We start from the raw sequence: 57,671 nt of genomic DNA, 5'->3' as shown, positions 1-57,671 counted from the left end.
TCGCCAGCCGCCATCTGCTTTCGCCAGGGCCCAATAGGCGGCGGCAAGGCTTTGCGGTTTGCTCGCCGAGACTGCAAAGCCGTAGCGGGCTGCCTTCAATGGCCGGGCGGCGACTGCGACGTTCTTGGAGGCAGGCTGGCCGGAGAATGGATCGGTGAGCGGGGCAACCACTGCGTCGATGCGAGCCTTGGCGGCAAATTGATCGTTCCAGTGCATGGGTACGAAAATGCTGCCGCGGGCCTGGCGTTCGGTGATCAGCGCGCGCACGACGGCCTTTCCCTGCGGACTTTCAATTTCGACCAGACCGGCATTACCGACACCGATTTCCATCGCATCTCGGGGGTGTAGTTCAGCAAAGGGTTCGGCGATATGGGCGGAAAGGCGCGCACTTTTGCCAGTGCGTGTCATCGTGTGCCACTGATCGCGGATACGTCCCGTGTTAAGCGTGAAGGGATAGTCGGCGCTGGTGCGGTCGGATGCGGGCGGCTCAACCGGCACGAAGCGTGCCTTGCGATCGGGATGAAAAAAGCTGCCCTTCGCAAAGAAACGGGTCACAGTCCTATCGTCGCCGACGGGCTGTGGCCACTGAAAGGGTGTCATCGCGTCGTAGGCAGCCTTGTCGATGCGGGCATAGGCGCCGATGTCGAAATCGCGGTTGCCACGGTTTTCGAAGGCGGAAAGCGCTGCGTGCTCATTGAAAATGTCTGACGGAGAGGCAAAGGCGAACGCGTCGGCAAAACCCATGCGGCGTGCGACCTCGGCCAATTGCCACCAATCCGCGCGCGCATCGCCGGGGGCGTCGATGAAGGAACGCTGGCGCGAAATGCGGCGTTCGGAATTGGTGACTGTACCGCTCTTTTCTCCCCAGCCAAGGGAAGGCAGCAATAGGTGGGCATGGGGGGCGGTGTCGGTCGTCTTGAGGATATCCGAGACGACGACGAAAGGGCAGGCCCTGATCGCGGCCTTAACGGCATCGGCATCCGGCAGCGAGACCACCGGGTTCGTCGCCATGATCCAGAGCGCCTTGATGCGGCCGTCGCCGACTGCCTTGAACATGTCGACGGCCTTCAGACCCGGCCTTTCGGCAATCGCCGGTGACTGCCAGAAGCGTTGCACGCGATCGCGGTCTTGTGCGCTCTCAATCGCCATGTGGGCGGCAAGCATGTTTGCCAAGCCGCCAACCTCACGGCCGCCCATCGCGTTCGGCTGGCCCGTGAGCGAGAAGGGACCCATGCCCGGCTTGCCGATGCGTCCGGTGGCGAGGTGACAATTGATGATGGCGTTGACCTTGTCAGTCCCGGACGAGGATTGGTTGACGCCCTGGCTGTAGCAGGTGACGGCCTTCTCGGTCGCCGCGAAGAGGCGATAGAACTCGCGAAGCTGCATTGCCGGTAAGCCGGTCAGTTCCAGTACCTCGTTGAAGGAGACCCCAGAGGCGGATGCAAAAGCCTCGGCAAAGCCGTTCGTGTGTTCGGCGACATAATTCTGGTCGATGGCATTGTTTGCGATCAGGTGCTCGAAGAGGCCGAGGAAAAGAGCGACATCGCTGTCTGGCCGGATCGCTAGGTGCAGATCTGCGATGTCGGCAGTCATCGTCCGGCGCGGATCGATGACGACGACCTTCATGCCGGGACGCGCCGCCTTGGCGGCCGCCAGCCGCTGATAGATGACCGGATGGCACCAGGCAAGGTTGGACCCGGTAAGGATGACCAGATCGGCCAGTTCGAGATCCTCATAGGTCCCGGGTACCGTATCGGCGCCGAAGGCGCGGCGGTGGCCGGCGACGGAAGATGACATGCAAAGGCGCGAGTTGGTGTCAATGTTGGCCGAGCCGATGAAACCCTTCATCAGCTTGTTGGCGACGTAATAGTCCTCGGTCAGCAGCTGGCCGGAGACATAAAAAGCGACGGAGTCAGGCCCGTGCTCGGCAATGGCATCCAAAAAGCGCTGCGCCACGAGATCAAGAGCCTCATCCCATCCGGCCCGCCGTCCCGCGATCTCCGGATGCAATAGGCGTCCGTCGAGATCGATCGTTTCGGCGAGCGCCGAACCCTTCGAGCACAGCCGCCCGAAATTGGCCGGATGGTCCGGGTCGCCCATGACGGACACATTGCCGTCATCTGCGATCTTGGCGATCACCCCGCAGCCGACGCCGCAGTAGGGACAGGTCGTCTTGATCTCTTCTGCCATCTATTCCGCCGCCATCATCAAGCTTTCGAGGGCAATGAAGAGGGCGCCGTCCTGGTTGCGGACCGGAATGGTCCGCACCGCGCCCTCATCGGCGCCAAGCGCCTTGCCGGTTTCGAGCGAGATGACCCAGTTGTGCAGGGGGCAGGTGACCGCCTTGGCATGCACGATTCCCTGGCTGAGGGGGCCGCCCTTGTGGGGGCAGTGATCTTCTATGGCGAAGACTTCGTTTTCAGCCGTCCGGAAGACGGCGATCTTGCCCTGCGGCGTCTTCACGCAGCGCGCACCGCGCAGCGGGATCTCGGAGATATCACCGATCGCAATCCAGTTCATGTTGATCTCCTTACTCTGCAGCCTGCGGATAGCCGATGGTCGCCATCGGCTTGAACTCATGCTTATCCTTGCCGGAAACACGCTCCGACCAGGGATCGACCTGGGCGAATTTCTGACTGAACACGAAGCGGTCGAAATAGGCCTTGCGCTTTTCGGCATCGCCCATGATCTGGCGACGGATCTCGTCGAGGCCGATGCGCTTGGCCCACTTGTAAATGCGCTCGAGATAACGTGCCTGCTCGCGGTACATCTGCGTCAGTGCAACGATATGCTCCAACGCTTCGTCCTCGGTCTTGACGAGACCGAGGATCTCGGTGCCCTTGATGTCGAGACCTGCCGCACCGGCGAAATGAATTTCGTAGCCGGAATCCACGCAGATGACGCCGACATCCTTGCAGGTCGCCTCCGCGCAGTTGCGCGGACATCCGGAGACTGCCATCTTGAGCTTTGCCGGCGTCCAAGAGCCCCACATGAACTTTTCAATGCGGATGCCGAGCCCGGTTGAATCTTGCGTGCCGAAGCGGCACCAGTCGGAGCCGACACAGGTCTTTACCGTGCGCAGGCCCTTGGCATAGGCCTGACCGGAGACGAAGCCTGCCTTGCCGAGATCGGCCCAGACGGCCGGAAGGTCCTCTTTCTCGACGCCGAGCAGGTCGATGCGCTGGCCGCCGGTGACCTTCACCATCGGGATTTCGAACTTATCGACCACGTCGGCGATGGCCCGCAGCTCCTTGGAGCTGGTGACACCCCCCCACATGCGCGGCACCACCGAATAGGTGCCGTCCTTCTGGATGTTGGCGTGGACGCGCTCGTTGATGAAGCGCGACTGATAATCGTCGGCATATTCGTCCGGCCAGTCGCAAACGAGGTAGTAGTTGAGCGCTGGACGGCACTTGGCGCAACCGCAGGATGTCTTCCACTCCAGCTCCTGCATGATGGCAGGAATGCTCTTCAGCCCCTTGGCCTTGATCAGGCGCCGGACGTCGTCATGGCCAAGTTCGGTGCAGGTGCACATCGGCTGCACGGCGGTAGGGTTATAGCTATCGCCGAGCGTCAGCGCCATCAATTGCTCAACGAGGCCGGTACAGGAGCCGCAGGACGCCGACGCCTTTGTGTGGGCGCGCACGTCGTCCAGCGAGGCCAGCCCCTTGGCCGTGATCGTCGAGGTGATTTTGCCCTTACATACGCCGTTGCAGCCACAGATTTCCGCGTCATCCGGCAAGGCTGCAACGGCCGCCATAGGGTCCAGCGGGGACCCTCCCTGGTAGGCCTGTCCGAAGATCAGCGTCTCGCGCATCTCGGAGATATCAGTCTGCTTCTTCTTGAGATCGTTGAACCAGGCGCCGTCTGCGGTTTCGCCGTAGAGCACAGTTCCGATGATCTTGTTATCCTTCAGCACCAGGCGCTTGTAGACACCAGCCGAAGCGTCGCGAAGGACGATCTCCTCGCGGTCGTCGCCGTCGGCGAAATCGCCAAGCGAGTAGAGCTCGATGCCGGTGACCTTGAGCTTGGTCGGGGTATCGGAGTGAACGAAGGCGGCCGAGGTGTCGCCGCACAGGTGGGCGGCGGCAACGCGGGCCATTTCGTAGAGCGGAGCGACGAGGCCGTAGACCTGCCCACCGACTTCTGCGCATTCGCCGAGCGCCATGATGCTGCCGTCGGAGGTCTGCATGCCGTTATCGACGACGATGCCGCGATTGACCGCGATGCCAGCCTCTTTCGCCAGGCCGACATTCGGACGGATGCCGACGGCCATGACGACGAGCGTTGCCGGAATGATCCGTCCGTCGTCGAGCTCAATGCCCTCGACCTTGCCATCACCGATGATTGCCTTGGTATTGGCCTTGGTGATGACCTTGATGCCGCGCTCCTCGACTGCCCTTTGCAGCAGATAGCCGGCCGCAGGATCGAGCTGACGCTCCATCAGCGTCGGCATGACATGCAGCACGGTCACGTCCATGCCACGCTGGGCAAGGCCGGCTGCCGCCTCAAGACCGAGCAGGCCGCCGCCGATGACGATCGCCTTTTCGCGTGACTGGGCAGCAAGCAGCATTGCCTGCACGTCGTCGAGGTCGCGGTAGGTGATGACGCCAGGTAGATCCTTGCCGGGAACCGGAATGATGAAGGGCACGGAGCCGGTGGCGATCACCAGCTTGTCGTAGCTTTCGGTGACGCCGTGGTCGGAGGTTACGGTCTTGGCGTGCCGATCGATCGCTACGATCTTGTGGCCCTTGTAGAGCGTGATGCCGTGCTTGATGTACCAGCCGTCGCCGTGAATGATGATCTGCTCATAGTCCTTTTCTCCGGAAAGAACAGGCGAGAGCATGATGCGGTCATAATTGACGCGCGGCTCGGCGTTGAAGATTGTGACCTCGTATTGGCCGGGGGCCTTTTCGAACAGGTGCTCGAGCATGCGCCCGGGCGCCATGCCGTTGCCGATGATAACGAGTTTTTCTGTCATAGTTACAAGTCCTTAGATTAGGTTGCCGCCACTGCAGGCACGGCGTGCCCCTGGCGTGACAGGTGCTTTACGGACAGGTGCATCCAGATGAGCGACGTCACGACGATCGCAAAGAGCAGCAGGAAGCAGCTGGACCAAAGGCCGGTGACGTCCTTGAGCAGGCCGAAAGCGATCGGAAGGATGAAACCGCCAAGGCCGCCCATCATCCCGACGACGCCGCCGACTGCGCCGACGCTTTCTGGATAGTAGGCCGGAATGTGCTTGTAGACGGCTGCTTTGCCGAGGCTCATGAAGAAACCGAGCACGAAGATGACGATGATGAAGATTGCTGGCGTAATACCAAGCGCAGGCCCGGATCCCGATGGAGATGCAGCCGGTAGAGACAGGATGAGGGTGGCGGCGGCGGAAACGGCCAGCATCGCGTACATGACGCTTCTTGCGCCCTTCTTGTCGGATAGAACGCCGCCGAATGCTCTAAAGATGCTGCCTGGCACGGAATAGGCCGCAGCAACCATGCCGGCGATTTCCAGATTGAATCCGTAGACGCCAACCAGATAGCGCGGCAACCACAAAGACAGGGCGACAAAGCCGCCGAAGGCGAAAAAATAATAAAGCGAGAAACGCCAGACCTGGATGTTCTTGAGCGGAGCGAATTCTTCGAGGAAGCTCTTTGAGGCGGCGCCGCGACAGCGGCGGTCGCGAAAGGCCGGGTCGTCGGTGGTCGAAAACCAGAAGACGATTGCCATCGCCACAAGAACGAGAGCCCAGATTTCAGCAACCGCCTGCCATCCCCAGGCGATGAGCACGAAGGGCGCCGCGAACTTGGTAACCGCGGCTCCGACATTGCCGGCGCCGAATATCCCGAGCGCGGTTCCCTGCTTTTCTGGCGGAAAGAACGGCGAGACATATGCGACACCAACTGCGAAGGAACCACCGGCAAGGCCGATCCCCAGTCCTGCGATCAGCATTTCTGTGTAGCTTGTTGCGTAGGAGAGCAGGAAAGTCGCCATGGCCGCTGCCACCATGGTGAGCGTGTAGACCAGACGACCGCCGTAGCGGCTCGTCCATATGCCAAGCACGATCCGGACGAGCGAGCCGGTCAACACAGGGGTGCCCACCAGCAATCCGAATTCTGCCTCGTTGAGGCCGAGCTCCTGTTTGATACGAACGCCTATAATCGCAAAGATCGTCCAGACGGCGAAGCAAACGGTGAAGGCGACCGTCGAAATCCACAATGCTCTGGCTGGCTCGCCAGCAGACATTAACTGGGGTTTCTCAGAAAAAGGCATGGCTTCTCCAGGGCCCGACAATGTCGTGCCAATCCATCGTTGAGAGTTAAAACAAAAAGCCGCTGGCCAGGTCGCGCACACGAATGCGCGGCATATCCTGATCAGCGGCTTTGCCTGAGGCGCCCGTCTTTGGACGCCGAAATATGCGACCTCTCGGCCTCGTGATTATCTATGCAAGGGGCGTGCCAATTCGAAATTCAGGCGAATTTCGTCTTTTCTCTTGGCAAGTCAGCCTTATTGGTCAGGATGACTAGGGTGAGACCGCCGGTGTCGTCGGTCAAAAATTATGCAATGCATAGAAAATAGGCGTCATGCTATGCTTGCTTTTGAGCAGCAATATAGGCATCGACGCAATCGGGATCAAAGAGATTGCCGTCGAAAAAGCCATCCGGCCCGAGCGTCATCGTGCCGCTGGAGCCAACTGGCGTTTCCACGCGCAAGGCACCCTCAACCTTCGAGCTTGCAGCCGGCATGGCCACGCCGAGCGCCTTTAGAGCATTTCGGTAGATATCCGGCCGGTAGGTGTTGCCGGCCACGTTCTGGTGGGCCGCGGTGTGATCGACGTGGCCCCAGCGGACCATCTGCGTGTAGAACCAAAGGGCGTGGCTCTTCCATGGAAACGTCGCCGCCTTGGCGTGCGGGACAAAGAAGTCGCTGACCGTCTGCGTTGCGGTGCGGCCAACTTTAAGCACGCCGGTGACGGATGGACGCAGCCACTCTGCCGGACTGTTGATATAGGCCGGACCGGAAAGCAATAGGGCAAGCTCTTCATGATTGGCGGGGTCGGCGCACCACAGTGAGGCATTGTAAAGCGCTCGCAGGAGGGCCACGAGTGCGTCAGGATGGCTATCGCCCCAGCGACTGTTCACGCCCAGCACCTTTTCGGGACTGGATTTCCAGATCGCTGCCTTGACGGTTGCAAGGTGCGCGCCGCGTTTGAGGACGCCGAAGGTATTCCACGGTTCTCCAGCGCAATAGCCGTCAATCAGACCGGACCTCAGCGCGTCACCCATATCCTGCGGCGGAAGGGTCACGATCTCGATCTCGCGGTCCGGATCGATGCCGCTTCCAGAAAGCCAGTAGCGCAGTTCGTAGTTATGTCCGGAATAGGGGTGTACGATACCGAAACGAAGCCTGTCGCCTGCCCGCTGCGAAATCACTTTTTTTAGCGCCGCACCGCTTGAGCGCGCGTCAAGCGCATCGGCTGCGCCATCGTCGGCCATTTCCCGCCACAAGGCGCCCGAAACGGTGACGGCATTCCCGCCAAGCCCAAGCGCCATGGGCACGATCATGCGCGGCGCGGGCGCCATGAGACCAAAATTGCAGGCGATCGGCATGGGGGCAAGAATATGAGCGACTTCGAAATGGCCGACCGCTAGCCTGTCCCTGATCGTTGCCCAGGATCGCTCCCGCACGAGCGTGAGGGCCACTTCCTGGGCTTCAGCAAAGCCCTTCTCTTTGGCGACGACGAGCAGCGCGCTGTCGAGAAGCGGCACGAAGCCCGCGGTGATGTCATGCCGGTTCCTCATGCGTCCGCTCCAGGATCAAGCAGGTTTGCCGCGGTGACGAGGCTTTGAGCGATCTCGACGACTTTCCTGTTCTGGTTCATAGCTGTGCGCCGCAATAGCGCGTAGGCTTCCTCTTCCGACAACCCGCGGGTGCGCATCAGCAACCCCTTGGCGCGATCGATCAGTTTGCGTTTTTCCAACTCGCCGCGTGTTTCTTCCAGTTCTCGGCTCAAGCGCGCAAACGCATTGAAACGACTGATCGCCATCTTGAGGATGGGTCGGACGCGTTCCTGCTTCAGGCCATCAACGATATATGCGGAAACCCCTGCCTCGACCGCTGCCTCGATCGAGGCTTCATCGGACTTGTCCACGAACATGGCGATGGGCCTCTTCACCGCACGCGATATCTGGAAAATGCTCTCCAGCATGTCGCGATTGGGGTTTTCGAGATCGATGACGATGACATCGGGATTGATCTCGGTGATGCGCCTTGCAAGACCATTCATGTCATCGATGATCGTGACCCTGTCATAACCGGCCTCTCGCAAACCGTCCTCGATGATGGACGCACGAATGCGGTTCTCATCAATGACCAGAACATTCAGACTGTTAACTTTCATGAGACCGCGCCACGGGTTACCGGCTTTCATTCGGAGGCGCGCCGATGGTGCAGGAGCCAACGGACACGCCGCCGCAGATGCGCGAATACAGCCACAAAATCAAGCAGTATCTTGGCTGCCTGATCTCCACGCTTCCCCCCGCGAACCGAGTCCGTCCCTGGCGAATGGTCGAACGCGGCATCTTCACAGTGGTCGTCGTTGTAAGTTATTCCGCGGCTTCAACGAAACGGTGGCGTTCGTAAAGAAACTTCAAAACGGCCTCGCGGCATTTGAGATAGGTGCGGTCCGAAGAGAGTTCGATGCGGTTGCGGGGCTTTTCGATCGGCACATCGAGGATTTCACCGATCCTGGCCGCCGGCCCGTTGGTCATCATCACGATGCGGTCAGAGAGCAGTACGGCCTCGTCGACATCGTGGGTGATCATCACCATCGTGTTGCCGAGACGTGCGTGGATGTCCATCACCGCATCCTGCAGATGGGCACGCGTCAGCGCGTCGAGCGCACCGAAGGGTTCGTCGAGCAGCAGGATCTTCGGCTCCATCGACAACGCACGGGCGATGCCGACACGCTGCTTCATGCCGCCGGAAATCTCGGAAGGCCGCTTGTCCTTGGCGTGGGCCATCTGGACGAGATCAAGATTGGCCATGACCCATTCGTGACGCTCGGCCCTGCTCTTCGAGCTGCTGAAGACCTTGGAAACGGCCAGGTTGACGTTTTCATAGACGGTGAGCCAGGGAAGCAGGCTGTGGTTTTGGAACACGACGGCGCGTTCGGGACCGGGCGCATTGACTTCGCGGTTTTCGAGAAGCACTGCACCGGCCGAAACTGGCGTTAAGCCGGCGATCAGGTTCAAGAGCGTAGATTTGCCGCAGCCGGAGTGGCCGATGATCGACACGAACTCACCCCTGGCAATCGTCAGGTTGATGCCCTTCAGCACTTCGGCGCGCGTTCCGGCCCGGTCAAAATGCTTGTCGATATGGTCGAGCTTGAGATAGGCAGTCATGATCGTTCCTCTCAGTTGGCCGAAGCGCCGCGGGTGATCAGTCGGCCAGCGGCGGCCACCAGCTTGTCGAGCGCGAAACCGACGACGCCGATATAGGCCAGGGCGACGATGATGTCTGGCAGGCGCGACGAGTTCCACGCATCCCAGATGAAGAAGCCGATACCGACGCCGCCGGTCAGCATCTCGGCTGCGACGATGGCAAGCCACGACAGACCGACGCCGATACGAAGGCCGGTAAAGATGTAGGGCGCGGCCGATGGCAGCATGATCTTGAAGAAGAATTCGAAGTGGTTGAGCCGCAGCACCTGTGCCACGTTGCGATAGTCCTGGGGGATATTGCGCACGCCAACGGCCGTGTTGATGATGACCGGCCAGATGGAGGTGATGAAGATCACGAAGATTGCTGAAGGATTGGAATCCTGGAAGGCAGCGAGCGACAGCGGCAGCCAGGCAAGTGGCGGGACGGTGCGCAATACCTGAAAGATCGGATCGAGTCCGCGCATGGCCCAGACCGATTGGCCAATGACGGCACCGACGACGACACCCGAGATTGCGGCAAGGCCGAAGCCGTAGGCGACGCGCTGCAGCGAGATGATGACGCGCCAGCCAAGCCCGATGTCCTGGGAGCCGTAGTTGAAGAACGGATAAGCGATCAGATCAAAGCTTTCCTGCCAGACCCGGTGCGGAGAGGGCAGTGAGGCGTCGGGCGAGGAACAGAGCACCTGCCAGACGGTCAGAATGATCGTAAGCACGACAAGCGGCGGCACGATACTGCGGGCGGCCACCATCGCAACGCCGCGGACATTGATCCGGGGCGGCGGCTGTCTTGCAAGGCGGACGACATTTGCGGCCTTCGGCGCAGTCTTTGCCGGTATGGGTTCTTTCTTTGCCAGGGCGGACATGAGGCGCTCCTCGTCGTGAACAAAAGGCCGGCGCGCCTGTCACGCGCCGGAGGTGGATCAGGATGCGGCCTTGATGGCAAGGCTATCGAGATAGGCGGAGGGATTTTCCGGATCGAAGACCTTGCCGTCGAAGAAGGTTTCCTTGCCCCGGGACGGAGAAGACGGGATGTCGGCGGCGGCGACACCCAGCGCCTTGGCCGCATCGCGCCAGAGATCCTCCCGGTTGACCTGGTCGACGAGAGACTTGATGTCGGTGTCAGGTGCGAACTTGCCCCAGCGGACGTTCTCGGCCATGAACCAGGTGTCGTGGCTCTTGAAGGGGTAGGAGGCGCCGCCTGCCCAGAATTTCATGTAAAGATCGGTGCCACGGGCGACACGGCCGTTGCCGTAGTTGATGTCACCCTTGAGGCGGCCGAGGATGTCCTTCGGCGGCACGTTGAACCATTGGCGCTTGCCAAGGATTGTCGCCATCTCCTCCTTGTTGTCCATGCTGTCGCACCATTGCTGGGCTTCCATCACGGCCATCAGCAGGGCTCTTGTGGCATTCGGGTTCTTCTCGACCCAGTCGGCGCGCATGCCGAGCGCCTTTTCCGGATGTCCCTTCCAGAGTTCGCCGGTCGTTGCTGCGGTAAAGCCGACGCCCTGATTGACGAGCTGCTCGTTCCACGGCTCGCCGACACAGAAGACGTCCATGTTGCCGACCTTCATGTTTGCCACCATCTGCGGCGGCGGCACGACGATGGTCGAGACGTCCTTGTCCGGATCGATGCCGCCGGCGGCAAGCCAGTAGCGGATCCAAAGGTCGTGGGTGCCGCCCGGGAAGGTCATTGCGGCCTTCACTTCCTTGCCTTCGGCCTTCTTTTTTTCGAAGGCCGCCTTCAGCTTGGATGCGTCGAGCTGGACACCGGTATCGGCATATTCCTTGGCGACGGAAATGCCCTGGCTGTCGTAATTCAGGCGGGCCAGCAGGGCCATCGGTACCGGCTGATTGTTCTGCGTCACCTTGCCCGTATGCATCAGATAGGGCAGCGGCGAAAGGATATGGGCGCCGTCGATACCGTTCGAAGCTCCGCCGAGAACCAGATTGTCGCGTGTTGCCCCCCAGGAAGCCTGCTTGGCGACCTCGACATCGGGAAGGCCATGTTTTTCGAAAAGCCCCTTCTCCTTGGCGACGATCAACGCGGCAGCGTCGGTCAGCGCGATGAAGCCGAGTTTGGCGCCCGTGACTTCAGGTGCTGCGGCTGCTGCAAAAGCGCCGGACGGAAAAGCTGTGCGGACTGCGCCGATCAAGGCAGCCGCAGCGGTCGTTTTCAGGAGGCTGCGGCGGCTCATGCCGGTCGTAATGATCTTGTTCATGCGCTGGTTCCCCTTGTTGGTCGTCGCAGGAATTTTCGGAATAAAAAAACGCCGCCCGGAGATTGCGTCTGCGGGAAGGGAGAGTTCCCGGACAGCAAAACCCGTGCGACGTCGATGTCTTTTGCAAGCGCTGATCGCGCGCTTGTCGCCAAGATCGCCATTGATCCGGGCAAGATTACCCCTGCAAACCGTGTGCCAGTTTTTGATGTGAACTTTAGGTCATTGAAACTAAATCAAGATCCGCGCTTTAAGCTCGTATGCATAATTTTTGAGCTTATGATGGAAGTGCTTATATATTATGCGAATGATGTTCCTCGTGCACAGACGGCTGCCAGCCTTTTGTGCAAAGCAGAAGAAATTAGATTTCGGCCACATCCGGTGCAAAGGGCAGGGTGCTCCTAACCGCAAATCCGCGAACATACTCCACGAGCTCTGCCGGATTGAAAATACGGCCGTCCATGAAGCGGTCGTCGTCGCTGTCGCCTTCGATGCGGATATCGGCGTCGTGAGGCGTGCACGCCTCGCCGAGTGCCGTCCTGTAAAGGTCGGGGCGATAGGCGGAAGCTGCCGCGCGCGCGCTGTTCAGGCTGATTGAAGCCTGTCCCCAGCGAACCATCTGGCTATAGATCCACAATGCCTGGCTCGGCCGCGGGTAGTTTGCAAAGCCGCCATGGAACGTGAAGTAATTGTCGATGACGCGGCGGTTGCCCTTGGCGTCCAGGCTGAACTCGCCGGCAAGCACATATCGGATAATGTCGACGGGTGCCGCAATGTAGCGGTGATCGGCAAGGACCGCGGCCAAAGCATCGTGGTTGCCGGCATGGTCGCACCAGCGCGCTGCCGCATCGAGCGCCACAATCAGCCGGGAGACCGTTTCCGGATGGCTCTCCGCCCAATCCGGTCGCATGCCGACGACCTTTTCCGGGGCTGAGGGCCAGATGTCCTGTTTTGTCGCAACGATACGCCCGACGCCGCGCTCAGAGGCCACCATGTTCCACGGCGCGCCGACACAGAAACCGTCGATCGCGCCGGCGGCAAGAGCGTCGGAGGTGAGCGGCGGGGGGACGACGACGAGTTTCACGTCCTTGTCGGGATCGATGCCGCCTGCGGCCAGCCAGTAGCGGAATTCGTAATTGTGCGAGGAAAAGGGATAGGTCATCCCGAGTGTCGGCACCGGCTCGCCAGTTAGCCGCATCTGGTTCAGCACCAATGCAAAGGCGCGCGCGCTTTCGAGGGCGCCCGCTTTCTCGGAAAGGCCTGCGGTCTTGCGCATCCGTTCGAAGAGGCGCGTCGAAAGGGTGATCGCGTTGCCGCCGCGCCCGAGCGAAAAGGGTGTGATGGTCGGCGAGGGGTTCGAGCCCAGTCCGAGCGCTGCCGCAACAGGCATCGGTGAGAGCATATGGGCTATATCGAATTGGCGAAAGGCCAGGCGGTCGCGAACATTCGCCCATGAAACGTCTCTGACGAGATCGAGGGTCAGGCCCTCCTTCTCGGCAAAACCGAATTCTGCGGCCGCAATCAGCACCGAGGCGTCGACCAAGGGAATGAAGCCGGCGCGAAGAATGCGCGGGCCCTCGCTGCTCAGTCTTGAAGGCGCAGAGACGCGCCCTTGTTTTGTGTCAATTCTCGTCACCGCATTCACTCCGCAGTCCTCCGGACAATCGATTGGCCGTGGCGGGTCACATCAGCAACCCGGCGGCCGTCACGACGCTTTGTGCGATTTCGGACATCTTCTTCTTCTCGTTCATCGCCGTCTGGCGCAGCAGAGCGAATGCCTGTTCCTCCGAAAGGCCGCGCATCTTCATCAGGATGCCTTTGGCCCGCTCGACGACCTTGCGCTCTTCGAGCGCCGACTTTGCATCGGCGAGCTCGCGCTGCAGGCGGCTGAAGGCATTAAACCGGCTGACGGCCATATCGAGGATCGGTTTGACCCGCTCCTTCTTCAGCCCGTCGACGATATAGGCGGAGACGCCGGCATCAACGGCTGCTTCGATGGAAGCCGTATCGGACCGATCGACAAACATCGCGATCGGCCGACTGATCGTTCGTGTCAGCTGAAATAAGTGCTCCATCATGTCGCGGTTCGGGTTCTCGATGTCGATGATGATAACGTCCGGTTTCAGCGTTTCGATGATGCGCGCGACGCCCTGGACCTCGTGAATGACGGTGACGCGCGTGTGGCCAGCCTCCTGCAACCCCTCCTCGATGATCGAGGCGCGGATCGCATTTTCATCTATGACCAGAATTGTCAGGTCGAAACGGCTCATGCGCCGTTTATGACGCACTGCAACAAAACAGGCAAGTTAAAAGCCGTAAAATTAAGCATAAAAAGCGGATGCACAAAAAATGCGCTTTCTAGAAATCCGCAACCTTCTTCAGGAACTACTCAATCATGCGCACCGAAAGGATTGACGATCGGATGGAAGCTTGCGGAAGCGGATGCCGAGTTGGCGACAAAGGGACGAAGTCCAGCGCCGCCGGCCATGATGGTTGCTTTCTCGGTCAGCGCGGCGCTGTCGGCCGGCCGTAGTCTCGACGCCGCGCGCAGCGGCGGTCTGTCGCTGCCGCGGTTTGCGCTCGACACTATCGTCCGCGCTCCTGCTCATCGAAAAGACAAAACTGTCGCCATTGACGCGTGCCCGTTTGCGCTTGCACATGCTACGATATTGTTTCCTTCAACAGTTAGGGACGATCAACTCATGACGGGCCAAGATGGCAGCATTCTTGATTATGTCGGGATTCTTGCCGTGTTTTTTCTCGTAGGCGCCAACGGTTTCTTCGTCGCCGCCGAATTCGCATTGGTTTCCGTCAGGCGCAGCCGCGTGGCCGAACTCGTGACCGCCGGACGTATGAACGCTTCAGCGCTTCAGCGGGCCGTGGACAATCTCGATGCAAATCTTGCGGCCACACAGCTCGGCATAACGATCTCTTCGCTCGCTCTGGGCTGGGTCGGCGAACCGGCACTGGCGCATCTGATCGAGCCGCTATTGGCATGGCTGCCCGGTGATTGGGCTAGGACAGGCTCTCATGCGATCGCCGTCGTCATTGCCTTCGTCATCATAACCGCACTTCACATCGTGCTTGGCGAACTGGCACCGAAGAGCCTCGCTCTCCAGCGTAGCGAGGGAACGTCATTGGCCGTGGTCCGGCCGCTTGGGTTCTTTCTTATCCTCTTCAAGCCGGCGATATTTGCCCTCAATGGTATGGGTAACCTGGTGCTTCGTGCTTTCGGCCTCCATGCCGGAACTGGCGAATCCTCCTTCCATTCTCCGCAAGAGCTGAAGTTGCTGGTGGCCGAAAGCCAGGAGGCGGGTCTTCTCAACCAGGTGCAGCAGCAGCTCGTCGAGCGCGTGCTCAATATCGGCGAGAGACCAATCTCCGACGTTATGACACCGCGTCTCGACGTCGAGTGGTTCGACGCCGACGACAGCGAGGCAGAAATCCTCAGGACGATTAGGGAATGCAGGCACGAACAGCTTCTCGTCGCTCGCGGCTCAATCGACGAGCCGATCGGGATGGTTCTTAAGAAGGACCTGCTCGATCAGGTTTTGGACGGCGGCAAGATCCGGCCGATGGATGTCATCAAGCAGCCGCTGGTGCTTCACGAAGGAACCTCGGTGGTCCGCGTGCTCAGCAGCTTCAAGGCGTCACCGGTCCACCTCGCCATCGTCATCGACGAATATGGCAGTCTGGAGGGGATTGTCACGCAGACGGACTTGCTGGAGGCGATCGCCGGGGAACTGCCGGGCTCCGATGAGGAGCCGGCTATCGTCGTTCGCGAAGACGGCTCATTGCTTGTTGATGCAATGATGCCGGCCTTCGACGCTTTCGAAAAACTAGGTCTGCGCAATAAACCGGATGCTGATTTCCATACGCTTGCGGGCTTTGCCCTTCATCAGCTCCAGCACATCCCGGAGACCGGTGAGGTTTTCGAGTTTGATGGATGGCGATTCGAGGTCATCGATATGGATGGCATGCGCATCGACAAGATCTTGGTGACGCGCAGTTCGGTGCAAGGAGCGGATATCTAGGCTGGCAGACACCAGATAACTGGTCCGATGTATCCGATCGCCAACGACTGAAATCTCTACCGCAACTGCAATCGTGCCTGCCAAGATAACTCGATTCCCGGCGATTAGACGCTGCATCTGGAGCTCCGGCACCTGCGGTTCATAGAAGCCAATCAATCGCCGGGCAGAAAGAAATTTCCCCTGTCGTCCATCACGGCAAATCCTCATTCCTTTTATCTATTAAATTTATAGACAATAATCCGCTTCACCATTCAAATCGGAAGGGAAAACAGATGGCCGCTTTGCGACTGGTTGGAATTGCCGGCAGCTTCAATCGTCCTTCGAAGACCTACGCACTCGTTGAAGACGTTGCGGTTCGCGCGGCTCAAAGATATGGCTTCGATCGTACCGTTTATGATCTGCACGATGTTGGCCCATCGCTCGGGCATGCGTTGTGGCGAAAGGACCTGGACGATCAGGCGAAGGGCGTCATCGACGCGATCGTCAGCGCCGACGTTCTGATCGTCGGCTCACCGACTTATAAGGGATCCTATCCCGGTCTGTTCAAACATTTGATCGACCTTATCGACCCCGATGAATTGCGCGCAAAGCCGATCATCATCACGGCAACTGGCGGCGGAGACCGGCATGCTCTGATGGTCGAGCATCAGCTGCGGCCGCTCTTCGGGTTCTTCATGTCCCACACTCTGCCGACGGCCGTCTATGGATCGGAGCGCGATTTCACGGACTACAGGGTTTCTTCGGAGCCACTGTCCAAGAGGATTGGCGAAGTTGTGAGCGAACTTGGAGCTTTCTTTCCCGCAGACGACGCGATCCTCGCGGCCGCCGAATAGCGTTTAACGCTTGATATCCTCGCGGGATAAAGAGTGATCCGATGCAGACAACCGGTGCATGGCCGCAATAATTGCCGCGGCATGTCGAGGTTCGACCTACGAAGAGGCGTGTCGCGATGAGCCGAATACTCATTTTACCCGGCCTCTTCGGTTTAGGCGAGGGGCACTGGCAGCACCATTGGTTGAGGGAGCATCCGGATAGCCGGCTTGTCGACCAGGACGATTGGGATCGGCCCCGCTTGCACGACTGGATGCTCAGACTTGAGGAGACGCTGGCCGAGGAGGACGATGCCTATATTGTCGCTCACAGTCTCGGTTGCCTTTTGGCCGCTCAGCTGGCAGGTCGGCCATCGGCCCGGCGCGTCAGAGGAGCCCTTCTTGTTGCGCCATGTGACCTGCCTTCGACAGAAGCGCTCCACCCCGGCCACCTCGCCTTCGGCACCATGCCGACCAAGGCGCTTCCATTTGCGAGCATCGTCGTCGGCAGTCTCAACGATATCTATATAAGCCTTGACCGGTTGACGATGTTTGCGCGCCTCTGGAAATCCGACCTCAGGAACATCGGATTGGCCGGACATATCAATGTTGCAAGCGGATTCGGGCGCTGGCCGAGCGGGTACGGCCTTCTCGCAGCGTTGAAGAGCCGAACCCGCCACCGGCGGCAGGTTGAAGGCACGCGATCGGTCACCAATGTTTGAAGCGGGCTGCCGCAAGCCGGTTGCTGTCGGCCAAGATGAGCGTATATCGCTAGCGAAAGATGAAATTCAACGGCGATCCAGGAGAGAGGAACCTACCCATGAGCCTTCGTATCAACGATATTGCACCAGATTTCTCCGCCGAGACGACGCAGGGACCAATCAATTTTCATGAGTGGATTGCAGAGGGTTGGGCCGTGTTGTTCTCGCATCCGAAGAACTTCACCCCGGTCTGCACGACGGAACTCGGCGCGATGGCCGGGCTCGAACAGGAATTCATTAAACGTGGTGTCAAGATCATCGGCATATCCGTCGATCCGGTGGAAAGCCACGGCAAGTGGAAGAACGATATCAGGACGGCTACCGGTTTCGATGTCGGCTACCCACTGATCGGCGACAAGGATCTCAAGGTCGCCAAGCTTTATGACATGCTGCCGGCAGGCGCGGGCGAGAGTTCGGAAGGCCGCACGCCGGCCGACAACGCCACCGTGCGCTCTGTCTTCGTCATCGGCCCCGATAAGAAGATCAAGCTCATCCTCACCTATCCGATGACGACGGGCCGCAACTTCAATGAAATCCTGCGTGCCATCGACTCCATTCAATTGACGGCCAAGCATCAGGTAGCGACACCTGCTAACTGGCAGCAAGGGGAAGACGTCATCATCACGGCTGCGGTTTCGAACGAAGACGCGATCTCGCGCTTCGGCTCTTTCGACACCGTTCTTCCTTATCTCAGGAAGACCAAGCAGCCGGCCGGCTGATTGGCGCCTTGGAGCCTCCACGATATAGGGTCGGCGCGCATCGACCGCGGAAGCGGGCGATACGCGCCCAATCCATTGTCCCTGATTTGCACAATCCGCACTCATGCCCTCGTCCGCGTCTTCCACAGCGTTTCGTTCGCTGCCAGCCGCCGATAAACTCTGGCGAGGGACGGTGGTGGACGCAAGGATGCGCCGCTCGCGCGCTATGGATCATCTTTGCTGACGTGCGGTCGATGTTTCGGTGCCCGAACCGGGGGATCCATGTATCATCGACTGGAAGCAAGATCTCGCGGTTGGGCTCTGGGCTGCCCTGAGCGCTCGGCGCGGCCCATCGATCGCGACGTCAGACCTTCCGGGGGCGGACCTCCATGAACAGGTATGGTGCGCCGGTTCCCGAAGGGATCGCAAAGACGTCATAGGACGCCTGCGGGTCGTCGCCCATCCCCAACGAGCCAGGTGGCATGCACGGCACGGCCAGCTTTCGGACCGGCGGCCGCTCCCGCAGCAGGCGCTGAACGGCCTTGGGATGGACGACGAAGAGATATTATCGTGCGTGCGCATGTGCTGCACTATGCCGATGACCGCCCGCTTTCTGGGGATATGGAGGCATTGCGCACTTTGCTTCGGGATCGCTCGCCGCCGGCGGATATTTAAAGGGGTTGCCATGATCGCTCAATTCGACGTCGCTGTGATTGGCCTTGGCGCCATGGGAAGCGCAGCGCTTGCATTTCTCGCCGCCCGCGGCGTCAAAGCGATTGGTATCGACGCTTATTTTCCCGCGCATGCGATGAGCTCGTCGCATGGCGACAGCCGGCTGATCCGGCTTGGCTATTTCGAGGACCCGTCATATGTGCCGCTTCTTCAACGTGCCTATCGCAACTGGCGAGCGCTCGAAACCAGTCTAAGGGCCGATATCCTGACCATCACCGGCGTGTTGCAGATCGGTTCGCCAGACAGCAAGATTGTGAGCGGCACGCGCACTTCGTGCAGGCTACACGGCCTTGCCCAAGAAGAGCTCGACGCGGCGGAAATGGCGCGCCGCTTTCCTGCTTTTCGCCTCGATGACGATGAGGTTGCGATCCTCGATCCGCAAGGCGGATATCTGCGCCCGGAAGCTGCCATCATGGGCTACCTCAAACTTGCGGCCGAAAGCGGAGCGATGCTCCATTTTAGCGAGAAGGTTATGGCGCTCGATCCGGGTGACCGCGGTGTCACTATCTCTTCAGCGAGTGGTCGGTATTACGCCAGAAAGGTCGTCATCGCGACCGGATCTTGGATTGCGGAACTCGTTCCGCACCTGAAATCACACGCGACCCCGATCCGTCAGGTCGTGGCGTGGTATCGGCCAAAGGACGGCTTTGTAGCAGAGCCGCAGCGCATGCCATGTTTTCTTCGCGATGAAGGTACGGATGGTTCTTATTTTGGCTTCCCTGCGATCGGCACCGACGGCATCAAGCTTGGCCGCCACACGCATTTCCGCGAGCCGATTGACCCAAACGAACCCAATCCGCCGATCAACGACCAGGATACCGTACTGCTCGACGGCTTTGCGTCCAGACGTCTGCCTGCGGCTGCCGGGCTTCGTGTTCGCGCGGCCACCTGCCGCTATACGATGTTGCCGAGCGAGGATTTCCTCTTCGACCTTTTGCCCGGACAGCCAAACATTGTCGTTGCATCGCCCTGTTCCGGGCATGGTTTCAAATTCGCGAGCGTCGTCGGTGAGATTCTGTCTGATCTTGCACTCGATGGTGGCACCGCGTTGGAGATCGCCGCTTTTTCTTTTGACGCGCTCGAAAGACATCGCCCTTCGCGATCTCTGGGTGTCAAGTAACCAAGCGTCTGCTGCTGGCGATGATCCACGCCGTCCGTCACGCGTCGGGGTCATCACGCGTCGCGCCCGCCAAGAGCTTCAATTGCTCCGGTTCGTGCACGCCTTGGCGATATAATTCTATGATGATCGACGCCAGACGTGCGACTGTTTCATTGTCGGTGATACCCATCCGAGCACACAGATCATCAAGGACGTGATTGCAGACGCTCAGATCTTCAGACGTAAGCGGCTCGTCGCGCTGATTTGGGAAATGCTCTTCCATATCAGCCACCTGCGCCAGGAGGTGCATCGTTTTCGAAAACTTCGCGGTATTGAATCACCTGTTTCTCGTTGACGTCGATCGACCCGCGCGCAGGTGCCAGAAGGCGAACGCCGGGGCCGCCGGCGCCTGAATAGTCGCCGTCGAGGAAGGCAATGCCGGCCGCTTCGAGGGCACGAACTACGGCGACGACGTTGTTGGCCATACCCTTGACCTCTCCTTCACTGGCTTCCATCCGGCGTAAGGTGGGAGCAGAAACATTGGCGTTCTTGGCAAGTTCGACTTGACCAAGACCCGCCAATACACGCGCCGCTGCCAGCTGTTTACCGGTGATATGATTGATTTCACGCATTGATTTGAGCCGCTAGCCATTTCTATTCGTGAGGATATTAATTATCACACTGAGCGATTTTGATCAATCCGAATGAAACCACTGCCCGCGGCACGGACAATCAACAAACTCTTCTTGCGGGGGTCTCACTGCTAGAATCTCAATCCTGACGATGAAGGTGTACTCGCCGGTCACGGTCGTCGCCGGCACGATTGAGATTGTAGGCGGAGACGGACGTGGTCTGCTCCTGAGGCGCGTGAATCAGCTTTCGGGCAGGAGAGGCGGTGCGCGTTGTGCTCGCCGCCGCCGTCGGCGTGCCGACAGGAGGAAGGTGGCGGTCGTGAGTTTGCCGCAGATCGGCGCGGTCACGACCTGTGCCCATGTCAGAAGCGCCCGCCCGGTATTCTCAAAATGAATGCGTCCTAATTACGGGCGCTGCAGGACCTCATCCGATTGGTTTAGGCCAGTACCTCTTGAACGAAAAACTCTCAAAACCAATATTTTCTTGGGTCGAATAGCATCTAGAGAGGAGAAAACACCATGCTTGTCAGTGAGGTGCCTTGGCGGGTTCCGGTAACGGTCCGCTTGGAGTGCGGACTTGAGCGGACATTCAACTCAGCCTTCGAGACCATTGATTTTCTTGAGAACGAGTGGCCCGAGCGGCGAGGTGAGCGCTACCACCGAGCCGTCAACCAGTGCCGGGGAGCATTGAGCCGAGTCGTCCCCGCAGAGGTGGCCCGCGAAGCATTTATCGCGGCCTGTCTGGAGGCTGGCATGCCGGCATTGACAGGCACGCTCGCCGCACGAAGACAAGCATCAGCGCCGAACCTTTCAATAAGTGCATAATTGACGGCCGTCGGCGCAAAGCCGACGGCATTGTTATAGTTTTTTAATGGTCGACGCGCATTCTGGGGGGTGTCGCGAAGGTAATGCGTAGCGACAGCATTCCTCCTCCTGGAACACGAAATTAGCTCAGTTGCTTGGCAAGTGGCGGGCCTCTTCGTTTCACAGGTGCATGCCAGCCCAGGTAGTGCGCTCTAGCCTTTATGTAAACACAGTTGTCGCCTAAAAGCGGGGCATCGAACTTGCCTGTTAAGCTTTGTTTTGGCGCCCTTTGCGCTTAAGGCGGTCTTTCCTCTCAAAATCGATCATCCGTCGTCGGCAATGCGGCCGAGCGACTAGTCCTGTGCGATGAAAGGAAATCGTCATGAACAGCGGAACTGTTAAATTTTTCAATTCGGCCAAAGGCTTCGGCTTCATTCAGCCAAGCGATGGATCAACGGACGTTTTCGTTCACATCTCTGCTGTAGAGCGCTCCGGCATGTCTGATCTAAGGGAAGGCCAGAAGGTCACCTTTGACATCGTGCGCGACAACAAAAGCGGAAAGAATGCCGCCGAGAACCTTCTCGCAGCGTGAGCCGTCCAACCAGATCGGCCATTGACCACGAATATACTGGCACTGTCCGTTACGACGAAATTGAGGTCGGGATTTGCCCGGCCTTTTTTAATTTCCAATTTTTGGAGCTACGAGATGAAGAAAACCAATGCAGATCAACTTCTTCAGCGGGCCAAGCGCCAGGTCGCCAACACGAGCGCCGGCGGGCATCTGGGTGGGACCAATTTCGGACAGGCCTATGACGCTAAGACGTCATCAGTGAAGGCAAAAAGCGACAAGGTGCGCAGGAATGCCAACGGACGATAAGCCGGCGTCGACCGGATCAAGAGTGCCCGGTGCTCTAAAGCACCGGGCATTGTCTTCGCTACAAAGGGTCGACGGCTCATGTTGTCGGCCAGTCGCAGTCCGCCTGTTATTACCAAACGGCCAGATACTTCAGGAGCGATACAATGCCGATGATTATCACGATAATCTGCACGATCTGGCGCATGCGGGCATCGATCGGCAGCCGCTGAACCAAGTATAAGACGAGAATGATTACGAGAAATGTGATCAAGATTCCGATTATCACTGACGCACCCATTTATCCTCACTCCTGTGGACGAAAGCCTTTGGACAACAGGCGTTTAACTAACGGATGGCAGGGCAAAGGAAAGAGCGGGAAATGTCGTTTCCAAATGCTCTTTAATTCGGTCGGGGCGGCGTGAGGCCCCGGGATCCGTCTTTCCCCTCTCTATGCCGCATCTGTGCAGCTTCGCCGCCTATATGGCGTTATCGACGATGACCAGGGCGCGTCCCTGCGAGCAGGTCTCGATGCGGGCTGCGACTTTATAGATGTCGCGGAGCATTTCGGGGGTGATGACAGCCGATGTATCGCCGCTGATCGCCATGGAACCGTCGGCAATGACGATCGTATTCTGACAGTAGCGAAGAGCGTGGTTGAGATCGTGGAGCGCGACCAGAACGATCATGCCCTTGCGCGCTGCCAGGTCGGAAATGAAGGTAAGGACATCCACCTGGCGATGCAGGTCGAGCGCGGAAGTCGGCTCGTCCATGAGGAGGACCTCGGGTCGGCGTACGAGCGCCTGTGCCAGCGATACAAGCTGGCGTTGCCCGCCGGAAAGCTCCCCGAGCTCTCGAAATGCGAGATCCTCAATCCGCAGCACCTTCAAAATGGCGTCGATTTCGGCGAGCTCATCGTCGTGAACGCGCCAGCCGCTGCCCTGTTTCGCAGACAGCAGGATCGATTCGTAGACCGTCAGGACGGCGTTGGCGCCGGTATCCTGCGGCATATAGCAGATCGTTCTCGGCCCGCGCTCCGTGCCGGAGAGTTCAACAAGCCCCGGCCCGGAGATCAGTGAGGCGATACGTTTGAACAATGTTGACTTGCCTGCCGCGTTGGGTCCGATCACCGCCGTTACACTGCCGCTCTGGAGCATGTCGGTGCTGACGCTGGAAAGCACCGTCCTGCGGCCGTAAGCGGCTCCAACGTCCTGAAGCGCAAGAGCTACCATGCACGCCTCCGGTTACTGAATATGAGAACGAAGAAGAAGGGAACGCCGACGAGCGCGGTGATCACGCCGATCGGAAGGATGGCGCCAGGAATGAGCATCTTGCTGACGACCGATGTCGTCGACAACAGAAGCGCGCCGCAGATGACGGCTCCTGGCAGGAAGAAGCGCTGGTCCTCGCCGACCAGCATGCGGGCAATATGCGGTCCAACAAGCCCGACGAAGCCGATGGTGCCGACGAAGGAGACGGGGATTGCCGCAAGCAGGCTGACGATCATCATTGTCTGCAGCCGCAAGCGGCGGACATTGACACCCATGCTGGCAGCCTTGTCGTCACCGAGGCGAAGAGCGGTCAGCGCCCAGGCGTCCTTCATGAAAAGCGGCACGGTGACGAGAAGCACAGCCCCGGTGAAATAGACCTTCGCCCAGGTGGCCTTCGTCAGGCTGCCCATGGTCCAAAAGACGACCGCCGCGAGCGCCTGTTCGGAAGCCAGGTATTCGAGGAGGGAGAGGGCTGCGTTGAACGTGAAGACCAGGGCAATTCCGAGCAGCACGATGGTTTCGACGCTGACACCGCGCATCGTGGAGGCGAAGTGGATGAAGAGCGCCGCGACCATTGCCATGATAAAGGCGTTCAGCGGCACCACGTATTCGATGGCTCCGGGAAACAGCGAGACGCCGCCAACCAACGCGAGTGCTGCGCCAAAGCTGGCGGCCGCCGAAATGCCAAGCGTAAAAGGGCTCGCCAATGGATTGGAGAGGATCGTCTGCATCTGGGCACCGGCAACCGAAAGCGATGCGCCGACCGTGATCGCCATCAGCGCGATCGGCATGCGGATATCCCAGATAACGACCCTCAGCTGGTTTGCAACTTCATCGGGGCCGAAAATCGCCGAGATAACCTGCGTCAGGCTGTAGCGCGCCGGGCCAAGCGCCATATCGGCCGCGACACTGAGGCACAGCGCGCCAACCAACCCGGTCAGGATCAGGATCTTGCGTGTTGCTAGAGCGCGATATCGTACGCGTCCCGCCGGCGCAGCGAGTGTCTGGGTTGCCTCAGCCATCAGTTTGATCCCCGTTCCAGCGATACGAAATAGCCAGGCTTGAAGGTCACGGGAAGAAACCTCTCATGGAATTCCTTGAATGTTTGATCGGGATCGACATCGGCAAACAGCTCGGGGTGAAGCCATTTGGCAAATTGCTGGATCGGATAGAACTCGTATGGCGCGCCATAAAACTGATGCCACACGGCGTGAACTTGTCCGCTCCTAACAGCCTTTAGCGCCGGAAAGGGGGCGCGCGTCATCAGTTTTGCGAGCCTGTCGCGGGCAAGCGACATGTCCACGTCGCGGCCCACGGGCACAAACTGGTTGATGTCGGATTCGGCTGCCCAGTTCGAGCCAGTGACGATCACATGTTCGGGATCGGACACGACAAGCTGTTCGGGGTTGAGATCGCCGAAGGTCGTGGCAATAACATCTGATGCGACATTATGGCCACCGGCTTCTTCCACCATGGCGCCGAAATTGACCGGTCCGAAGGTGCGGCAGCAGTTGTTTTCCCCGGAAATACCCGGCGCCCGTTCGACAAAGACCTTCGGGCGTTTCAGGTCCTTGATCGTTGCGAGCCTGTCGGTCACGCGGGCGATTTGCGCGCGCCGATAGGCAATAAATTCCTTGGCTCGGTCTTCGGCGCCGAAAAGGCGACCGAGCAGTTCGATCGACGCCTCGGTGTTGCGAACCGGATCGAGGCGAAAATCGAGATAGACGATCTTTATGCCGGCGGCGGCCGCCTTTTCCTCAAAGCCGCTATCCGTGGCTGACTTTTGCGCTTCAAGATTGAGGGTGATGACGTCGGGCGAGAGCGCAATTGCCGCTTCGAGGCTGAACGCACCCTGGGGCAGGTAACCGAAACGTGGCAGGTCGGCAATCTGCGGAAATGCCTCGACATAGGCTGTGTAACTGTCTGGATCCTTTTTGATCAGATCATCGCGCCAGCCGACAATCTGATCGAAAGTCTTGTCACCCTTAAGGGCGGCGATGACGTGGATCTGCCGTGCCTCGCCAACGATGATGCGTTTTGCCGGCAGGTCGATCTTTAGCGTGCGGCCCGCGACATCGGTGATCTCGGCTGCTGTCGCGGGCGCCGCAACCAGGCCAAGCAGGATGGCTGCGATGTGTCGGATGGCAGAAAACCGCATGGGAGGCTCCTTATCGACGCGAAATTCGCGCGCCGGTGAGAAAATGTCGGGCCGACGGTGCGCTTGTGCGCCGTCGGCCCGGTTAGTCATGCTCATTCGTCCTTCAGGGAAACGAAATATCCCGGCTTGTAGTCGAGCGGCAGGAAGCGGGCATGCAATTCCTTGAAGGTCGCCTCAGGATCGAGATCGGCAAACAATTCCGGATGGAGCCACTTCGCGATCTCCTGGATGGCGACGAACTGGTAAGGGTTGTTGTAGAACTGGTGCCAGATGGCATGAACGTTATGATCGGCCACCGCCGTGACGCCAGTAAAGGCAGGACGCTTGGTCAGGGCTTCGAGTTTGCGACGGGCTTCCTTCAGATCAGCGCCATAGCCAACGCCAACCCAGGCACCGCCGGGCACATATTTGTCCCAGTTGCCGCCGGTAACGATGATCTGGTCCGGATTGGAAGCAATGATCTGCTCGGGATTGACCGTTCCGAACGTGCCGGGGATGATATCCTTGGCCATGTTGGTACCGCCGGCAATTTCGACCATCTTGCCGAAATTTTCGTTGCCGAAGGACATGCAGCAATCCTCGGAGTAGCCTCCCGCGCGTTCGACAAAGACGACGGGCTTCGGTGGATTGGCCTTGTGAAGCGCGTCAGTCACGCGCTTGATACTGTCGGCGCGGAACTTGATGAAATCTTCCGCGAGCGCTTCCTTGGCCATCAGCTTGCCCATGATGCGCATGCTGGGCTCGGTGTTTTCCATCGGCTTTTCGCGAAAGTCGACATAGACGAGCGGAATTCCGACTTTACCGAGCTTTTCTATGTATCCGGCTTCTTCGGTGGCGGTTTTCGCGTCGACGTTCATCAAGATCACGTCGGGCTTCAGCGCGACGGCCTGTTCGATATCGAAGGTGCCGTCCTTCATGCCACCAAAGGTCGGGAGCTTGGCAATCTCGGGATACTTCGCAAGATAGGCATCGTAGGATTCAGGGTCTGCCTTCGGCAGGTCGTCGCGCCACCCGACGACGTGCTCGAAGGGGGCTTCCTTATCCAGTGCTGCGAGGAAATAGATCTGTCGGCCCTCGCCGAGGATCATATGCTTGACCGGGGCGTTCACTTCGACCTCGCGCCCGGTCACGTCCTTCACGGTGATCTTGTCGGCAAGGGCCGGCCAGACGGCGGTGACGACAAGGCCCATTGCAAGAACGGCCGCTTTGCCTGTAATGCGCATTAAAATTCACTCCGTGGAAAACTTGAAGTGCCGTCTATTATTTTATGATTATGATCGTCAAGTTATATCTATTAGAACAATTTCAAACTGGGACTGGCTGGCATGACGGTAATGGACGGGCAAGTGGCGGGCGGCGAGAATTACGGGCTTCGTGACGAGATCAAGGCCTATTGGTCGGCCAGGGCCGAATCCTTCGACCAGTCGCCGGGCCACGAGATTTTCACCGAAACGGAGCGCAGCGCCTGGCATCGGTTGATCGTCAAGCATCTTGGGGCGGGAGAGGGCAGGCGTGCGCTCGACCTGGCGAGCGGCACGGGCGTCGTTTCCCATCTCATGGACGATCTCGGTTTCGAGGTGACCGGCCTCGACTGGGCCGAGCCGATGCTGGAACGCGCCCGTGCCAAAGCAAAGAGCCGTGGCCGCATGATCAGTTTCCGCATGGCTGATGTCGAAAACACCATGGAATTGGATGACACTTACGACGTCATCGTGACCCGCCATCTGGTGTGGACGCTGGTCGATCCCGAAAAAGCCTTTGCGGAATGGATGCGTGTGCTGAAGCCTGGCGGAACGCTGCTGATCGTCGATGGCGATTTCGTCAGTGCCAATTTTGCCGAGCGGCTGGTGAAGCGTTTGACGAAGTTGCTCGAAGGCGGCGGACTTTTGAAAGCGGATCCGGCGCATGCGCCGGGTATGGCAGAGATCCATAGCAGTATCCTGTCGCGGGTCTATTTCTCAAAGGGGGCGCGGGCGGACAAGATCGCCGCACTTTTGAAGAATGCCGGTTTCGAACACGTCGAGATCGATGAAAACCTGCGGGACGTGCACAAAGCGCAGGCCCACCACTGGAACTTTTTCAAGGCGCTTTCCAGGGGCCTCCAGCATCGCTACGCGATCAGTGCGTCCAAACCTCGCTAAGGCTTTGATGGATGTCGGCGCTGCCTCACTGCAGTTGGTTTGCAATCCATTGACGGCATGCACGCGACATGACAGCGTCGGCGCTCATCGCGCTATCAACGAATTCCTTGCGGTTGTCCGGCACTGAAGTTTCAGGCGGCAAGCGGCAGAAATCCTCCTCGCACGATCGCGTCAGCGACCAGCTCGGCGGCGAGCGAGCGTCTCGTCAGCAACCAAGCCGGCAACGAGAATCCTTGAATTAGCCATGTCTTCGATCCTCCCGCAGGTGATTGCTGCAGCCGAGAAATTGGCGAGGAAGGCCAGACACAGAAAATGGAGAGAAACGATGTCACCATCGAAAGCTCCGACGGTGCGCCGGGCTGCTGCGGGAGTGTCTAGGTTCCAAAGCAAAACTTGTCGTTGTATTTTGTGACAATCTGATCGCCATATGCTATACTATGACTGGTCATTTGAAGGATAGAATTCCGTTTTCCTCGATACTTCAATGTTATTTAAGACTTGTAGTGAATTACTTATATATCAAATGCCATGCACCTGGCCAAATCTGACTGGAAGTACTGATGAGGAAAATGACCCGCTTTCGAATTGGAACACGCTTGGGTATCGGCTTCGGTTTCCTCCTTCTCCTGATGCTGGCGCTGACCCAGTATTCGGTGACCGAGGTCAACATCATCAATAACGATCTAGGCCAGATCAACGACGTCAACAGCGTCAAGCAGCGCTTTGCCATCAATTACCGCGGCAGCGTCCACGACCGGGCTATTGCAATCCGGGATGTTACGCTGGTCGACGCAACTGCAGACCGGCAGGCAGCGATAGAACTGATTGCGAAACTGGCCGAGGCCTATGCCGTCAACGAGAAAAAAATGGCGGCGATGGTGTCTTCCCCGGTGGGCGCCTCGGCCGAGGAAAGGACAATCCTTGATGAGATTGCCGACATCCAATCGAAAACCAATCCGCTCGTTGCCCAGATCATCGATCTGCAGGTAAAAGGCGATGGAGCGCAAGCAAAGAAAATCCTGCTTGAACAGGCCCGTCCGCTGTTCGTCGCGTGGCTCGGCGCCATCAACAAATTCATCGATTACCAGGAGAACCTGAACCAGAAGGTCGGCGGCGACGTTCGTCAGTCCGCCAGCGGTTTCCAGACTTTGGCGTTCGGCTCACTGGCCGGCGCCATCATATTGGCGATCGTGGCGGCCTTTTTCGCAAGCCACTCGATTACGAGGCCGATCGCAAAGTTGCAATCGGCACTGCAGCACATGGCTGGCGGAGAAGGGGTCGCAGCCGATTCCACGCTCGATATACGCCGCGACGAGATCGGTGATCTTGCGCGCGTCGTCGGCGCCGTGCGCGACGCGCTCAGTGCACAGGCGACGCGCCGGGCCGAGAATGACGCGAGACGCGCCGCTGCAGAACGCGAGCAGCTCGAAGGCGCCGCGAGGGAGCGTGAGGCTGCAGCAACAGAAACCAACGATGCTGTTGCGCAATTGGGTCAGGCACTTGAGGCAATGGCCGACGGCGATCTCGCCTTCCGCATTGTCCGGCCATTCGGTCCGGCGCTCGACACGCTGCGCATAAACTTCAACAATTCCGCCGACAAGCTGCAGTCATCCCTGAAGGCAATCGGCGGCAACGCGTTCTCGATCGACGCTGGTGCAGCCGAAATCAGCACGGCCTCCAACGACCTTGCTCGCCGCACGGAACAGCAGGCGGCGTCCCTCGAAGAAACTGCAGCCGCGCTCGACGAGATTACAGCAACCGTTAATGGCTCGACTGCACGCGCTGAGGAGGCGCGCACTGTGGTTGCCAAGACCCGGCAGAATGCCGAGCGATCGGGCGGCGTCGTCAAGCGCGCCGTCCTTGCGATGGGACAAATCGAAAGTTCGTCCAGCGAGATCAACAACATCATCAGCGTCATCGACGAAATCGCCTTCCAGACGAATCTCCTGGCGCTCAATGCCGGCGTTGAAGCGGCCCGTGCGGGCGAGGCCGGCAAGGGTTTTGCCGTGGTGGCGCAGGAAGTGCGGGAATTGGCGCAGCGCTCCGCCAGGGCCGCCAAGGAAATCAAGCAATTGATCCACACATCTGCCGAACAAGTGCGCTCCGGTGTGGCGCTCGTTGACGAAACAGGCAAGGCTCTGACGGAAATCGTCCTGGAAGTGCAGGAGATCAACCGGCATGTCGATTCGATCGTTGAATCGGCAAAGGAGCAGTCGACGGCTCTGAGGGAAATCAACAATGCCGTCAATGCGATGGATCAATCGACCCAGCAGAACGCCGCCATGGTCGAGCAGACGTCGGCCGCCGGACAAAAACTGGCAGCTGAAGCAGCAGCGCTTTCAGCACAGCTGGCAAAGTTCCGCTTCGATGGTGCAAAGTCGGTGACCGCCCGTCAAGCGGGCCCCACCCCCCTGCCGAGACCCTCTGCGCCTGCTGCCATGATCCGTAAAATTTCATCCGCGTTCACTGGTGGGAAGCCCCGAGCCGCGGCTGCGGTGTCGGCGGATTGGGAGGAATTTTGACAATCCCTCGCCGCGTGCCGGAGATGACATTCAAGGCCCGCGCTTTTGCGGGCCTTGAATGTGTGCGCCAGGCATTACGCGTGGTGGCCGCGTCTGCGGATTTGCGGCGTCCAGCGTGACGCAGGTCAAGGGAAGTGCATGTGAATCGGCCGGCAACGGCCGCGGTCCTGGTGGAATGCCGGGGCCAGGCGCATGAAAGATGCCTTCCGAAAGGCCTTTTTCAAGCAACGCGGGCTAGTCTCACTCCAACAGGGAGCTCCAATGCAAAAGGCGCTCGATGAACCGCTGTGTACGGTGCCGTACGCACGGTGGTGCGGGAGGAGGGTGCCGTAGGGCTCACTCCTGCCCAATTCAAATCATGTCTGCAAAATGGGTCTCACCCTTTCGACCCATCCTTCAACCCAGACTGAAACGACAATCCCACGCACAGCGGATATTCTATTCGTTCTCTGGATATGCGTTGATCTCGGCAGACATTTACGAAGACACTAATGTGTGCAAAAGTAATACTAATGCATGCGAAGCCGCACAGGTCGGAGGAGGACTTGTCAACCGGGGAGAGTGGCGCATTCTTCATGAATCTCTGCACGGCGGGGCCGTCCTGCTGCCTCGATCAAAACGTCGCCTCATCTTATGCAGTGGCGTGAGGGCTTGCGTTGTTCCGGAGCAGTTTAGGCCATGACGGGCAACCTGCACGCTTCCCGTTCTTGCATCTTCGACGCCGATGTTGACGAATTGCGCGAACACTATGCCAATACGTTGAAGCCGGTTCGGGTTAGCCCGATCGACCGAAGTAGTACGATATCGGTGGAAGATACCCACTTCTCCGTTGGAGAATTCGACATCTGGTCGGGGCTTTGCCAATCCGGCATGGAGATCAATTTCTCGGAGCCGCCGGACGCCTACGCGCTTTATGTGCCGATAACGGGTGCGATGGAAATGGACGGAGGCGGGCATCAGTTGACGTCCGCGCCTGGCACGCTGCTGGCCGCCGACCTCTCAAAGGCCAATCTATTGAGGCTGCACAGCGAACGCAGCCATATCGGTATAGCTTTCAGCCGCCAGTCCGTTACCCGCCAGCTGAGCGAACTTCTCTGTTCGCCGGTCATTCATGATATCGAACTCTTTGCCGAGTACGATGCACGTTCGGGTGCGGGTGCGAAACTCGCCGCGATGGCCCAGTTGCTCTGGGATAGTCTGATCAGCGAACCGGCGGGCACCATCTCAGCGCGTTCCACGGAGTTCTTCTTCCGCACGATCATGGTCGCGCTCCTCGAAAACGTTCCGCATCGCTATTCGGCTTTGCTGGAACGCCCCGTCTCGCCTGCAATGCCGCGGCAGATGAAACGCGCGATCGACTATATGATGGCCAACATTGCGACGGCGGTAAGCGTCGATGAGATCGCGCGCGATGCGGGGGTCAGCGTCCGTGCCCTTCAGGCAGCATTCAAGCAGTTCAAGAATACGACACCCTTGAACTATCTCCGCCAACTTCGTTTGGAGGGTGCCCGAAAGAACCTCCTTCTCGGCCGTCAGGATGGGGTCTCCATCTCCGATATCGCCCGGCAGTGGGGATTTACGCATGTCGGGCGCTTCTCCATCCTTTACCGGGAAACCTTCGGCGAAATGCCGACGGAGACGCGCCGGTTTACAAGAGGCTAACGCGAACGACGGCTGAGGACACATTACCGGCCATCGAAAAAATCTGACCGGGCGTTCTGCGGGAGACCGCCCATCGAGATAGGGGTGGTCGATGGGCGGCCGATGCTCAAGCGGGCGGCCGTCATGACCGCCGCATTCACCCCCAAAACCTGCCCGGCCGAATGCTGAACATCAATGCTTTGTGCCTATGGTCGACAATTCAATGTTCACTTTCCTGCGGCTTCCGTATAGGGGATTCGCTATGCGTATATCGCCTGCGGCCCACGACGGTGAGCCCGCGGCTCAGGGACATCGCGGCTACGGTGCCAACGCAGATGCCCAGGTTTTGACGGCCGCTGCCATGCTCGCCAGATGATCTGCCAGTGAGAAGCCCGATATCTTCTTTCTCGGCCTCAGATCATGGTCGCCGTCTTCAAGCCAAACGAGTTCAATTTTGTTGGACATTTTGTAGCTTTGGACTTCCTGCCGAGTGCCGAACACGTCTCGCGTTCCCTGGACGATCAGCGCCGGCGTCTTCAGCGTTTCGAGATGCTTTGTGCGGAGCTCGTCGGGCTTGCCCGGCGGATGGAACGGATAGCCGAGGCAGATGAGGCCGGCGATCTTGCCTTTGGCGAAAAGGTCGTCGGCAATCATGCTGGCAACGCGGCCGCCCATCGATTTTCCGCCGATGATCAAAGGACTGCGCACGCCGAGCCGCTCGATTGTGGCACCATATTCGGCAATGAGCTTGTCGGCGCGCGGCGGCGGCTTGCGGCCTTCGGAGGTCCGCCTTACCGCCATATAGGCAAATTCGAACCTGGCGACGCGAAAGCCAATGGCTGCCAGAGCTTCGGCCGCAGCCGTCATCGACGGCGAATCCATCGCACCGCCGGCGCCATGAGCAAGCAGGATCGTAAACTCGGCGGCGTCGGGGCCGTTTATGAGAATGCCGTTTTGCATGCGCAATTCATAAGGGGTCGTCCAGGCTTTGTCAGCACACCGATGGCAAATTAGGCTTCCCGGTGGGTTGCCTCTTCCAATCGCCGAACCTGCTCAATGAGCCGAGATCCTGACGACGTCGCTAAGATACCCCAAGCCCTTGGCATTGTTCGCAACCGGCCCGACAGACGCGTTCTCTCAACCCGGTGAACGGACTCGCTTCGAGATTGAATAAAATCGCCAATATGATGAGTTCGCCATTTACTTCCGCGTGATTTGCGCTGCATATTAGAATATTAGCAAATAGGGAAAGAGGGCATTCGAACAACTCGATAAGTGCGCTCGAATGGCCTTCCGACCCCGGTCAGGGAGGACCAATCATGAGGCGAATTTTGTTGCTCGCGGTATCGGCCGCGGCGGTGTCTCTTGGCGTCTCGAATGCCTTCGCGCAATCGGGCAGCGTCGAGAAAGCCGTTGGCGGCTACAATTTCGATGAAGCCGCAAAGGAGGCTGCCGGCACGAAGGATTTCCATTCCGCCGATGGCCATCTGACCTTTGCAATTGTAACGCACACGGCTGGCAATGGGTTCTTCGATCCGGTCTATGTCGGCGCAACGGTTGCCGGCAATCTGATCGGCGCCAAGGTCCTGCTGCTCGGCTCTGAATCACCGACCGATGACCCCGCCCGCGAGATTGAAATCCTGAACCAGATCGTGCAGGACCCGACGATCGACGGATTGATCATGACAACGCCGCAGGCTGGCGCCTACAACGACATCGTCAAAGCCGCCGAAGCGAAGGGTATCCCGGTTGCCACCACAAATTCCTTCGACGGGACCATTCTCAACCGCAGTAAGCTCAGCCATACCGGCCAGGATGCGTCTGCTGCCGCAATTGCCGGCGAGGCACTCGTCAAGTGCTTGGCGGACAAAGGCATTGAGAAGGGGTCGATCGTGCTGCCCTCGTCGACTGCGATGGGCAACATCGAGGTGAACAATCGCGTGACGTCGGCGTTCAACGCGATCGTTAAAGGACTCAAGGATGCAGGCAAGCTGGAGAACTTCAAGGTCGATGCAGGACCGGAGAACACCGGCATCGACACCAACCCGAATGATCCGGTGAACGGTATCGTCACGCTGTTTGAATCGCGCGGCGACGTGGTTGGCGCCTTTGCCGGGAACAACGTATTCACGCCGGCCCTTGCCAAGGCGGTCGCCCAGACCGCCATGACCGGCAAGATCTGCGCATATGGATTCGACCTCGGTCCCGCGCAGCAAGATGCGTTGAACAGCGGCGACCTGACCGGCGCGCTTGGTCAGCAGCCATTCCTGCAAGGCTTCTGGCCGGTCATGCAACTCTATCTGCAGATCGATCGCGGTATCGCGGCCGCCAATCTCGACACGCGCGCCCAGCTCGTGACCAAGGAGACTGTCGGAAATGTTGGCAAGCGCTTCGAGAATTGACGTCGCAACCAACGTTCACAATCGCTGCGGGAGACGGGCGATCTGCCCGCAGCATGCGAAAGCCGGATAGAACACGCCTATGGAGCCTCACGCGACGACCCGGCACGAGCGCGCACCATCCCAACTGATTGGCGGCTGGGAGGCGGGGCTTATGGGCCTGCTCGTGCTCCTCTATCTCGGCGGCGCCATCGTCAATCCCGCCTTCTTCGGATCGGCGGAGGCGTTCCATGCCGTACTTCGCGACACCTCTCGGGTGGCCATCATTGCAGTCGGAATGACCTTCGTCATTGTCAACAAGGATCTCGATCTCTCGGTCGGCTCAACCTATGGCCTGGTCGCGGTCGTCTTTGCCCGGCTGTTTGCATCCAACGTTCTCGACCTCAACGTCCTGACAGCGATAATCCTCTGTATGACGTTAGGTATTGTGATCGGGCTCGCGAACGGCGTGCTTGTCACGGTCCTCAAAGTGCCCGCGTTCATTGCCACATTGACGGTATTGTTTATAGGCCGCGGCTTCGTCCTTGCACTCACGCACGGCCAAGCGATCTATTATCCCGGCAAGGCGAAAGACTATCCGTTGTTCTTCCACCTTGGTGAAACAAATGTCTTCGGTTTCAACAACCAGATTGCGATCTTCGCCGTCGTCGCGGTGATCGGCGCCCTTGTGTTGGGCAAGACGCGGTGGGGCTACGAGACTTTCGCCACAGGCGGGAATGAGCAGGCAGCGGTTTATGCCGGCATACCGACGAACTGGGTGCGTATCCGGGCCTACCTGATCTCCTCGCTTTGCGCGACGCTCGCCGGCTTGATGTCCGCCGCGCAGGATAAGGGCGTGACGCCGCTTTACGGTGTGAGCGGCGAACTGACGGTCATCGCCGCAGTAATCATCGGCGGCGCTTCAATCCTCGGTGGCCGTGGCCGCGTGGCCGGGTCATGCCTCGGTGCACTGCTGGTTGTCCTTCTCGACAAGGTGCTGCGCGAGGGTTGGCCGATCAAGCGCACGGTCAAGATCGGCGATGAGGAAATCACGGTCAACGCGGTATTCTCGCTACCGGTCGGTGCTGTCCCAGTCTTCCTCGGACTCCTTCTGGTCATCGCGGTGCTGATTGAACCCCATCTCATTCGGCGCCAGGTTGCAACGCGCTTCTGGGCGTGGCTCCGCGGCAGGCCGCCGCCGCCCGCCTATGAGATTGGCGGCGTCGCGCTCGAGGGCGTTCAGACCAAAGGCGCCATGGCAACCGACACGGCGATGTCGACGACCACCTTCGGCAGGCTTCTTGGCCGGCGTGATTCGCTTGCCATCATCCTGGCTGTCTTGCTGTGGTTAACGGGTGTCGCGCTCAGGCCCGACTACTGGTGGAACCTGTCGAACAGCTTCGCGATCCTGCTCAACTATACCGAGTTGGCGCTGATCGCGATCGGGCTCACTTATGTCATTGCCGCGGGCGATATCGACCTATCCGTCGGATCGGTCCTTGCCCTTTCCGGGAGTACGGCTGCCTACTTTTTGAAAGTCCTCGGCGCCGATCCATTCACGGCGATTGCGATGGGCCTTCTTGCGGGAATGGCCGCAGGCTTCGTCAACGCCGTCGTCACGGTCGGGTTCAAGTTGCCGGCGTTTATCGCCACACTCGGCATGTACTATATCGCCCGCGGTCTGGCTGCCTGGTTCGTCGCCGGACAGCAACTGGCCGGCTGGCCGGAGGGCTACAATCTGCTCGGCCGCAAGGTGAATGACATCCTCCTCCATTTCCGCATCTCGCTGCCGCCCGGCATCCTTCGCACGGTGGCCGAGGTCGTCAGCGTCCAGACGATCTGGATGTTTTTCGTCGCCCTGATGGCCGGCGTCGTACTCGCTTACATGCCGTTCGGACACAAGCTCCGTGCCACCGGCGGCAACATACGCGCCGCCGCCTATGCCGGCATCAACACCGACCAGGTGCGTTTCATCGCCCTCATGCTGGCGGCGCTTTGTGCGGCCATGGCCGGGATCATCAACGCCGCCTATTTTCGAAGCTTCAACCCGGTTGCCGGGCAGTTCCGCGAGCTTGACGCCATCGCTTCCGTCATCATAGGCGGCGGTTCGATCTTCGGTGGCTACGGCACGATGATCGGCGCCCTCGCAGGCGCGGCCGTGATTACGCTCGTGCGTGCACTCATGCAGCTCAACGTCCAGGGGTTCAGCATGCCCCAGCATTGGATCAACGTCTTCATCGGCCTCATCTTGATCGTCGCGGTGTTGATCGACATATGGGTACGCCAAGCCAATATTTTCGGACACCTGCTCGCCCGTCTCGCAAGAGTGCGCAGCGGGAAGGAAATCGCTCATGGTTGACGTAACATCGTCCGAGCCGATCGTGGAAATGCGGAGTATCGAAAAAGCCTTCGGTGCGGTGCAGGCCCTCCGCAAGGTGGATCTCGTGCTATATCCCGGCGAAATACTCGGCCTTGTCGGCGACAACTCGGCTGGCAAATCGACACTCATGAAGATCCTCACCGGTGCCTATCAGCGCGATGCTGGCGAGATCCTCGTTGCCGGACAACCGGTGCATTTCAAAAGCCCGCACGAAAGCCGGGATGTCGGCATCGAGATGATCTACCAGGACTTCGCGTTGTGCGGCAACATGGATGTCGGCCAGAACATCTTCCTTGGCCGCTGGCCGCTCAAAGGTCCTTTCGTCAATCGCCGCAAGATGTATGCGGAAGCTGACAAAGTGCTGAAACGGCTCAAGGTCGACGTGAACTCCGTCTACCAAAAGGTCGAAAGCCTGTCGGGTGGCCGCCAGCAATCGGTGGCGATTGCCCGCGCCATCTCTTTTGGCCCGCGCGTCGTGGTCCTCGACGAGCCGACAGCTAACCTTTCCGTGATGGCGACCGAGCGCCTGCTCGAAACCATGCTGGAGCTAAAGAAGCAGGGGGTTGCACAGATCATCATCTCGCATCGCCTGGTCGATATCTTCGCCGTGGGCGACCGCGTCATGGTGCTGAAGCGGGGCGAGTATGTCGGCGATCGCTTCATCAAGCACACAGACGAGCATGAGGTTCTTGAAATCATCGTGTCGGGCACGCGAGAGCACGCGCTGACAGCCGATGAAGCAAGGCGGATTTGAGAGGCGCGCTTTGAGAAAATGCGCGTGCGGTTTGAGGAGCATGCTGACGTTGGGTGACATCCAGCAAAAGATCATCCGCTCGTACATTCGCGAGCGCGGGTCGAGGGCGGACCCTTTCGAAGAGGACGCTTAAATGCGCGCGGCTTGGGGAAAGGTCGATGTCGGCTTCCGGATGATGAGCGGCGGCGATATGTCGAGCAGACGAAGAATCAATCTGAGATTGCAAATTTACGGCCATCGTGCACGGATGTCATATTTAAAACTGACGCTCTCGCCCACGTATGGAAATACTGAACGAAAGAGCTGCAGAGTCTTACGGCTGTCACATTTACCTCAACCACTAGACGCACCGGATCGCTGTTTGCGGCCCTTCGCGGAGCTTGTTATTTGGCGATAGTTATTCTACTCTTTCTTGTGGGTTTTTAGCCCTGTCTGGATTGGAGCGTTCTCAAATGCTGAAACGTGTTGCCGTCCTTTTCTCGGTCTTTCTGACGGGATGTGTGCCGTCCTGGCCGTACCTAACATCGGCGCCACCCAATCCCAGCAACTGTCAAAGCGCGCGACCGAGCGCAGCTGAATCTGCCGCTTGGCGGCGGGCACAAAGGCTGAATACACGTCAATCCTACCAGGCTTTCCTCGCTCAATATCCTCGCAGCTGTTACGGGACGTTGGCCGTCGAGAGGATGAGGACGACGGTTCAAAAGCAGCCTGTTACAGTACGGAAATTGGCGACCCAACCTCGGCGAGATTTTTGGGGACGGCGAGTGTACTAGCGCTGTCTGCCCTGCTTCATAGACTGCGTCTTTCAAGGAGCAAAGTGCCGTCGCATCTGGAACTTGGGGACGCTCTTCGATCTCGTTGAGGGAGAGGCGGCAGGCCGCGAAGCTGAGCGGACACAATATTGGGGTTAGCCGTGCATTTTGACGTTGTTCATGCTGCTGACCCACGATTTCACGGCGGTACGTCGAGCGCACTGAGAGCTGAGCTGAAGGCGGCGAAACAGTGGGGGGTGAGCTGTGGCCTGCTGCCTTTTTTGGGGCAGCGCACGCGTGAGCTCGGTGTCTTCGACAGTCGTACAGCCACAGCTATCGAGCAATCGAATACTGTTTGGCTCACAGGATCCGAAGACGCTACCTGCGACATTCTTCTGGCTCACCATCCTGCAGTGTTCGAGCGAATGCCGAGTTCGCCGGTGCGTTTGCAGCCTCGCCGTGTCGTGTGTGTGGTCCATCATCCTCTGTTCGACGGCAATCGGGTTCCGCAATACGATCTGGCGGTCGTGGAACGCGTGTTGGATCGGCTCTTTGGTGTTCCGGTCATGTTTGCTCCCGTTGGCCCGAAGGTTCGATCCCAGTTCGACAGTATCGGAACCGAAAGTCCGGCGCTGCTCCGGCACGATTTGTGGAACATGATTGACCTTGGTGAATGGGCATCTCCCCAGCGAACAGGTCCGAGAGGTACCGTCAATTTGGGGCGCCACACGAGAGCGGACCCGGCGAAATGGCCCAGTTCCGCAGATGAGCTACGGGCGGCCTATCCCGACATACCCAATTTCGCCATCAAGGTGTTGGGCGGAGCCCCGACGTCAATCCAACCCTGGATAGGCTCGAACTGGCAGATCAGTCCATTCGCGCAGAACAGCGTATCGGACTTTCTCAGGCGCCTTGATTTTTATGTTTATTTTCACAGCCCGCAGTGGGTGGAAGCCTTCGGCGTATGTATCGCGGAAGCAATGGCGAGCGGTTTGGTGACGGTGCTCGATCCTTCATTTGAAGGCCTCTTCGAAGATGGCGCCGTCTATTGCAACGTTGCCGAAACGCGGAACCTCATCGAGCGATTTGTCGCTTCACCTTCGACCTATCTCCAACAATCAAATGCCGCGCGAGAGCTTGTCCGGAGAAAGTTTGCGATCGATCAATACCCGCACCGCATGGCACGCCTATGCGATGATCTTGAACTGTCCCGGCCCTGCGCCCTGAAATGCAGCAGATCCGCGGGCAACAGCCATCTAGCCGGCAAAACCGCCGAAGGCAAGGCGCCCCGATCATTGCCACGGCGTATGGGCAAAAAGCGGCGGATACTATTCGTCGCGACAAACGGCATCGGGCTCGGACATATCACACGTCTGATGGCTATCGCAGAGCGTCTTCCCGATGACACCGATCCTATTTTCTTTACCCGATCGTCCGGATCCGCATTGGCTTATGCGCGAGGTCACGCTGTTGACTATACTCCTTCCGGCCTGGCGATCGGAGTGACGGACGACAGTTGGAATAGGGCATATGCGCAAGAGCTGTTGACGGCCGTGGAGGCGTTTGATGTTTCGGCGGTGGTGTTCGATGGGAACCGGCCGTTTCCAGGATTGATTGCTGTCGCCGAATGCCGTCGCGATCTGGCCTGGTTTTGGATCCGGCGTGCCTTGTGGCGCCTTGACCACGACCTTGACCCAGCTTCCCAGGATATATTCGACATGGTGATCGAGCCGGGCGAATTTGCTCATGACGAAGACCATGGTCCGACACGCGATATGCTGGGGACTGTCGCCGTCCCGCCTGTGCTTCTGTTGGATCCAGGGACGGGACTGCCCAGGAGCGAAGCTGCCAGCAAGCTAGGTGTCGACCCGGGCCGCTTTACTGTCGCGGTACAACTAGGCTCGCAACGCAACTTTGACTTTGAGGATGTGCCCGGCCTAATTTTTTCCGGCCTGGTGAGGCGGAATATACAAACAGTTCAGATTCTCAATCCGCTCGCGAAACCTTCCAAGCAGGAATGGCCGGGCGTTTTGCGCACAAGCGTTTACCCTTTGGCTGAATATGTCAGCGCGATCGACCTTCTCATCACCACTGCCGGGTACAATAGCTTCCATGAAAGCATCTTGGGAGGAATCCCTTCGATCTTCGTGCCCAACGAAGCGCCGGAAATGGATGACCAGCATCTTCGCGCTGTTTATGCCCAAACAGCAGGCTTGGGTCTTTGCCTGCGGTACTCGGAGGTCGATCGTGTGGAGACAACGCTCGATCTGGCGCTATCTGAGGCCTTCCGCACCGAGGTTCGCCGGCGATTAGCTCGCGTGAGTTACGTCAATGGCGCCGCCATGGCCGCGAATGCGATCGAGCAGCTTATCTTCAGTATCCGCGCTGACCGCCCGCTGCATGCCTCGATTGCTCGCAGGTGAGCGAATGGACGCATCGGCGCTCAGCTGGTCGGCAAGAAACTCCTCGACAGTCGATGAAAGTGTTATTTCGCTGGAGATGTCCCATTTCGCGAGGATCAATGACCAGCGCCGGCGAGTGTATCTTCCATAGATTTCGGGGGAGAGCGAAGGAAGGTAGCCCCGGGCAGGGAGAAATTCCAAAGGGGCGGAACTTGCAGCGATTAGATCGGGACGGAGTTCTGACAGAACGACAACAGGAAATTCGCCATTTGCCCTGCAAGCCTCCACGGCCGTATCAAGGATCTCGAAGAGATTGGCGGGCATCATGCCGAGGACAGAAATAAGGCTCCTAGGCTTGGCTTCCTCGTCCGGATCTTGCAGGACATAAAGGAGGCTGTCCTCCTCATCGCCCGGATCGACGATCCGGGCATTTCTCCTGCGCCTGCCGAACGGCAAAAACCAGCCAACTTTGTCTATGATCCAGCGCAAAGCCATTCCTGCGTTCCTCAAAGTCCATTCTGCTGAACAAAAAGCTCGACTTCTGCCTCGATTTCCTTTCGCGTGGCAGCGTTCAGCTTTTCACCCACCGAAGACCTGGTCCGTTCTGCCTCTTCGACCTTGAAACGAGTGGCGAGCATTGCGTTGAAATATGCCTTTTGCAAATCCGGCTTTCCACGGCTCAAACTGCCCGCCTCGTAACCCTTGGCGAGTTCCAGATAGGCGTCCTCGAAGCCTCGGCGTGCCGACAGTTCCAACAGGGCAAGTGCGCGATTGGCATCGCGAGGAACGTTGCCTTCGCCCTTCACGAGAAGGCGTGCTGCGTAGAAGGGCGCATATTGGTTACCCATTTCGGTCGCGCGGATCATCAGATCATAGCCCCGCTTGACATCTTTCTTGACACCCAAGCCGCTGACATAGGCACGGCCGAGATTCGTCATGGCGTCGATCTGACCTGCATCAGCGGCTGCAGCATAAAGCCTCGTCGCCTCCACATCATCCTTCTTCACGCCGGTACCGCGACGGAAGCTGTCGCCGAGCGCCGTGATCGCATTCGACCAGCCGCTTGATGCTGCAAGTCTGTACCACAGGATCCCCTCTTCGGGATTTTGAGGCACGCCTTGACCGCGGATGTAAGCGGTTCCCACATTCGTCCTTGCTCTGAGATTTCCGAGCGGTGCCGCCTTCATGTAGAAATCCAAGGCACGCTTGTAATCGACCTCCCGGCCGACACCGGCCCGGGCCATGTAACCGAGATTGACGAAAGCGGCGCTGTATTGCTGCTGGCTGGCAAGTTCGTAGAAATGCTCCGCCCAGTCATAGCGTTTCGCTATTTCGAGGACGCGGGCTAACTGAAATTGCAGGCGTGGGTTGCTGGGGTCTGCAGCGAGCGCATAGCCGCAAGAGCGCAGTCCGTCGCGGACGTTCACCAGCCCGTTCGTAACACCGGGTACCACGCGTTGAGGATCGTTGGGATCGGCTGCATATAGATCGCAATCCGTAACGAGCGTCTTCATGCCGCTTTGCGTGTCGGGCATTTCGCGTGGCCAGATACGAAAAGTCTCGCTGACGGCGCGCTCGCCGGCCTGCTGAAAAATAAATTCCGCTCCAGCGGCTGCAGTAGCCTCATCGGACGGCGGTTCGGTGGAAATCGGGGTGGCGGCAAGTGCGCCGCTGACAAAAAGCCCGCGCTTCTGCAACTCTGCAACCTGCAGACTGCTACGTTTGAGCGCTTCACCCGCAAGCTGGCTCTTCGGAAACACTTTGGCGAAACGTTCGAAATCCGTTGGATCCGCGCTATCTTGAATGAAATACCAGAGGACCTGGTCAATAGTCAGCTCGCCATCGCCCCCCGGGACCTCGGGTGCTGGTTTGTCGGCGCCGCCCGGCTTTAGGACGAATTTTGTTTCGATGGAGCCTGTGATCCACGGTATCTGCGATCCGTTGGTGGCAAGGCGCACGTCTCCGCGCACCGTTCGGAACGTGTCGTAGATGTCGAGGTCCGGCTGCTGAAGCGCATTGGCCAGCGCCAAAGAATAAGGGCTGTTCACTCCGGTGCCGTCGTAAGCTACTTCGCCGGCGCCTGTGGCGAAGGCGATGAGAACCTGACCTGCGCCGGCCTCGATATTTGCCAATCCCTGTCGCAGTCCCTTTTCCGAGGTGAGCGGGTTATTGCGGCAGGCGTCCAAAATGATCAGCTTGACGCCGACCGGGTCGTCCTTGACGATGTCAATGAGGTCATTGAGAACCATGGCGTCATCGATGACTTCCTTAGCAGATCCGGTTCGTACATCGACGGGTAGCAGCAGGCTTCGCCCTTCGTACTGCAGCGCGTGTCCCGCGTAGTAGAGGATAGCAAGATCAGCGCCGAGAAGATGGCTGCGGATGGCATTTTCGAGATCGCCAGCGGCGGCTTTCTTGACGTCGTAGAAAAGCAGAACATCGAAACCAAGCTCCGTGAGTGTCGCGGCAATCAGCTTGGAATCGTTTTTCGGGTTAGCGAGAGGCGCAAATTCGTATTCGCCGTTCCCCACCACGATGGCGGCTTTGCGCTCCGCATAGGCCATCTGCGAGAATGCCGTTAAGAACAGCGCCAACAGCGGAACCAAGAATATCCATTTCGGCCGAAAGTAGGAACTTCTTTGCATCATGGCAGGTAAACCCAGCTTGTTGACTTCGTTGTCCTGATGAGCGGCAAGAATAATGCCTCCATAGTAATGCAATCTTTGCAACTTCGCATGGGGGAAAAAGGATCAAACCTAGAGGAAGCCACTCCAAAAATGGCTTTGCGTGTCCAGGCCGATGCATTTATCGCCGGATCATTTGCCCGCAGAAGATAGACCCGGTGCAATAGCCATGCGTCTTTCGAGGTGGTGGGTCTTTATGGTAAGTTCATGATCCAGGACTGCCGGCGTCACGAGACAGGGGCACTCTCCGCATGGACGAACAACGCAAGACAACCGTCCAGACGCCGCTTGGACCAGCGACGCTGACCTTCACGCACCTTATCGGCCATGACGAGATCAGCAGGTGTTTTGCCTTCACCGTCGGTTTTATCAGCCCCGACGCGAACGTCGACGCCCTGAGGCTTCTTGGAAAGCCAATTTCGGTTGAGGGGGAGGCAGGAGACCCGAAGCGGTGGTTCAGCGGCCTCGTTTCAGACTTTCGCCTGACCCGCATCGAAGAAGGGTTTGCCTATTACGAGGCGGAGCTGCGGCCTTGGCTTTGGCTGCTGGGTAACACCACCGACTGTCGCATCTTCCAGAACATGAATGTGGTGGAGATCGTCGAGCAGATATTCTCGAAATATAAGCCCGCCAAGTTCGAGAAGCGGCTGCAGGGTTCCTACGAGGCACGGGAATACTGCGTGCAGTATGACGAAACCGACCTGGACTTCGTGCAGCGGCTGCTCGAGCATGAAGGCATCATGTACTTCTTCGAATATGGCGAGGGAGAACACACCCTCATACTTGCCGACGCCATGAACAAGCTGAAGCCTGCGCCGGGTTATGCGACGGTCAAGTTCCGCGCCGAAGGAGAACCACTGCGCCGAGACCAGGAATATATCACGGAGTGGGTGTTAACCAGTTCCGTCCAGCCGGGCACCTATGCCCACACGGATTACGATTTCACCAAGCCCGGCGCCGACCTGATGGCGCAGTCGGCGCAGCCGTTTGCTCACGCGCAATCGCAGGGAGAGTATTATCGCCATCCCGGCGCCCATCTAACAGTGGGACGCGGTGATACCGTCGCCGTGGTGCGGCGCGAGGAAATTCAGGCAGCCCATCAGCGCATCGCCGCCGCCGGCACCGTGCGGGGGCTCGCTTCGGGCTGCAACTTCAAACTGGAAAATTTCCCGCGCAAGGATCAGAACACGGAGCATGTCGTCCTGCGCGCCGACTACCGCCTGTTTGACCCAGGCTACCGCCCCGCCGTTTATGCAGAGGAAGAAAGCTTTCGCGCGACGCTCCAGATCGCGCCGACTTCCGCTACTTACCGGCCGCCGCGCACCACGCGTCGGCCGATCATGCGGGGTCCGCAAACCGCGACGGTGGTCGGCCCTTCGGGCGAGGAAATCTTCACGGACAAATATGCGCGAGTGAAGGTGCAGTTTCACTGGGACCGCCTCGGCAAGAAGGACCAGAACAGTTCCTGCTTCGTGCGGGTCTCGCAAACCTGGGCGGGTGGGGGCTGGGGCTTCATCCAGATCCCCCGCATCGGCCAGGAGGTTATCGTCGATTTCCTCGAGGGAGATCCCGACCGACCGATCATCACCGGCAGGGTCTATAACGGCAAGGAGATGCCTCCCTATGAGCTGCCGGGAAATGCCACCCAGTCCGGGTTGAAGACGAATTCCTCGCCTGGCGGCGGAGGTTGGAACGAACTGCGTTTCGAGGACAAGGCGGGATCGGAAGAGGTCTATTTCCAGGCGCAGAAGGACCACAACCTGCTGATCAAGAACGACCGCAGCAAGCTGGTCCAGCACGACCAAGCGGACCGCATCGACAACAATGCCAAGCACTCTGTCGGGGTGAACCTCGACGAGGACGTCGGCAACAACAAGACGACCAAAGTGGGCGTCGACCGCACCGTCAACATCGGCTCCAACGATACCGAGACGGTGGGTATCAACCGCTCTCTCACCGTCGGCGCGGACGAGACGATCGAAATCGGCGCGAATTCCACCGAGACCATTGGTTCCAACCACACCCAGACTGTTGGCATCGTCCAGACGGTCACCGTGGGTGCGGGCCGGATCGATACGGTTGGGGCCTCTGAAGCCCGATCGGTCGGGGCGGCACAGATGAACTCCATCGGCGCGTCGCGATCGGTCAGCGTCGGTATCAGCCAGAGCCATGACATCGGTACATCCGACAGCTGGGAGATCGGCGCTGACCAGAGCATCGAGATTGGCGGCGGACAGACGAGCGAGATCGGCAAGGGCCGTAGCGCAAAGATCGGCGAGGACGATGCAACCGAGATCGGAGGGGCCCGGGCGGTGAAGATCGCCAAGGGCAGCGCGGTCGAGGTGGGTGAGGACGGCGTGATCAAGATCGGAAAAGATCTGCTGATCGAAGCCGGCGACTCGATCGTCATCAAGTGCGGCTCGGCAGCCATTGCAATGAAGAAGGATGGCACGATCTCGATCGAAGGCAAGGATATTTCGGTCAGGGCCACGGGCAAGTTCAACGGCAAGGCGTCCGGTGAGGTCGTTTGGAAGGGCAGCAAGATCAGTCATAATTGAGGGGTTTTCAGATGTTCGACACACGGGAACGTATCGAAGGAGTGGTGATCGGCGTGTTGCTGGGTTTCGAGGCAGGCGCGCCACTGGTGGTCTTTCCCGGCAACCCCCGGGATACTGCATTGCCCGCACGAAGCTTAGCCGACCTCACATCAGCAATGATCGGTGCCGAAGTCGCGCTGCTCTTCGAGGGTGGAGACGCGACGCGACCGCTGATCGTCGGCCGAATCGTGGAGCCGGCGCGCAAATCTTCGACGCCAAATGTCATTCGTGATGGAGAGCGCGTGCGGATCACTGGAGAGGAGCGCATCGAGCTTCGTTGCGGCAAGGCGACGATCATTATGGAAAAGGACGGCCATATCACCATTCGCGGCACCTATGTGACCAGCCACGCCAGCGCCGCAAATCGCATTCGTGGCGGATCGGTGAACCTCAACTGATGCCATCCGCGCCTGTTCTTCGCGAAATCGTCCGCCAGCATGCCGAGATGGCGGCATTCCTGTGGACGGTCTACGACTACCACCTGCTTCATCCGAACGAAAACCCTGACATGGATGACGAGCGCCTTGCGCGCTTGGTCGAGCGCCTCGAGGCGCATCTCGACGGGCTACGGGTGGCGGGGGAGGCGGGCCAGCAAATTGCCAAGGAGCGGTACGCCGAGTTTCCGGAATCAGGGGAGCTGTTTGTGGTGAGGATGCTTTCGGTGAAGAAGGCGTGGCGGATCGTGGAGCTCGATGTGGAAAAGGTGAGGGCGTATTTGGCGGTCACACTCGGCTGAATCGGCTGCAGACCAATGCACAAGGCAACACGACCTCTGAACAAAACTTATACGATATCGCCGCCAATGCCACGAGAAGGCTCCCGGCAACGCCCCGAGTGGGTGGAAGCTCACCGGGTGCGTCGGGAATCGCGATCCTTACCGCACCGGCGAATTTTGCCGCCTCTTTGGAGCGCGGCATCGGCCTGCTGGTATAAGCTCTCTACTCGTCCTCCAAGTCATAGTTGAATTCAAGGCACGGGTACGACTTACCATCATATCGGACAATTTCATTGTTGCCGGCGATCGCTAAGTGCCGGGCACTGGCTCGCAAGCTGTACGAAAAGACGTTCGCTTTCGATACTTTAAAGGTACTCCCTTCGACAACCATGAGCCCCTCGGAGCCTGCCCCGACAAAGATCCTTCCCTTAAACAAGGCGAGGTCATAGTAGTCAGATGAGGGTACGTCCCATTGCACCCACCTCTCGGCCGCCCAGACGCCCGCAAAATCAGACATGCCGCAAAGAAGGACACTTCCATCATCAAGGACCAGCAAGGATTGCAGATCCACATTCGTGCTCAAGTCAAACGCTGTCCAATCCGACCCATCGAAGCTTGCAAATAGCCCATCGGTGCCGCAAGCGTAGACGATGCCAGCAGGACTGGCGCGCACGCACAACACGTTGCTGCGCAATTTCGGTAGGGCCCGCCAAGTGATGCCGTCGCGTTGATAAACGCTCCCGTTAAAACCAAATGCATATATGCGACCATCTATGGCGCGATGGACACCAGTAAAGATTGTCTTGAGGTCGGCTGTCTGAGTCACGCGGCCATTTCGAACTTCGATGACTTTTCCCGTTCCTTCCGCGAGGATAAAATGATCGGGCGCGATCATATCGAAGTCGGCGACGAGGCGGTGCTCGTCAGCCAATTCCAATTCGTCGCCGTCCGGAAAATTCTCCAGGAGCATGAGGCTGGAAACGAAATACTCGCCATCTGTGGTAACCATCAGGCCAACCACATCGCCGTTGTCTAGAGGAACTGCCGTGTGGCAGGTTGTCGTAGAATCATCATCTGGCATGTCTAACCTATTTGGATTTCTTCTTCCCCTTGCTCTTCCGGGCGCGCTTCTTGCGTGGGCCTGGTACGCGGCAGTCTTGCTTCTCCAGCTCTTCCACACTTGACGCACCAGTAATCCGCATGAAGTACTCGTCGATGATTGCTTTCAAGCATTTAAGCGCCTCCGGACTGTTGCGAATTCCCTCGTGTCCTGCGGCAGTGAATTTTAGATTTTCGTCGCGCGCTTCTTTGTAGCTGACCTTGACTTTTCCGTCGCCCCTTAGCTTGGTTGCCCAGTCATTTTGCAACGCCGATTTTATACCATGCTGGGTCCTTGTTTTGGTGCCGTCGTTCAAACAAATGCACGGCGCATCGTCCAAATCATATCCTCCAAAGCCGGGCGCGGCCGGACCTCTTCGCTTTTGGTTGACGCACGCATTCTGCAGCAGGTGATCTGACTGTTGTTTACCTTTCTTGCATCGGCCCTTTTTCTCCCGGTCGCGGTAGGGATGCACCATAATCCCCAGATCATTCAGAACCTGAACACAGTCTACGCCTTTGACATTGATCTTAGCGATGTGCGGCCACGTCACGGTATTAGAAATCGGAGAGCCGTGGTTGTTGGTGGCCAGATCCGACATGCGAATTACCGGCTCGCCGTCAAATTTTACATCGTTAGACCAGCTGCTGAAATATTCCTTGCCGGTATTATTCGATGTGATGATGCCTTTCTTGGCGGCGCAGCCTGCCTCGGTGCCCGACGTTCTCGACAGGTCGGACTTGTTCTTGATGTTGACGGTCTGGCCGCCGATCTTGACCGTACCCGTGCCCTTCTCGGTGTCACTGGCGAATCCGAAGCTTGGATAGGGTATCGGAACACCCGGCGGCGTTGCAGGGTTCTCGGGCGGCGTGAAGCAGGTATCCGGGAAAACCGCGATGGTTTTGGCGTTTACTGCCTTGCCCGAGATTTCAAGTCCGTTGGCGAAAACGTTCGACATCACGCTGCTCTTGTCGCCAGGATCGCGGCGCCGCAAGCGCCGGAATCGTTAGAGGCTTCGATCAAGACCGGGTTGCCGGCGGCGTAGCCCTTACGGGCGGCGGTGAAAGCCATCCCAATCATCATCGGCACGGCGGCTGCTCCGACATTGCCGAGGCTTTCTCCCGGCGACCAGATGTCTTGGAAGTCATGCCGGCCGCGCAGCAGGCGCAGGCTTGCCAATGCGGATTGCTTGAACCAATATTGCTCGCCGACGAGATCGGCAATGCGGTAGCCCACCCGGTTCATCTCGATGCCGGTTTCCTGAAGTGCGGCGCGGTAGGCCGAGGTCATGCCGTCACCCCGCAACGGCAGATCCTCCGCGTTGTAGATGAATGCCTGCTCGCGGGCGAGGCCGACCCCAAATAGGCGAAGGCCGCTGTTTTGCGAACGCATGCAAAGCACGGCTGCCGCGGCTTCCCCGGGGATGAAGCCATTCGGATTGCTTGGGGTCAACAGCCGCGCATTGGCGAGATAATAAGCAATAGCCTCCACCGTTAAATAGCTGTCGACGCCAGCGATCATCACATAGGGCGCTTCGCCCGCCGCTAGTATGCGGCGCGCCTGCTCCAGGGCGACGTGTCCCGAGGGACGCCCATTGGCCACAATCCTGGCGCGACCGTGCGGTGGGCTTTCCACGATCTCGGCGATGTGCTGGAGCAAGCGCGCACCATCGTGCACCGGCCGGCCGGGCCGTTCCTCCTCGGCAAGGCAGAGAATTAGGGCCGTCTGTCCGCGCGCCTCGGGCACGGCTTCGAAGGCCTCGCAAATGGCGCCCGCCGCCAGATGGGCCATACGCTTTTCGCCGACCCAATGGCGCGGCAAGGGTACCGGAGCTCCAATCAACCAATCTCCGCTGGATCCCAGATAGCGCGTCTGCTGAAAGCCGTCGAGGCCGGCCCGCATCGCTGCGCATGCGGAGGGGGCGTTGAGGCCAACCGCCGTTACCATACCGATCGAGACGATGTCCATCGGCGTGGTCATGCCTCTTCCTCCTCTTCCGACGCAGGCGCACTGCTCGCACGCACAAAGGCGCGACCTGCGGCCCGCGCCCTAAGCATGGATTCCGTGGGTGTGCCGACCCAGCATTCGCTAAAGTCGAGGATCGTCCGATGAATGGGCTGCGACACGCGCCAGACCAGTGATAAGCGCCGGTTCTCCGGATCAAACAAAACGGTGTCGGGCGGTATCGCACTCTCGAAGGCTTTCTCACGGCCCTTGAACAGTGTCATCGGCAGACTGGTGGTCGGCAGGAGAAAGGTCTCGCGTCCGGCAGGCGTAAGGTTGACCAGCATCACCTCTTCGCCGCCCTTCGGAGGGTCTGTCTGCTGGTCGGGCGGCGCCATCTGGAAATAGCGCTCGTCGAAATCCGGCGGCAGGAACGGGAAGACATTGTCGATCCAGTTCTGGTCGTAGGTGCCGCCGAATTCGATCCTGCCCGGCCAGCCGCGTCCCATCGGGCCAAAGCTCATTGGCCGGTAGTCGCCGAAGGGCGAGCGGATTTCCTCGCCGACCGCCTGGGTGTTGGGAAGGGGGAGGCCGGGGATCAGATGCTGGTTGCGCGTGCGCGCCCAGCCGATGCCGACAGGGTTGAGCGGGTAGCTTGCGGGAAGCCTGTCGTCCGGGTCGAGGGTGTCGGTGCCTCCCCACGCCGTATCATAGGAGAAGGGCTGACGCAGGAAGGGTTGCGGGGCAGTGGCGACGAAGACCGGTCCGCGGGCGCGCCATTCGCGATGCCCGACCACATCGAAGATCTTTGACCAGTTGCCCACCTTGATTCCGACGCTGACACGGTCGGCCGGACGGCTGCCAGGAGCATAGGCACATCCATTGGCGATGATGTCGCAGCGGGGCTTTCGAAAAGCAAAGTCCGACTCCCAGAGGGTGGCCGAAAAACCCGGCTCACCCGTATGTGTGTCGGCCATCACCAGTGGCACCTGCACCGATGATTTTCGCACACGACCGCCCGGCGTTTCCGGAAAGTCGAAGGTTCCCTTAACAACGACGACGATGTGTTCGCGGCCCTCTTTGTCCATGCCCATCGTGAATTCCGTCGGAAAGCCGGTCTGGTTCCAGATCTGCATCAGCCAGCCTCCAAACCTTCGGGAAAGAAGTGGCGGAGCGCTGATTCAGGTGCGCCAGGATCAACCTCGATTGCCTTGCACTGGCCCGTCCACAATGCCATGCGCCGGACCGGGTCGCCGGACGCCGTGATCGCGGGATAGGGCAGGGACACAAGGCGGGCAGCCAGTCCGTCGCCGTCCATCTCGCCGTCGCTGGCGGACTTTCCCGCAGCTTCCAGCGCCTCGAGCCAGTCTGCGGCGAGGGTGGCGATGTCAGTGGAGGCGATCGGCGGCGCAGCCGCGATAGTCAACGGAAACCGCCGACCCGCGCGGTCGGCGCTTGCCATCACCACGCCGGTCATGGGTCCGAAGGCTTCCGGCCCGAGGATAAATCGCAACGCTAGATGAGCCGACACCGAACCTTCCGAAAATCGGTGAACCAGATGCCGGGTGATCCAGCGGTCCCATGGGCCAACGAAGGATGCCGTCAGGCCGCGCGTGACGAAATCCCCCATCGCGGGCAGTTTTCCGAAGAAGCCTGGCAGGATCACAGCTGCGTCGGGCACGAAAACCTCGCAAACATTTTCAAGTCGTAGGGATTGGCCACGCTTGCTGCCCGAAGCTCGAAATCGGCGTAGTGGCCCTGTGCGGCAAGCCGCAGCTTGTAAAGTTCCGGAAGCTCGGTCCCGCTCAACCGGCCGGCCCGCAGCATGCGCAGGAAAGCCCAGCTCCCGGTTTCGCTGACCATCACTTCCGGTGAACCGTCGATCGGCTGGAAGGCAAGGGTAATTACGCCCGTTCCGTCCTTGCCCGGCCAAGTCATCGGCTGGGGGCGAGTTGGGTTGTTGAAATAGGTGAGGCTCTGGCCGTCGACGTTCAACGTCACGCGGCCGACCGTCGGCGAAAGGTCCTTGGGCTCGAGCGTAAAGGTCAAGATCGGTCCGGCACCACCTGGAAAGAGGCTGTCGCGGATCAGCCGGGCCTGTTCCAAGGCGGCTAAAGCTGACGAATCGAGCCGGATGTCAGCGCGCCATTTCCAAGGGTGACGCGTCATGTCGACATAGTTGATCAGCTGATTGTTGATGAAGCTGTCAATCAGCCCGCCCGGACCAAAGACCCGCGCAAAGTCGACCACGTTGACATCGATTGCGCTGTCAGGAATGAACGGATAGCGGTTCGCCAGCGCCGCTTGACAGAAAGGCAACACGTCGGCGCGCCAGATGGCGTTAAGTTCAGAGGTGACCGCTTCCGTTGTAAGGCCGCTCGTGTCGCCGGCGATGCCGGCCAGCCAGTCGTCTAGCGGGTCGGGGAGGGTTATGGCCTGTTTTGCCACCGCCCCTGTGAGTTCCGCCAAGCCGCCTTGCCGCTTTATTGCATCCTGGGCATCGGGACTTGCCGATACGGTCTGCAGCATGTTCGAGAGCGCAGTGAGCGCCGCGACGGCGTCATTGAGTGCTGGAGGTTGGCCGTCGACCTCGGCGATCGCGGCTTTGATGGGTTTGAAATGCTCGGCAACCAGCGTGCCCGAGAGGTCCACTTCAGCCTTGGAGCCGGGGGCGGGCATCAGCTTCACGCCCTTCTTGGCAAGCTTGCCGATTTTGCCGAGCTTGGACAAAAGCTTGGAAGTTGCAGCCGGAGGGACTTTGCCCCCAGCGTCATCTTCAGAACGGGTAAGTTCCGTCTCCTGCACGATGGCGTTCAGCAGCCGCTTCATCGAAGAGTCTGCGCTGGAGAGATCCTTGAGATTTTCGCTCGCCGTCTGGAGGTCTACCAGCGGCGCGAGCCTTACGTCGCGCAGGAAGCTGTCCCACTTCGCGATGTAATCGTCGTAGTAAAGTTTGAGGATGTCCTGGGAAAGCGCGGCGACTGACGGGTTGGCATTTTCCGAGCAGCCTCCGGCGAAGATGGAGCGATCGAGTGCAGCCTGCGTGGCCACGTCCTCCAGGCGCGCAAGAACCACGTTGTGAAAGCCATCATAGGTGAAGGCGCCGCTGATGCCCACTCTAAGGGTCTTGTCCGAGCGTCGAGCGAGAACCTTAAGGCCGTTTGGGCCGACGTGGTCCGCCGGGATCCAATCCTTAAGCGCTCTGACCTCCGTATCTGAGAGCAGTGCATTATAGGCACGCACTGGAAGCGGAATTGAGCAGATGCTCCGCAATGCTTCGCCCACCAGCGCCTCATCGGGCTGGATAAGCGCTTGATCCGCCGCCATGTTGTCGATTGCAGCGAGTTGATGGTCAGCGGCCATCTCGGTCCGGAAGGGCGGCACGGGCGAGAATTCAGGCAATCGCTCCGTCCACCATTGCTTGGCGAATTCGGGGTCCATCGGCGACAATCCGGTCATCATGCGGTACGTCTTCAAGGCGCCGAGAAGGAATTCCGGATCGCGGATCTGACGCCACATCGTCGCCTCGAGCAGCGCGACCATGCGCGGTTCCAATATGTTGCGCAACGAGCGGTGATAGGCGTCGGCCTGTGCCTGTCTGATCTCGGTCGCCGCAGAAGGCCCGATCAAGGCAGCAATGCCACTTGGCGGCTCGGTACGGGCATTCGATACTTCGGTTGCGGCCTCAAGCGCCACATCCAGATCGAGCGGTTCCAGCGGCGCTTGACGCGCAGCAACCGGAGTGAGCGGAAGCTGCAAGGCTTCAAGCTGTTCGGCCTGCGCCGAAAGAGCCGCGTTGTTTTTCCGATAAGAAACCGTAAAGGCCAGACCGGCCACGACAACTGATGCCGCGGCGGCCACTGCAGCGCCGCGCCATATCCAGATACGCCGTTCCTCTGCGGCAGGATCGAATGTGCCGAGGCCCGCCTCCTTGAAGATCACTTTCGTGAGCAGGTCCTTCAGGAAGAAGCTGCGCTTCTCAACCCGCGGCATCGGCGCAGCGAGCTGTGCCGGGAGACCGAAAGAGGAAGCGAGGGATGCCGTCAGGCGGTCGATTGCCGTGCCTTCCTGAGTGGCGGAGGTTAGATAGATGCCGCGCAACCAGGCGCTTTCGGCATAGCGGCTTTCACCGAACACGGTTTCGACCAGCACGCGAATAGGCTCGGAAAGGCTTTCAACCTGTGCCGGGAAGCGGAAGATCTCTGCACGGGCGGTAAGGTTTTCTTCATCTTCAAGACGAGGAACGAGGCGTCGTTCGAGCACGCCAACCAATGCTGCGAGTTCCCGTGTGACCTCGCTGCCGTCGATGCTCGCGCCGGGGGGGAAGGTTGCTCCCCAAACCTGTTCGCGATCGGCCGTCGAGAGCCCTCCGTAGAAAGTCTCGAACCCCTTTATGAGATCGGCTTTGGTCAGCATCAGGTAGACGGGCAGGCGGATCTCGAGCCGTTCCTGAAGTTCGGTCAGCCGTTTGCGGATCTGACGGCCATGCGCCCGAATGGTCGCGTCGCCTTCCAAAAGCGTGTCGATGGCGAGTGCTACGATGACGCCGTTCAAGGCCCGGCGGCCCCGGTGCTTTTTCAGGAGATCGAGGAAGCCCAACCATTCCGCTGCGTCGACGTCGGGTTGGCTTTCCTGTTGAACGTAGCGGCCCGCAGTGTCGATCAGCACCGCCTCTTCGGAAAAGAACCAGTCGCAGTTGCGCGTCCCGCCCACCCCATGCAAATCGTCGGACAGGTCGATGGGGAAGCTCAGTCCAGATTGCCGTAGTGCCGTTGTCTTGCCGGTCGCAGGCGGGCCGATGATGACGTACCAAGGCATCTCGCGGAGAAACTTTCGGCCGCCGATTTTTTGGCGTTTCAGCTCCGCCATCACTTCCCGGAACTTTGCGCCCACGGAGGCGACGCCTTCCTCGGCCGGGCTAGGGGGCGCTTCCGGCGGCGGGGCGATTTCCGAAACGAAAAGGCGATTGGCGCGGATTGCCCGGCGTTGTGCCGCGATCCACCAGATGAGAAACAGCGCGAAGAGAAGGCCAATGATGACCAATCGCACCGTCTCGGACGCTAACGGCGCGCGCTCTCCGACACTGATGATTGGGCCGAAGATCCAGACGATCAGGGACAGCAACACGAGCCCGATGAAGGTCCAGAGCCAGCGCGAGGTTAGGATCGCCCAGAGGAAGCGGAAGATCGCCATCTCAGAGCCCCTTCTCGATCAGGAGCTCGATGCGGCGGTTGGCAGCCCGGCCTTCGCGAGTGTCATTTCTGGCAAGGGGGAGCGTCGCCGCACGTCCTTCCGATTTCAAGCGCTCAGGCGGCAAGCCGCTTGCACGCAGTAAAGCGGCAATCGTTGCGGCGCGAGCCTCGGAGAGGCGTTGGTTGTTGGATAGCGGATTGGAGGCCTGGAGCGGAACATTGTCGGTATGTCCGATAATCGTGACACTTCTGATCAGTTCGGCATTCTCCTTGATAACAGCTGCGACGGAGGCGACGAGCGGCTCGAAGCTTTTCGTCAATTCGGGCCGGGCAGACTGGAAAAGCTCCGGAGCGCTCGACTGAAGCAGGAGTGTGACCCGAGAGGCGTTTTCATTGCCCGTCAAGGCCGGCAGAAGCGCAGGAGGTGCGGCGGCACGGAATTCCGGCAGCAGCTCAAGGACGACAGGTTCGACGCGCGGCGCATCCGGTGCCGGCGCGCGCTTTTCCGGCCGATAGATCTCGGCACGCTCCGGCGGCGGGATCGCCCGAACGAGCGTAGCAAGTTCTTCCGCCTTGGCGCCTAGCCGCATCGACAGAAGCACGTAAATCGCCGTCGCGAGCGCCACAGCCACGACTGCGAGCACCCAGATCGGAACGGCAAAGCGGGAAGGCTCGTCGGCTGCCGCGACACCCTCCCACCTGGGCGAGAGCGGCGCGCCTTCGGCATCCGCGTCCCGCAGGAAGCGAGCGGCTGCAGCGCGAACGGCGCTGATGGAGCGATCGCCCGCACGCCCTGGCACCCGATATTTGCCGCGGAAACCAAGCGCCAGACAGAAGTATTGCAGCTCCAGCAGTTCACGATCGCGGCCGGGATAGCGCTCCAGCTCCTCCAGCCTGGCAAAGAACTGCGCTCCGGCATCCACGTCGCCGCGGAGCATGACGACCAGCGGCTGGCGCGGCCAGGCGCTGGAGCCGCCCCAAGGCGTATTGAGCGCCAGATCGTCAAGCAGGGAGGCGACAGCCCAGGCAGCCGCATCTGCCCGCGCCAGGCTTGCGCCGGAGGCCACGGCCGCATCGCGCGCCGAAACCAGCTCCTCCATAAGCCTGGTCCGCAGGGCTTCCGGATTGCCCGGTGGCAATGCATTCTCGAGTTCAGGCGCAAATTCAAGCAAGGTGGCGAAAGCGTTGATCAGCGTGTTGGGGTGGGATCGCGCGCGTCTCGCCAATGCGCCGGTGGGAATGACAGGCATTGCCCCCGCCGGCGGGCGGATGCGTGTACGGCCCTGATCTTCCGAGAGGCCGAATGGATCCTCACTTGCCATGGTGCTACCTATTTACCGAATAGCAGTCGACCTGTGGTTCGCTGGGCAAAACGCCGGAAACTCCGATCACGAAGCCGGGCGAGCGCAGAAGCGATTCCCAATGCTCGCTGCGTTGATCGAGCTCAAGGCAGAGACGGTCTCCGTCGTAGGGGATCTCGCGGGGCTGCGAGTGAAGGGGCTTGAGGCGGATGCCGGGCAGTCGCGACTTCCACAACGCCTCGAATTCGTCCGCAGCACCGACGGTCACCTGATTGACGAAGATCTTGCGCAATGCCTCGTCAGACATGTCGCACCCAACGCGCACAACGATGCGGCTGGCCGTTAGCAGTTCGGGATTGTCGACGCGGACCTTCCAGACGTTGGTCGCGTGCTTCAGAACCGGAAGAGCCCGCGACTTCGGCTCGACATAGCGCAGGCTCAAGATCAGCGAGCGCAATGTGTCGGCGAGTGCGGCAAAGGCCGGCCCCGGCGTCATATGCTCATAGGTGGGAAGCTCGCTCAGCCGCCGGGAGCCCGATCCGTAGGTTGCCATTCGGCCAGCCAGCCCACTGAGCTCCAGAAAGAGCTCGGCCGGATGAAAAACCTCCTGAGGGAGCATGTGCGCCAGTCGCGGGCGCGCACTGTTGGCGAGATCGAGCACTAGGAGATTTTCCACGCTGCGGCCGGGGCCGCCAAGCACCATCTTTCCATGCGCTTCGGCTATGCGGTCGAGCCCCGTGATTACCTCCTGCAGAAGCTGGCCGTAGAAGGGCACCGCACCGGTTGCGAGTGCCGGCGGCAGGAAATTTTCGGAGATCGCCACACTGCCGTCGGAGAGCAGCCCCATAACGTTCGTCACCGGCATTGCCGTGTAGCCACCGGTCGCCTGCGCCGGCGAGAGAAGCAGGGCTTGCGGCCGGGCGATCTCGATCTCTTCCGGATCAGCGCCCCCGTGGACGGCATCGCGTATCCACTCGATCCGTCCTCTAAACCGTGCTCCGGTTGGTTCGCGGTGAGCCGGGTCGAAGCTGGCGCCGCCGGGTGGCTCCAAGGGCAGGGCGAGCTGCACCGCTCCCGCGCCCATGTCACCCGTGATTGTCAAAGGTGTGGGGGCGTCCATCGTTTCCGGTATGGCAAACGGGGTGCCGTCCGGAAAAATGCCGCGGGCCGACGTTACGCCCACCCGCCCGGCTTCCAGCTGTGCGGCATCGAGCGTGAGGGACCTGAAACCGAAGGTCTGCAGCCGTCCAGCCTGCAGCGCGCCCCTCACCAAGGCTTCGGTATAACGGTCTTGCTGCTGGAAATGCTGCGTCCGGAGGAAGAGCCCCTCGGACCAAAGCACCTTGTTGATATCCGTCATGCTGAACGCCCTCCATTCAGGCGAGCGCGAGCGCCATACCGCCGCGGCCTAGTACGACATTCGCAGTCACCGTCGATTCCGGCCTGATCGGCACGCTCCGTCGCCAGGTGCGACCGCCCGGTTCCCGGAACAGTGCAACAAGACCGAGGAACGTGGCTTCTGGCGGGAACGCGACCGTCTTTGAGGCGCTTGCACCCGGGGCGACCGTCATTTGCTCGGACCCGACGAGGTCTGCTCCGAGCGCGCCGGACGGATCGGATTGCAGGGCGAAAATATCGGCAGAGTTGAATTTTCCGACATCC

Annotated in this window: 48 protein-coding genes and 1 pseudogene (2 of these 49 only partly in view); 18 read left to right on the top strand and 31 right to left on the bottom strand. The window is 59.5% G+C overall.

Features of this window, described 5'->3' with window-relative positions; genetic code table 11:
* The 12 genes from RGR602_RS30335 to RGR602_RS37795 form a co-directional block, all read right to left on the bottom strand.
* Positions 1–2,190, bottom strand: partial view of a nitrate reductase gene (locus tag RGR602_RS30335; RefSeq protein WP_040115685.1) — the 5' portion only. Its footprint begins 468 nt before the window's first position; only the first 2,190 of its 2,658 coding nucleotides appear in the window; its start codon is at positions 2,188–2,190; its stop codon lies beyond the left edge, outside the window.
* Positions 2,191–2,520 (bottom strand): nitrite reductase small subunit NirD, encoded by a 330-nt coding sequence (gene nirD / locus RGR602_RS30330; RefSeq protein WP_022716194.1) that lies wholly within the window; start codon positions 2,518–2,520, stop codon positions 2,191–2,193.
* A gap of 10 nt (positions 2,521–2,530) precedes the next feature.
* Complete coding sequence (gene nirB / locus RGR602_RS30325; protein ID WP_040115684.1) at positions 2,531–4,981, bottom strand: nitrite reductase large subunit NirB; 2,451 nt, start codon at positions 4,979–4,981, stop codon at positions 2,531–2,533.
* Positions 4,982–4,998: 17 nt separating this feature from the next.
* Positions 4,999–6,270, bottom strand: coding sequence for an MFS transporter (locus RGR602_RS30320; RefSeq protein WP_040115683.1), 1,272 nt, complete (start codon positions 6,268–6,270; stop codon positions 4,999–5,001).
* A gap of 314 nt (positions 6,271–6,584) precedes the next feature.
* Entirely contained in the window at positions 6,585–7,799 is a 1,215-nt protein-coding gene (locus RGR602_RS30315) for a CmpA/NrtA family ABC transporter substrate-binding protein (RefSeq protein ID WP_040115682.1), read from the bottom strand.
* A complete protein-coding gene (locus RGR602_RS30310; protein ID WP_040115681.1) occupies positions 7,796–8,398 on the bottom strand; it encodes an ANTAR domain-containing response regulator in 603 nt (200 codons plus the stop codon). Before RGR602_RS30310 ends, RGR602_RS30315 begins: the two co-directional genes overlap by 4 nt.
* A gap of 205 nt (positions 8,399–8,603) precedes the next feature.
* Complete coding sequence (locus tag RGR602_RS30305; RefSeq protein ID WP_040115680.1) at positions 8,604–9,401, bottom strand: ABC transporter ATP-binding protein; 798 nt, start codon at positions 9,399–9,401, stop codon at positions 8,604–8,606.
* Positions 9,402–9,412: 11 nt separating this feature from the next.
* Positions 9,413–10,303, bottom strand: coding sequence for a nitrate ABC transporter permease (gene ntrB, locus RGR602_RS30300; RefSeq protein ID WP_040115679.1), 891 nt, complete (start codon positions 10,301–10,303; stop codon positions 9,413–9,415).
* Between the two features lie 57 nt (positions 10,304–10,360).
* Positions 10,361–11,659: a CmpA/NrtA family ABC transporter substrate-binding protein gene (locus RGR602_RS30295; protein ID WP_040115678.1), complete on the bottom strand. Its 1,299-nt coding sequence runs from the start codon at positions 11,657–11,659 to the stop codon at positions 10,361–10,363.
* Between the two features lie 358 nt (positions 11,660–12,017).
* The gene (locus RGR602_RS30290; RefSeq protein WP_133938438.1) at positions 12,018–13,292 is read right to left on the bottom strand and encodes a CmpA/NrtA family ABC transporter substrate-binding protein; all 1,275 of its coding nucleotides are present in this window, start codon (positions 13,290–13,292) and stop codon (positions 12,018–12,020) included.
* A 46-nt stretch (positions 13,293–13,338) separates the two neighbouring features.
* Positions 13,339–13,926: an ANTAR domain-containing response regulator gene (locus RGR602_RS30285; protein WP_040115676.1), complete on the bottom strand. Its 588-nt coding sequence runs from the start codon at positions 13,924–13,926 to the stop codon at positions 13,339–13,341.
* 119 nt (positions 13,927–14,045) lie between these two features.
* On the bottom strand, positions 14,046–14,243 hold the full coding sequence (locus RGR602_RS37795) for a hypothetical protein (RefSeq protein WP_170250167.1): 198 nt from the start codon (positions 14,241–14,243) through the stop codon (positions 14,046–14,048).
* A gap of 115 nt (positions 14,244–14,358) precedes the next feature.
* Between RGR602_RS37795 and RGR602_RS30280 the strand changes: the two genes are divergently transcribed.
* From RGR602_RS30280 to RGR602_RS30265, 4 genes are all read left to right on the top strand, one after another.
* The gene (locus tag RGR602_RS30280; protein WP_040116612.1) at positions 14,359–15,690 is read left to right on the top strand and encodes a hemolysin family protein; all 1,332 of its coding nucleotides are present in this window, start codon (positions 14,359–14,361) and stop codon (positions 15,688–15,690) included.
* A gap of 272 nt (positions 15,691–15,962) precedes the next feature.
* On the top strand, positions 15,963–16,523 hold the full coding sequence (gene msuE, locus RGR602_RS30275) for an FMN reductase (RefSeq protein WP_040115675.1): 561 nt from the start codon (positions 15,963–15,965) through the stop codon (positions 16,521–16,523).
* Between the two features lie 116 nt (positions 16,524–16,639).
* Positions 16,640–17,221 carry an RBBP9/YdeN family alpha/beta hydrolase gene (locus RGR602_RS30270; protein WP_040115674.1) on the top strand — a complete coding sequence of 194 codons (582 nt, stop codon included), beginning with the start codon at positions 16,640–16,642 and terminating at the stop codon, positions 17,219–17,221.
* 98 nt (positions 17,222–17,319) lie between these two features.
* Positions 17,320–17,979 carry a peroxiredoxin gene (locus RGR602_RS30265; protein ID WP_040115673.1) on the top strand — a complete coding sequence of 220 codons (660 nt, stop codon included), beginning with the start codon at positions 17,320–17,322 and terminating at the stop codon, positions 17,977–17,979.
* Positions 17,980–18,322: 343 nt separating this feature from the next.
* On the opposite strand, the pseudogene RGR602_RS36615 reads toward RGR602_RS30265, so the two are convergent.
* Positions 18,323–18,502: pseudogene (locus tag RGR602_RS36615) on the bottom strand (DUF411 domain-containing protein); the annotation flags it as partial.
* A 141-nt stretch (positions 18,503–18,643) separates the two neighbouring features.
* Here RGR602_RS36615 and solA point away from each other — a divergent pair.
* Entirely contained in the window at positions 18,644–19,810 is a 1,167-nt protein-coding gene (solA, locus tag RGR602_RS30260; protein WP_040115672.1) for an N-methyl-L-tryptophan oxidase, read from the top strand.
* Positions 19,811–19,847: 37 nt separating this feature from the next.
* On the opposite strand, the gene RGR602_RS30255 is transcribed toward solA, so the two are convergent.
* Together RGR602_RS30255 and RGR602_RS39955 are read right to left on the bottom strand one after the other, a co-directional pair.
* Entirely contained in the window at positions 19,848–20,072 is a 225-nt protein-coding gene (locus RGR602_RS30255) for a hypothetical protein (protein WP_040116611.1), read from the bottom strand.
* A gap of 1 nt (position 20,073) precedes the next feature.
* Complete coding sequence (locus RGR602_RS39955) at positions 20,074–20,421, bottom strand: helix-turn-helix domain-containing protein (RefSeq protein ID WP_040115671.1); 348 nt, start codon at positions 20,419–20,421, stop codon at positions 20,074–20,076.
* A gap of 519 nt (positions 20,422–20,940) precedes the next feature.
* Between RGR602_RS39955 and RGR602_RS30240 the strand changes: the two genes are divergently transcribed.
* The 3 genes from RGR602_RS30240 to RGR602_RS37790 all read left to right on the top strand — a co-directional run bounded on the left by RGR602_RS30240 (position 20,941) and on the right by RGR602_RS37790 (position 22,102).
* A complete protein-coding gene (locus RGR602_RS30240) occupies positions 20,941–21,246 on the top strand; it encodes a DUF982 domain-containing protein (RefSeq protein ID WP_040115669.1) in 306 nt (101 codons plus the stop codon).
* A 361-nt stretch (positions 21,247–21,607) separates the two neighbouring features.
* On the top strand, positions 21,608–21,817 hold the full coding sequence (locus tag RGR602_RS30235; RefSeq protein ID WP_022716241.1) for a cold-shock protein: 210 nt from the start codon (positions 21,608–21,610) through the stop codon (positions 21,815–21,817).
* Between the two features lie 114 nt (positions 21,818–21,931).
* Positions 21,932–22,102: a hypothetical protein gene (locus RGR602_RS37790; protein ID WP_166677364.1), complete on the top strand. Its 171-nt coding sequence runs from the start codon at positions 21,932–21,934 to the stop codon at positions 22,100–22,102.
* Positions 22,103–22,211: 109 nt separating this feature from the next.
* Here RGR602_RS37790 and RGR602_RS37785 read toward each other — a convergent pair whose 3' ends face one another.
* The 5 genes from RGR602_RS37785 to RGR602_RS30215 all read right to left on the bottom strand — a co-directional run bounded on the left by RGR602_RS37785 (position 22,212) and on the right by RGR602_RS30215 (position 26,730).
* A complete protein-coding gene (locus RGR602_RS37785; RefSeq protein ID WP_022716243.1) occupies positions 22,212–22,379 on the bottom strand; it encodes a Thivi_2564 family membrane protein in 168 nt (55 codons plus the stop codon).
* A 178-nt stretch (positions 22,380–22,557) separates the two neighbouring features.
* Positions 22,558–23,310 carry an ABC transporter ATP-binding protein gene (locus tag RGR602_RS30230; RefSeq protein ID WP_040115668.1) on the bottom strand — a complete coding sequence of 251 codons (753 nt, stop codon included), beginning with the start codon at positions 23,308–23,310 and terminating at the stop codon, positions 22,558–22,560.
* Positions 23,304–24,371 (bottom strand): FecCD family ABC transporter permease, encoded by a 1,068-nt coding sequence (locus tag RGR602_RS30225; RefSeq protein ID WP_040115667.1) that lies wholly within the window; start codon positions 24,369–24,371, stop codon positions 23,304–23,306. The genes RGR602_RS30230 and RGR602_RS30225 overlap by 7 nt, the downstream gene beginning before the upstream one ends.
* Positions 24,371–25,507, bottom strand: coding sequence for an ABC transporter substrate-binding protein (locus RGR602_RS30220; protein ID WP_040116610.1), 1,137 nt, complete (start codon positions 25,505–25,507; stop codon positions 24,371–24,373). Before RGR602_RS30220 ends, RGR602_RS30225 begins: the two co-directional genes overlap by 1 nt.
* 92 nt (positions 25,508–25,599) lie before the next feature.
* A complete protein-coding gene (locus RGR602_RS30215) occupies positions 25,600–26,730 on the bottom strand; it encodes an ABC transporter substrate-binding protein (RefSeq protein ID WP_040115666.1) in 1,131 nt (376 codons plus the stop codon).
* A gap of 102 nt (positions 26,731–26,832) precedes the next feature.
* Here RGR602_RS30215 and RGR602_RS30210 point away from each other — a divergent pair, with 102 nt between their 5' ends.
* The 3 genes from RGR602_RS30210 to RGR602_RS30200 all read left to right on the top strand — a co-directional run bounded on the left by RGR602_RS30210 (position 26,833) and on the right by RGR602_RS30200 (position 31,832).
* The gene (locus RGR602_RS30210) at positions 26,833–27,648 is read left to right on the top strand and encodes a class I SAM-dependent methyltransferase (RefSeq protein WP_040115665.1); all 816 of its coding nucleotides are present in this window, start codon (positions 26,833–26,835) and stop codon (positions 27,646–27,648) included.
* A gap of 560 nt (positions 27,649–28,208) precedes the next feature.
* A complete protein-coding gene (locus RGR602_RS30205) occupies positions 28,209–30,170 on the top strand; it encodes a HAMP domain-containing methyl-accepting chemotaxis protein (protein ID WP_040115664.1) in 1,962 nt (653 codons plus the stop codon).
* A gap of 678 nt (positions 30,171–30,848) precedes the next feature.
* Complete coding sequence (locus tag RGR602_RS30200) at positions 30,849–31,832, top strand: AraC family transcriptional regulator (protein WP_040115663.1); 984 nt, start codon at positions 30,849–30,851, stop codon at positions 31,830–31,832.
* Between the two features lie 297 nt (positions 31,833–32,129).
* Here the strand turns inward: RGR602_RS30200 and RGR602_RS30195 are convergent, their stop codons facing one another.
* Positions 32,130–32,771, bottom strand: a complete 642-nt coding sequence (locus tag RGR602_RS30195) for an alpha/beta hydrolase family protein (protein ID WP_040115662.1) — start codon at positions 32,769–32,771, stop codon at positions 32,130–32,132.
* A 359-nt stretch (positions 32,772–33,130) separates the two neighbouring features.
* Here RGR602_RS30195 and RGR602_RS30190 point away from each other — a divergent pair, with 359 nt between their 5' ends.
* The 4 genes from RGR602_RS30190 (at position 33,131) to RGR602_RS30175 (ending at position 40,498) form a co-directional block, all read left to right on the top strand.
* Positions 33,131–34,213 (top strand): substrate-binding domain-containing protein, encoded by a 1,083-nt coding sequence (locus RGR602_RS30190; protein ID WP_040115661.1) that lies wholly within the window; start codon positions 33,131–33,133, stop codon positions 34,211–34,213.
* Positions 34,214–34,292: 79 nt separating this feature from the next.
* On the top strand, positions 34,293–36,548 hold the full coding sequence (locus tag RGR602_RS30185) for an ABC transporter permease (RefSeq protein ID WP_040115660.1): 2,256 nt from the start codon (positions 34,293–34,295) through the stop codon (positions 36,546–36,548).
* On the top strand, positions 36,541–37,323 hold the full coding sequence (locus tag RGR602_RS30180) for an ATP-binding cassette domain-containing protein (RefSeq protein ID WP_040115659.1): 783 nt from the start codon (positions 36,541–36,543) through the stop codon (positions 37,321–37,323). Before RGR602_RS30185 ends, RGR602_RS30180 begins: the two co-directional genes overlap by 8 nt.
* Positions 37,324–38,236: 913 nt before the next feature.
* Positions 38,237–40,498, top strand: coding sequence for a glycosyltransferase (locus RGR602_RS30175; RefSeq protein ID WP_040115658.1), 2,262 nt, complete (start codon positions 38,237–38,239; stop codon positions 40,496–40,498).
* A 485-nt stretch (positions 40,499–40,983) separates the two neighbouring features.
* On the opposite strand, the gene RGR602_RS30170 is transcribed toward RGR602_RS30175, so the two are convergent.
* Positions 40,984–43,125, bottom strand: a complete 2,142-nt coding sequence (locus tag RGR602_RS30170; RefSeq protein ID WP_040116609.1) for a caspase family protein — start codon at positions 43,123–43,125, stop codon at positions 40,984–40,986.
* A 287-nt stretch (positions 43,126–43,412) separates the two neighbouring features.
* Between RGR602_RS30170 and RGR602_RS30165 the strand changes: the two genes are divergently transcribed.
* Genes RGR602_RS30165 through RGR602_RS30155 form a run of 3 tightly spaced genes read left to right on the top strand, consistent with a single transcriptional unit; the run spans position 43,413 to position 46,494 of the window.
* A complete protein-coding gene (locus RGR602_RS30165) occupies positions 43,413–45,719 on the top strand; it encodes a type VI secretion system Vgr family protein (protein ID WP_040115657.1) in 2,307 nt (768 codons plus the stop codon).
* An 11-nt stretch (positions 45,720–45,730) separates the two neighbouring features.
* A complete protein-coding gene (locus RGR602_RS30160; RefSeq protein ID WP_040115656.1) occupies positions 45,731–46,156 on the top strand; it encodes a DUF6484 domain-containing protein in 426 nt (141 codons plus the stop codon).
* Positions 46,156–46,494: a hypothetical protein gene (locus RGR602_RS30155; protein ID WP_040115655.1), complete on the top strand. Its 339-nt coding sequence runs from the start codon at positions 46,156–46,158 to the stop codon at positions 46,492–46,494. The genes RGR602_RS30160 and RGR602_RS30155 overlap by 1 nt, the downstream gene beginning before the upstream one ends.
* Positions 46,495–46,696: 202 nt before the next feature.
* On the opposite strand, the gene RGR602_RS30150 is transcribed toward RGR602_RS30155, so the two are convergent.
* The 9 genes from RGR602_RS30150 to tssJ form a co-directional block, all read right to left on the bottom strand.
* Positions 46,697–47,482, bottom strand: coding sequence for a beta propeller repeat protein (locus RGR602_RS30150; RefSeq protein ID WP_207647050.1), 786 nt, complete (start codon positions 47,480–47,482; stop codon positions 46,697–46,699).
* A gap of 79 nt (positions 47,483–47,561) precedes the next feature.
* Complete coding sequence (locus RGR602_RS38980) at positions 47,562–48,530, bottom strand: DUF4150 domain-containing protein (protein WP_082046732.1); 969 nt, start codon at positions 48,528–48,530, stop codon at positions 47,562–47,564.
* Entirely contained in the window at positions 48,530–49,552 is a 1,023-nt protein-coding gene (locus RGR602_RS30140; RefSeq protein WP_040115653.1) for a beta-ketoacyl synthase N-terminal-like domain-containing protein, read from the bottom strand. Before RGR602_RS30140 ends, RGR602_RS38980 begins: the two co-directional genes overlap by 1 nt.
* A complete protein-coding gene (locus RGR602_RS30135; RefSeq protein WP_040115652.1) occupies positions 49,549–50,652 on the bottom strand; it encodes a DUF2169 family type VI secretion system accessory protein in 1,104 nt (367 codons plus the stop codon). Before RGR602_RS30135 ends, RGR602_RS30140 begins: the two co-directional genes overlap by 4 nt.
* Positions 50,652–51,197 carry a type VI secretion system-associated protein TagF gene (gene tagF / locus RGR602_RS30130; protein WP_040115651.1) on the bottom strand — a complete coding sequence of 182 codons (546 nt, stop codon included), beginning with the start codon at positions 51,195–51,197 and terminating at the stop codon, positions 50,652–50,654. Before tagF ends, RGR602_RS30135 begins: the two co-directional genes overlap by 1 nt.
* Positions 51,179–54,709, bottom strand: coding sequence for a type VI secretion system membrane subunit TssM (gene tssM, locus RGR602_RS30125; RefSeq protein ID WP_040115650.1), 3,531 nt, complete (start codon positions 54,707–54,709; stop codon positions 51,179–51,181). Before tssM ends, tagF begins: the two co-directional genes overlap by 19 nt.
* A gap of 1 nt (position 54,710) precedes the next feature.
* Positions 54,711–56,030 (bottom strand): type IVB secretion system protein IcmH/DotU, encoded by a 1,320-nt coding sequence (gene icmH / locus RGR602_RS30120; protein ID WP_040115649.1) that lies wholly within the window; start codon positions 56,028–56,030, stop codon positions 54,711–54,713.
* A gap of 4 nt (positions 56,031–56,034) precedes the next feature.
* A complete protein-coding gene (gene tssK / locus RGR602_RS30115; protein ID WP_040115648.1) occupies positions 56,035–57,369 on the bottom strand; it encodes a type VI secretion system baseplate subunit TssK in 1,335 nt (444 codons plus the stop codon).
* A gap of 16 nt (positions 57,370–57,385) precedes the next feature.
* Positions 57,386–57,671, bottom strand: the 3' portion of a protein-coding gene (gene tssJ / locus RGR602_RS30110; protein WP_040115647.1) for a type VI secretion system lipoprotein TssJ. 176 nt of this gene lie beyond the right edge of the window; only the last 286 of its 462 coding nucleotides appear in the window; the start codon falls outside the window, past its right edge; it ends in the stop codon at positions 57,386–57,388.

The organism is Rhizobium gallicum bv. gallicum R602sp, assembly GCF_000816845.1.
Classification (GTDB): Bacteria; Pseudomonadota; Alphaproteobacteria; order Rhizobiales; family Rhizobiaceae; genus Rhizobium; species Rhizobium gallicum.
The sequence above is the reverse complement of the archived record's forward strand: the minus strand, read 5'-3'. Positions and strand labels throughout refer to the sequence as shown.

Coding starts and splice junctions, on each gene's coding strand:
- RGR602_RS30135 (WP_040115652.1), bottom strand. CDS start 50,652: ATGCAGATCTGGAACCAGACCGGCTTTCCGACGGAATTCACGATGGGC.
- RGR602_RS30170 (WP_040116609.1), bottom strand. CDS start 43,125: ATGATGCAAAGAAGTTCCTACTTTCGGCCGAAATGGATATTCTTGGTT.
- RGR602_RS38980 (WP_082046732.1), bottom strand. CDS start 48,530: ATGTCGAACGTTTTCGCCAACGGACTTGAAATCTCGGGCAAGGCAGTA.
- RGR602_RS30190 (WP_040115661.1), top strand. CDS start 33,131: ATGAGGCGAATTTTGTTGCTCGCGGTATCGGCCGCGGCGGTGTCTCTT.
- RGR602_RS30195 (WP_040115662.1), bottom strand. CDS start 32,771: ATGCAAAACGGCATTCTCATAAACGGCCCCGACGCCGCCGAGTTTACG.
- RGR602_RS37790 (WP_166677364.1), top strand. CDS start 21,932: ATGAAGAAAACCAATGCAGATCAACTTCTTCAGCGGGCCAAGCGCCAG.
- RGR602_RS30310 (WP_040115681.1), bottom strand. CDS start 8,398: ATGAAAGTTAACAGTCTGAATGTTCTGGTCATTGATGAGAACCGCATT.
- RGR602_RS30280 (WP_040116612.1), top strand. CDS start 14,359: ATGACGGGCCAAGATGGCAGCATTCTTGATTATGTCGGGATTCTTGCC.
- RGR602_RS30205 (WP_040115664.1), top strand. CDS start 28,209: ATGAGGAAAATGACCCGCTTTCGAATTGGAACACGCTTGGGTATCGGC.
- RGR602_RS30305 (WP_040115680.1), bottom strand. CDS start 9,401: ATGACTGCCTATCTCAAGCTCGACCATATCGACAAGCATTTTGACCGG.
- nirD (WP_022716194.1), bottom strand. CDS start 2,520: ATGAACTGGATTGCGATCGGTGATATCTCCGAGATCCCGCTGCGCGGT.
- RGR602_RS30155 (WP_040115655.1), top strand. CDS start 46,156: ATGCCATCCGCGCCTGTTCTTCGCGAAATCGTCCGCCAGCATGCCGAG.
- solA (WP_040115672.1), top strand. CDS start 18,644: ATGATCGCTCAATTCGACGTCGCTGTGATTGGCCTTGGCGCCATGGGA.
- RGR602_RS37785 (WP_022716243.1), bottom strand. CDS start 22,379: ATGGGTGCGTCAGTGATAATCGGAATCTTGATCACATTTCTCGTAATC.
- RGR602_RS30200 (WP_040115663.1), top strand. CDS start 30,849: ATGACGGGCAACCTGCACGCTTCCCGTTCTTGCATCTTCGACGCCGAT.
- RGR602_RS30215 (WP_040115666.1), bottom strand. CDS start 26,730: ATGCGCATTACAGGCAAAGCGGCCGTTCTTGCAATGGGCCTTGTCGTC.
- RGR602_RS30285 (WP_040115676.1), bottom strand. CDS start 13,926: ATGAGCCGTTTCGACCTGACAATTCTGGTCATAGATGAAAATGCGATC.
- RGR602_RS30295 (WP_040115678.1), bottom strand. CDS start 11,659: ATGAACAAGATCATTACGACCGGCATGAGCCGCCGCAGCCTCCTGAAA.
- RGR602_RS30240 (WP_040115669.1), top strand. CDS start 20,941: ATGCTTGTCAGTGAGGTGCCTTGGCGGGTTCCGGTAACGGTCCGCTTG.
- RGR602_RS39955 (WP_040115671.1), bottom strand. CDS start 20,421: ATGCGTGAAATCAATCATATCACCGGTAAACAGCTGGCAGCGGCGCGT.
- RGR602_RS30270 (WP_040115674.1), top strand. CDS start 16,640: ATGAGCCGAATACTCATTTTACCCGGCCTCTTCGGTTTAGGCGAGGGG.
- RGR602_RS30255 (WP_040116611.1), bottom strand. CDS start 20,072: ATGGAAGAGCATTTCCCAAATCAGCGCGACGAGCCGCTTACGTCTGAA.
- nirB (WP_040115684.1), bottom strand. CDS start 4,981: ATGACAGAAAAACTCGTTATCATCGGCAACGGCATGGCGCCCGGGCGC.
- msuE (WP_040115675.1), top strand. CDS start 15,963: ATGGCCGCTTTGCGACTGGTTGGAATTGCCGGCAGCTTCAATCGTCCT.
- RGR602_RS30265 (WP_040115673.1), top strand. CDS start 17,320: ATGAGCCTTCGTATCAACGATATTGCACCAGATTTCTCCGCCGAGACG.
- RGR602_RS30220 (WP_040116610.1), bottom strand. CDS start 25,507: ATGCGGTTTTCTGCCATCCGACACATCGCAGCCATCCTGCTTGGCCTG.
- RGR602_RS30210 (WP_040115665.1), top strand. CDS start 26,833: ATGACGGTAATGGACGGGCAAGTGGCGGGCGGCGAGAATTACGGGCTT.
- RGR602_RS30230 (WP_040115668.1), bottom strand. CDS start 23,310: ATGGTAGCTCTTGCGCTTCAGGACGTTGGAGCCGCTTACGGCCGCAGG.
- RGR602_RS30180 (WP_040115659.1), top strand. CDS start 36,541: ATGGTTGACGTAACATCGTCCGAGCCGATCGTGGAAATGCGGAGTATC.
- tssM (WP_040115650.1), bottom strand. CDS start 54,709: ATGGCGATCTTCCGCTTCCTCTGGGCGATCCTAACCTCGCGCTGGCTC.
- RGR602_RS30150 (WP_207647050.1), bottom strand. CDS start 47,482: ATGGTTACCACAGATGGCGAGTATTTCGTTTCCAGCCTCATGCTCCTG.
- icmH (WP_040115649.1), bottom strand. CDS start 56,030: ATGGCAAGTGAGGATCCATTCGGCCTCTCGGAAGATCAGGGCCGTACA.
- RGR602_RS30140 (WP_040115653.1), bottom strand. CDS start 49,552: ATGACCACGCCGATGGACATCGTCTCGATCGGTATGGTAACGGCGGTT.
- RGR602_RS30165 (WP_040115657.1), top strand. CDS start 43,413: ATGGACGAACAACGCAAGACAACCGTCCAGACGCCGCTTGGACCAGCG.
- RGR602_RS30185 (WP_040115660.1), top strand. CDS start 34,293: ATGGAGCCTCACGCGACGACCCGGCACGAGCGCGCACCATCCCAACTG.
- RGR602_RS30160 (WP_040115656.1), top strand. CDS start 45,731: ATGTTCGACACACGGGAACGTATCGAAGGAGTGGTGATCGGCGTGTTG.
- ntrB (WP_040115679.1), bottom strand. CDS start 10,303: ATGTCCGCCCTGGCAAAGAAAGAACCCATACCGGCAAAGACTGCGCCG.
- RGR602_RS30225 (WP_040115667.1), bottom strand. CDS start 24,371: ATGGCTGAGGCAACCCAGACACTCGCTGCGCCGGCGGGACGCGTACGA.
- tssK (WP_040115648.1), bottom strand. CDS start 57,369: ATGACGGATATCAACAAGGTGCTTTGGTCCGAGGGGCTCTTCCTCCGG.
- RGR602_RS30315 (WP_040115682.1), bottom strand. CDS start 7,799: ATGAGGAACCGGCATGACATCACCGCGGGCTTCGTGCCGCTTCTCGAC.
- RGR602_RS30235 (WP_022716241.1), top strand. CDS start 21,608: ATGAACAGCGGAACTGTTAAATTTTTCAATTCGGCCAAAGGCTTCGGC.
- RGR602_RS30320 (WP_040115683.1), bottom strand. CDS start 6,270: ATGCCTTTTTCTGAGAAACCCCAGTTAATGTCTGCTGGCGAGCCAGCC.